The organism is Prosthecobacter sp., from assembly GCF_034366625.1.
GTDB lineage: Bacteria > Verrucomicrobiota > Verrucomicrobiia > Verrucomicrobiales > Verrucomicrobiaceae > Prosthecobacter.
In genome coordinates, this window is sequence record NZ_JAXMIH010000006.1 from 459,910 (window position 1) to 517,580 (window position 57,671).

At 61.4% G+C, this 57,671-nt stretch carries 42 protein-coding genes (2 of these 42 only partly in view); 26 read left to right on the plus strand and 16 right to left on the minus strand.

Going from position 1 to position 57,671, the window contains the following annotated elements; translation table 11 throughout:
- The 11 genes from U1A53_RS04795 to U1A53_RS04845 form a co-directional block, all read left to right on the plus strand.
- On the plus strand, positions 1 to 844 hold the 3' portion of the coding sequence (locus U1A53_RS04795) for a DUF58 domain-containing protein (protein ID WP_322279332.1). Its footprint begins 59 nt before the window's first position; the window shows 844 of its 903 coding nt (coding positions 60–903); its start codon lies beyond the left edge, outside the window; its stop codon occupies positions 842 to 844.
- Entirely contained in the window at positions 844 to 1,383 is a 540-nt protein-coding gene (locus tag U1A53_RS04800; RefSeq protein WP_322279334.1) for a hypothetical protein, read from the plus strand. The genes U1A53_RS04795 and U1A53_RS04800 overlap by 1 nt, the downstream gene beginning before the upstream one ends.
- Complete coding sequence (locus U1A53_RS04805) at positions 1,384 to 3,363, plus strand: BatA domain-containing protein (RefSeq protein ID WP_322279335.1); 1,980 nt, start codon at positions 1,384 to 1,386, stop codon at positions 3,361 to 3,363.
- A gap of 123 nt (positions 3,364 to 3,486) precedes the next feature.
- Positions 3,487 to 5,679, plus strand: a complete 2,193-nt coding sequence (locus tag U1A53_RS04810) for a hypothetical protein (protein ID WP_322279336.1) — start codon at positions 3,487 to 3,489, stop codon at positions 5,677 to 5,679.
- Positions 5,680 to 5,733: 54 nt separating this feature from the next.
- Positions 5,734 to 9,069, plus strand: coding sequence for a hypothetical protein (locus tag U1A53_RS04815; RefSeq protein ID WP_322279337.1), 3,336 nt, complete (start codon positions 5,734 to 5,736; stop codon positions 9,067 to 9,069).
- Positions 9,066 to 11,420 (plus strand): hypothetical protein, encoded by a 2,355-nt coding sequence (locus U1A53_RS04820; protein WP_322279338.1) that lies wholly within the window; start codon positions 9,066 to 9,068, stop codon positions 11,418 to 11,420. The genes U1A53_RS04815 and U1A53_RS04820 overlap by 4 nt, the downstream gene beginning before the upstream one ends.
- A gap of 71 nt (positions 11,421 to 11,491) precedes the next feature.
- Entirely contained in the window at positions 11,492 to 12,523 is a 1,032-nt protein-coding gene (locus U1A53_RS04825; protein WP_322279340.1) for a squalene--hopene cyclase, read from the plus strand.
- Positions 12,513 to 15,710, plus strand: a complete 3,198-nt coding sequence (locus U1A53_RS04830) for a TlpA disulfide reductase family protein (RefSeq protein ID WP_322279341.1) — start codon at positions 12,513 to 12,515, stop codon at positions 15,708 to 15,710. The genes U1A53_RS04825 and U1A53_RS04830 overlap by 11 nt, the downstream gene beginning before the upstream one ends.
- Before the next feature lie 646 nt (positions 15,711 to 16,356).
- Positions 16,357 to 16,701: a helix-turn-helix transcriptional regulator gene (locus U1A53_RS04835; RefSeq protein ID WP_322279342.1), complete on the plus strand. Its 345-nt coding sequence runs from the start codon at positions 16,357 to 16,359 to the stop codon at positions 16,699 to 16,701.
- A gap of 226 nt (positions 16,702 to 16,927) precedes the next feature.
- A complete protein-coding gene (locus tag U1A53_RS04840; RefSeq protein WP_322279343.1) occupies positions 16,928 to 17,662 on the plus strand; it encodes a DUF695 domain-containing protein in 735 nt (244 codons plus the stop codon).
- A gap of 242 nt (positions 17,663 to 17,904) precedes the next feature.
- Positions 17,905 to 18,117 carry a hypothetical protein gene (locus U1A53_RS04845; RefSeq protein ID WP_322279345.1) on the plus strand — a complete coding sequence of 71 codons (213 nt, stop codon included), beginning with the start codon at positions 17,905 to 17,907 and terminating at the stop codon, positions 18,115 to 18,117.
- A gap of 234 nt (positions 18,118 to 18,351) precedes the next feature.
- On the opposite strand, the gene U1A53_RS04850 is transcribed toward U1A53_RS04845, so the two are convergent.
- From U1A53_RS04850 to U1A53_RS04860, 3 genes are all read right to left on the minus strand, one after another.
- Positions 18,352 to 24,459, minus strand: a complete 6,108-nt coding sequence (locus U1A53_RS04850) for an autotransporter-associated beta strand repeat-containing protein (RefSeq protein WP_322279346.1) — start codon at positions 24,457 to 24,459, stop codon at positions 18,352 to 18,354.
- 98 nt (positions 24,460 to 24,557) lie between these two features.
- Positions 24,558 to 27,155 carry a serine/threonine-protein kinase gene (locus U1A53_RS04855; RefSeq protein WP_322279347.1) on the minus strand — a complete coding sequence of 866 codons (2,598 nt, stop codon included), beginning with the start codon at positions 27,153 to 27,155 and terminating at the stop codon, positions 24,558 to 24,560.
- A gap of 32 nt (positions 27,156 to 27,187) precedes the next feature.
- Complete coding sequence (locus U1A53_RS04860; protein ID WP_322279348.1) at positions 27,188 to 27,946, minus strand: hypothetical protein; 759 nt, start codon at positions 27,944 to 27,946, stop codon at positions 27,188 to 27,190.
- Positions 27,947 to 28,051: 105 nt separating this feature from the next.
- Between U1A53_RS04860 and bioA the strand changes: the two genes are divergently transcribed.
- Positions 28,052 to 29,314 carry an adenosylmethionine--8-amino-7-oxononanoate transaminase gene (bioA, locus tag U1A53_RS04865; RefSeq protein ID WP_322279349.1) on the plus strand — a complete coding sequence of 421 codons (1,263 nt, stop codon included), beginning with the start codon at positions 28,052 to 28,054 and terminating at the stop codon, positions 29,312 to 29,314.
- Here the strand turns inward: bioA and U1A53_RS04870 are convergent.
- The 4 genes from U1A53_RS04870 to U1A53_RS04885 form a co-directional block, all read right to left on the minus strand.
- Positions 29,298 to 30,398 (minus strand): inorganic phosphate transporter, encoded by a 1,101-nt coding sequence (locus tag U1A53_RS04870; protein ID WP_322279351.1) that lies wholly within the window; start codon positions 30,396 to 30,398, stop codon positions 29,298 to 29,300. The two genes, bioA and U1A53_RS04870, sit on opposite strands and share 17 nt — an antisense overlap.
- A gap of 19 nt (positions 30,399 to 30,417) precedes the next feature.
- Complete coding sequence (locus U1A53_RS04875) at positions 30,418 to 31,050, minus strand: DUF47 family protein (protein ID WP_322279352.1); 633 nt, start codon at positions 31,048 to 31,050, stop codon at positions 30,418 to 30,420.
- A gap of 111 nt (positions 31,051 to 31,161) precedes the next feature.
- The gene (locus tag U1A53_RS04880; protein ID WP_322279353.1) at positions 31,162 to 32,367 is read right to left on the minus strand and encodes a porin; all 1,206 of its coding nucleotides are present in this window, start codon (positions 32,365 to 32,367) and stop codon (positions 31,162 to 31,164) included.
- A gap of 190 nt (positions 32,368 to 32,557) precedes the next feature.
- The gene (locus tag U1A53_RS04885; RefSeq protein WP_322279354.1) at positions 32,558 to 32,905 is read right to left on the minus strand and encodes a P-II family nitrogen regulator; all 348 of its coding nucleotides are present in this window, start codon (positions 32,903 to 32,905) and stop codon (positions 32,558 to 32,560) included.
- Between the two features lie 202 nt (positions 32,906 to 33,107).
- Between U1A53_RS04885 and U1A53_RS04890 the strand changes: the two genes are divergently transcribed.
- Positions 33,108 to 34,022 carry a hypothetical protein gene (locus U1A53_RS04890; RefSeq protein WP_322279355.1) on the plus strand — a complete coding sequence of 305 codons (915 nt, stop codon included), beginning with the start codon at positions 33,108 to 33,110 and terminating at the stop codon, positions 34,020 to 34,022.
- A gap of 6 nt (positions 34,023 to 34,028) precedes the next feature.
- Here the strand turns inward: U1A53_RS04890 and U1A53_RS04895 are convergent, their stop codons facing one another.
- From U1A53_RS04895 to U1A53_RS04920, 6 genes are read right to left on the minus strand one after another with little or no spacing between them, the layout of a single operon-like run.
- Positions 34,029 to 34,469 (minus strand): arsenate reductase ArsC, encoded by a 441-nt coding sequence (locus tag U1A53_RS04895; protein WP_322279357.1) that lies wholly within the window; start codon positions 34,467 to 34,469, stop codon positions 34,029 to 34,031.
- Entirely contained in the window at positions 34,466 to 35,161 is a 696-nt protein-coding gene (locus U1A53_RS04900) for an aquaporin (protein ID WP_322279359.1), read from the minus strand. The genes U1A53_RS04895 and U1A53_RS04900 overlap by 4 nt, the downstream gene beginning before the upstream one ends.
- Position 35,162: 1 nt before the next feature.
- Positions 35,163 to 35,654 carry a DUF6428 family protein gene (locus U1A53_RS04905; protein ID WP_322279360.1) on the minus strand — a complete coding sequence of 164 codons (492 nt, stop codon included), beginning with the start codon at positions 35,652 to 35,654 and terminating at the stop codon, positions 35,163 to 35,165.
- A gap of 6 nt (positions 35,655 to 35,660) precedes the next feature.
- Positions 35,661 to 35,972, minus strand: a complete 312-nt coding sequence (locus tag U1A53_RS04910) for a metalloregulator ArsR/SmtB family transcription factor (RefSeq protein ID WP_322279361.1) — start codon at positions 35,970 to 35,972, stop codon at positions 35,661 to 35,663.
- Positions 35,973 to 36,026: 54 nt separating this feature from the next.
- Entirely contained in the window at positions 36,027 to 36,590 is a 564-nt protein-coding gene (sigZ, locus tag U1A53_RS04915; RefSeq protein ID WP_322279362.1) for an RNA polymerase sigma factor SigZ, read from the minus strand.
- Positions 36,587 to 37,405, minus strand: a complete 819-nt coding sequence (locus U1A53_RS04920; RefSeq protein WP_322279363.1) for an arsenite methyltransferase — start codon at positions 37,403 to 37,405, stop codon at positions 36,587 to 36,589. The genes sigZ and U1A53_RS04920 overlap by 4 nt, the downstream gene beginning before the upstream one ends.
- Positions 37,406 to 37,703: 298 nt before the next feature.
- Here U1A53_RS04920 and U1A53_RS04925 point away from each other — a divergent pair, with 298 nt between their 5' ends.
- The 7 genes from U1A53_RS04925 to U1A53_RS04955 all read left to right on the plus strand — a co-directional run bounded on the left by U1A53_RS04925 (position 37,704) and on the right by U1A53_RS04955 (position 47,749).
- The gene (locus U1A53_RS04925) at positions 37,704 to 38,036 is read left to right on the plus strand and encodes a hypothetical protein (RefSeq protein ID WP_322279364.1); all 333 of its coding nucleotides are present in this window, start codon (positions 37,704 to 37,706) and stop codon (positions 38,034 to 38,036) included.
- A 164-nt stretch (positions 38,037 to 38,200) separates the two neighbouring features.
- Positions 38,201 to 39,580 carry an arylsulfatase gene (locus U1A53_RS04930; protein ID WP_322279365.1) on the plus strand — a complete coding sequence of 460 codons (1,380 nt, stop codon included), beginning with the start codon at positions 38,201 to 38,203 and terminating at the stop codon, positions 39,578 to 39,580.
- A gap of 92 nt (positions 39,581 to 39,672) precedes the next feature.
- Positions 39,673 to 41,025 carry a sulfatase gene (locus U1A53_RS04935; protein WP_322279366.1) on the plus strand — a complete coding sequence of 451 codons (1,353 nt, stop codon included), beginning with the start codon at positions 39,673 to 39,675 and terminating at the stop codon, positions 41,023 to 41,025.
- A gap of 182 nt (positions 41,026 to 41,207) precedes the next feature.
- Positions 41,208 to 41,537 (plus strand): arsenite efflux transporter metallochaperone ArsD, encoded by a 330-nt coding sequence (gene arsD / locus U1A53_RS04940; RefSeq protein WP_322279367.1) that lies wholly within the window; start codon positions 41,208 to 41,210, stop codon positions 41,535 to 41,537.
- Entirely contained in the window at positions 41,534 to 43,351 is a 1,818-nt protein-coding gene (gene arsA / locus U1A53_RS04945; protein WP_322279368.1) for an arsenical pump-driving ATPase, read from the plus strand. Before arsD ends, arsA begins: the two co-directional genes overlap by 4 nt.
- Before the next feature lie 17 nt (positions 43,352 to 43,368).
- A complete protein-coding gene (ppsA, locus tag U1A53_RS04950) occupies positions 43,369 to 45,789 on the plus strand; it encodes a phosphoenolpyruvate synthase (protein WP_322279371.1) in 2,421 nt (806 codons plus the stop codon).
- A gap of 10 nt (positions 45,790 to 45,799) precedes the next feature.
- Positions 45,800 to 47,749, plus strand: coding sequence for a heavy metal translocating P-type ATPase (locus U1A53_RS04955; protein ID WP_322279372.1), 1,950 nt, complete (start codon positions 45,800 to 45,802; stop codon positions 47,747 to 47,749).
- A 3-nt stretch (positions 47,750 to 47,752) separates the two neighbouring features.
- Here U1A53_RS04955 and U1A53_RS04960 read toward each other — a convergent pair whose 3' ends face one another.
- The gene (locus U1A53_RS04960; protein WP_322279373.1) at positions 47,753 to 48,865 is read right to left on the minus strand and encodes a GTP-binding protein; all 1,113 of its coding nucleotides are present in this window, start codon (positions 48,863 to 48,865) and stop codon (positions 47,753 to 47,755) included.
- Positions 48,866 to 48,952: 87 nt separating this feature from the next.
- Between U1A53_RS04960 and U1A53_RS04965 the strand changes: the two genes are divergently transcribed.
- Positions 48,953 to 49,267: a metalloregulator ArsR/SmtB family transcription factor gene (locus U1A53_RS04965; RefSeq protein WP_322279374.1), complete on the plus strand. Its 315-nt coding sequence runs from the start codon at positions 48,953 to 48,955 to the stop codon at positions 49,265 to 49,267.
- 111 nt (positions 49,268 to 49,378) lie between these two features.
- Positions 49,379 to 51,046 (plus strand): sulfatase-like hydrolase/transferase, encoded by a 1,668-nt coding sequence (locus U1A53_RS04970; RefSeq protein ID WP_322279375.1) that lies wholly within the window; start codon positions 49,379 to 49,381, stop codon positions 51,044 to 51,046.
- Between the two features lie 8 nt (positions 51,047 to 51,054).
- Here the strand turns inward: U1A53_RS04970 and U1A53_RS04975 are convergent, their stop codons facing one another.
- A complete protein-coding gene (locus tag U1A53_RS04975) occupies positions 51,055 to 51,909 on the minus strand; it encodes a helix-turn-helix domain-containing protein (RefSeq protein ID WP_322279377.1) in 855 nt (284 codons plus the stop codon).
- Between the two features lie 88 nt (positions 51,910 to 51,997).
- Here U1A53_RS04975 and U1A53_RS04980 point away from each other — a divergent pair, with 88 nt between their 5' ends.
- A complete protein-coding gene (locus U1A53_RS04980) occupies positions 51,998 to 54,328 on the plus strand; it encodes a hypothetical protein (RefSeq protein WP_322279379.1) in 2,331 nt (776 codons plus the stop codon).
- Here U1A53_RS04980 and U1A53_RS04985 read toward each other — a convergent pair whose 3' ends face one another.
- Positions 54,329 to 55,477, minus strand: coding sequence for a sterol desaturase family protein (locus tag U1A53_RS04985; protein WP_322279380.1), 1,149 nt, complete (start codon positions 55,475 to 55,477; stop codon positions 54,329 to 54,331).
- A 148-nt stretch (positions 55,478 to 55,625) separates the two neighbouring features.
- Here U1A53_RS04985 and U1A53_RS04990 point away from each other — a divergent pair, with 148 nt between their 5' ends.
- The 3 genes from U1A53_RS04990 to U1A53_RS05000 form a co-directional block, all read left to right on the plus strand.
- A complete protein-coding gene (locus tag U1A53_RS04990; RefSeq protein ID WP_322279381.1) occupies positions 55,626 to 56,222 on the plus strand; it encodes a helix-turn-helix domain-containing protein in 597 nt (198 codons plus the stop codon).
- Between the two features lie 6 nt (positions 56,223 to 56,228).
- On the plus strand, positions 56,229 to 56,573 hold the full coding sequence (locus U1A53_RS04995) for a hypothetical protein (RefSeq protein WP_322279382.1): 345 nt from the start codon (positions 56,229 to 56,231) through the stop codon (positions 56,571 to 56,573).
- Between the two features lie 68 nt (positions 56,574 to 56,641).
- On the plus strand, positions 56,642 to 57,671 hold the beginning of the coding sequence (locus U1A53_RS05000; RefSeq protein ID WP_322279383.1) for a glycosyltransferase. It continues 1,481 nt past the right edge of the window; the window shows 1,030 of its 2,511 coding nt (coding positions 1–1,030); the start codon lies at positions 56,642 to 56,644; its stop codon lies off the right edge, out of view.

Genomic DNA, 57,671 nt, shown 5'->3' on the forward strand with positions numbered 1-57,671 from the left:
GCCGCTGAACGCCCGCCAAGCCATGCTCGGCAACGTCTCCGGCAAGCATCGTAGCCCCGTGCGCGGTTCCTCGCTCGAATTCGCGCAATACCGCAAATACGTCCCCGGCGATGACACACGACGCCTCGACTGGCGCACCTGGGGGCGCAGCGACCGCTTTTACATCAAGGAATTCGAGGCCGACACGAACCTGCGACTCTGCCTGCTCATCGACACCAGTGGCAGCATGAACTTCGGCCCTGCTGGTGCCACACGCTTCGACTACGCCAAAAAACTCGCCGGCACGCTCGCCTACATCGCCGCGCAGCAGGGCGACGCCGTCGGTCTGCATTCTCTCGCCGAAAAATCGGTCGAAATTCCCGCCAAGCGCGGTGCATCGCATCTCGGCGTCGTGCTCGATCAAATGGCCGGCCTCCAGCCCGTCGGCGATACCACGCTGCTCACCGCGCTGCACGACGCCGCCGAAAAAATCCGCCAACGCGCTCTCGTCGTCATCTTCAGCGACCTGTTCGTGCCGCCCGCCGAACTGAAGTCCGCCATTCAGCACCTGCGCTTCCGCAAGCACGACGTCACCGTGTTTCATCTGCTCGATCAAAAGGAACTCGACTTCGATTTCGACCGCCCCGCCCGTTTCATCGACATGGAAGGCGGCGAAGCCGTCCTCGCCGACCCCAGCCTCATCGCCCGCAACTACCGCGAGGCCGTGAAGCAATACATGATGGAAATCGACGACCTCGTCCGCACCACCGCCATCGACTACCACCGCGTGAAGCTGCACGAGAAATACGACGACGTGCTCGTGAAGTTCTTGCTGGCACGGATTCAGAAGAAAGGAGGCCGGTGATGCATTCAAAAATCGGAATTCTTCTTCTCACATGGGTGAGTCTAGCATGGTGTGAAGACGCAAAATTCACCCCTCCGCCAGCGGGGATCAATGGCTGGCCGAACAAGCCTTATGACAAAGTCGTTGGCTATCAATTCGCCAATCCCGATCACATCTCCTTTATCGAGGATGGCGTACTGGCGCTCGACAAGTTGAAGGAGCTGAAGCGCAAAGAGACTGTTTTGAATGCCGATCAAACAGCGGCCCTTCTCAAAGCGACCTTTGAGGAAGAGAAAACGCCAGGTGGCGCACTTTGCTACGACCCGCATCACATCATCGTCTTCTACTTCGACGACAAGCCGGTGGGAGCCATTGAAATCTGCTTCCATTGCACGGGTGCAAGGTGCTGGCCGCAGAACAAGGCGGTCTGGTGGCACACCAATTTCAACGAAATTGGAAAGCTGACCATATCGTTGGGCCTTGGGGTTCGCGAGCCAGATCCGGGCAACGACTCGCCAAAGTCAGGACAGCAACGCTTTCCCACTTCGCCAAAACGATAAATGACCTTCCTCGTTCCAGCGTTGCTCCTCGCCCTGCCGCTCGCGGCGCTGCCGGTGATCATTCATTTGATCCACCTGTATCGGCGGCGGCAGGTGAAGTGGGCGGCGATGATGTTTCTGCGCATGGCGCAGCGCATGAACAAGGGGCTGTCGCGGCTGCGGCAGATTCTCATTCTGGCGTTTCGCGTGCTGGCAGTGGCGGCGATCTTGTTTGTCATCACGCGGCCGATGGCGGGCGGCTTGCTCGGGCTCACCGGTGGCGTGCCGGACACGGTGATCGTGCTGCTCGACCGTTCGGCGAGCATGGAGCAGCAAAACCTCGCCACCGGCACCAGCAAGCGTGCGGCAGGCATCGCGAAGCTCTCGCAGGCCTTGCGCGACACCGTTGGCACGCGGTCGAAGCTCGTGCTGATCGAGAATGCGCATCTTCAGCCGCAGTTGCTCGAAAAACCGGAATCACTCGTTGATCTGCCGCTCACCGGCCCCACGGACACCACGGCGGATGTGCCTGCGCTGCTGCAAGGCGCGCTCGATTACATCACCACGAATCAAACCGGACGCACCGACGTGTGGGTGCTCAGCGATCTGCGCCAAAGCGACTGGGATGCGGCCAGCGGACGCTGGCAGGCGCTGCGCGGTGCTTTCACCAGCCTCAAAGGCCTGCGCTTTCATCTGCTGACCTACGCGCAGCCCGTGTCGCAAAATCTCGCCGTCTCCGTCGAGCGTGCCGTGCGCCGCGAAACCGCCGACAAAGCCGAACTGCTGCTCGATCTGCGCATCACACGCGACGCGGCCACCGCAACGCCCACCGAGCTGCCGCTGCGATTTGTCATCAATGATGTGAGCACCACGATGAAGGTCGAGATGAAGGACTCGCAGCTCGTGCTGCAAGGCCACGCCATTCCCATCGACAAAACGACGAAACGCGGCTCTGGCCGCGTGGAACTGCCCGCCGATGCTTCGCCCTCCGACAATGTCTTCCATTTTGTCTTCGATGAACCGGCCGTGCTGCGTTCCGTGATCATCACCGAGGACGAAACTGAGGCCGGACCACTGCAAGCCGCACTCGAAGCCGCCGCCGATCCCACGCGCAAGTATGCTGCCACCGTGCTGCCCGTCTCCCGCGCCGCCGAAATCGCGTGGGACGACACCGCGCTTATCATCTGGCACGCGGCATTGCCCAAGGCGGACGATTTGATCACCCAACAACTCAGGAATCATCTCAACTCAGGACGCAGCATCCTGTTCCTACCCACGGAAGCACCTAACAACGAAACCTTCGGCGGCCTGCACTGGGGTGCGTGGAGCGGCGACAGCAAACCCGCCTCCGTCGAGTGGTGGCGCAACGACTCCGGCCTGCTCGCCAACACGCGCAGCGGCACCTCACTGCCCGTTGGCGAGCTCGAAGTGACTCGGCGTTGCGAAATCCTCGGCGAAGGCACACCGCTGGCACGACTCGCCGAAAACAAGCCGCTGCTCATGCGTGCGGACATTCCCGGTGATGGCAACGCCTGGTTCCTCGGCACGCTGCCCGGTTCCGGAAGTTCCAGCCTCGCGCGTGATGGCGTAGTGATGTTCGCCATGCTGCATCGTGCCTTGAATGAAGGTGCCAGCACGCTCGGCAAAGCGCAGCAACGCGAAGCCGTCGCCACCGACACGCTGAATGACTGGAAACGAGCCGGAGAAGCGATGCTGAGTTCCGAACAATCGCTGCGTGCTGGCATTCTCACCAAAGACGACAAACTCATCGCCCTGAACCGCCCGCTGCGCGAAGACCGGTCCGAAACGCTCGGCAAGACTGCTCTCGCCGAACTCTTTGCCGGACTCGATCATCACATCATTGAGGACCAGGTCGAAAACGAAACCAGTCTCGCCAGCGAAATCTGGAGAACGTTCTTGTTCTTTATGGCGCTCGCACTGCTCGGTGAGGCGCTGCTTTGCATGCCGGGGAAACGTGAAGTTCGACCCAGCGCTGCCTGAATCCTTCTCTTCCTCCTACTCCTCCTCTTACTCCCTGACCGTTATGCCCAGCGATTTCGAAAGCTATAGACCCGTCCCTTCAGGGAGGAGGAGTAAGAGTAGGAGGCGGAGTAGGATTTAAATATGCAGCCCACCACGTCCCAACTCGTCTTCAATCCCACGCCCGTCGCGTTCGCTGTCGGCGTGGCGTTTGTGGTCGCGATTGCGGGGCTGGCGTTCATGGCGTGGCGTCGCAGTGGGTATCGCAAGCTCATGGGGTGGCTGGAGTTGCTGCGCGTGATCATCGCCCTCGGCATCGCGATCACACTACTGCAGCCGGAGTGGCTGGAGACGTTCAAACCGGAGACGAAGCCGGTGTTGGCGGTGCTGCATGATGTTTCAGGCAGCATGAGCACCAAGGATGTCACACGCGGCACACAGGTGATCTCGCGTGAAGAAACGGCGAAGCCCTTGATCGAGCCGAAGCTATGGGAGCCGCTCAAGCAGCGCATGGATGTCGTCATCGAGCCGTTTTCGTCGTCACAAACACCAGCGGCGGAAGGTACGGACATTCATGCAGCACTCGCCAGCGTGCTCGAACAGCAGCCGAACCTCAAAGCGGTCGTGTTGATCAGCGATGGCGATTGGAACACCGGCAGCGCACCCGCTCAGGCCGCCACACGGCTGCGCATGCGCGAGGTGCCCGTGTTTGCGGTGCCGACGGGAGCCGAGACGCGGCTGCCGGATGTGGAATTGACGAGTTTTGACGTGCCAACCTTCGCGGTGGCGGGCAAACCGCTGCGCATTCCGTTCGTCATCGACAGCTCGCTGCCGCGTGATGAAGTTGTGATGCTGGAAATGAAAGCGTCGAGCGGTGAGATCATCACCAAAGAGGTCACGCTGCCTGCCATGGGTCGCTTACAGGATGCCATCGCGTGGAAGCCGGACAAACCGGGCGAGGTGAAGCTCACGCTGACGATTCCAAAGACACCAAACGAGCGCTATCCCGAAAACAACACGCAGGAAGCGCCGCTCTCGATCCGCAAGGAGCAGCTCCGTGTACTGGTGATCGAAACCTTCCCGCGCTGGGAGTATCGCTACCTGCGCAATGCGTTGGAGCGTGATCCCGGCGTCGAAGTGAACTGCCTGCTGCTGCATCCCGGCCTCGGCAAAGCTGGGGCAGGGCGAGGTTATCTCAAAGCCTTCCCCAAAGACGAAGAACTCACGAAATTCGATGTCGTCTTCCTCGGCGATGTGGGTTTGGAGAAAAGCCAGCTCACCGCAGCGCACTGCACCGCGCTGCAAAAGCTCGTGCGCGATCAAGCGGGTGGCCTCGTCTTCATGCCGGGCTTCCATGGTTTCCAAGCGACCTTGCAGGACACACTTCTGGCCGACCTGCTGCCCGTCGTGTGGGACGCTGCCCAGCCACGCGGCTGGGGATCGTCATCACCGGGCAAGTTTGCGCTCACGGAAGCCGGAACGCGCAGTCTTTTGACGAAGCTCGAAGACAGTGATGAAGCAAGCGCCCGCGTGTGGGGCAATCTGCCGGGCTTTCAATGGTATGCACCCGCCCTGCGCGCCAAAGCAGGCACCGAAGTGCTCGCCACACATGGCAGCGAGTCGAATCAGTATGGCCGCGTGCCCTTGATCGTAACGAAGACCTATGGCGCGGGCAAAATCCTCTTCATGGGCACGGACGGTGCGTGGCGCTGGCGCAAGGGCGTGGAGGACAAATACCACTACCGTTTCTGGGGCCAGGTGGTGCGCTGGATGGCCTACCAGCGCAACATGAGCAGCGGTGACAGCATGCGCCTGTTTTACTCGCCGGATCGTCCACGCACTGGCGATGTGCTGACGCTGAATGCGAACGTGATGAGTTTAACCGGTGAACCGTTGCGCGACGGAGCCGTGATCGCCCAAATCGCCGCACCGAGCGGCAAAGTATCGAGCGTGCGCCTCATCCCGGCTGGCGAAGAAGCCTGGGGTCTGTTCAACGGCACCTTCACACCGACTGAACCGGGCGACCATCGGGTGCAGCTCACCTGCGCGGAGGCAGGATCGTCGTTGGAGGCAAAAATTTCGATTCAGGGCGTCAGCCGTGAAAAACGCGGCCAGCCCGCGCGGCTGGAGGTGCTGCGCGAGATTGCGCAGTTCACCAAGGGCCAGATGCTGGATGCCAGCGATCCTGTGGCTGTCGTCGCGGCGATCGCGGGAATGCCTGAGCCTGCGATTCAGGAGCGCCGCCTGCCGTTGTGGGCGCATCCGGCCTGGGCGGGGCTGCTGGTCACGCTGATGGGCCTATTTTGGGTCGGAAGAAAGGCCGCCGGGACGTTCTAAACCCCCAATCAAAAGCTCGTCACAGACGTTTCATCAGGATAACATCACCCTATTATGAAAACAGAACTGCCGGTCATCCTCGAAACGAAGCTCGCGGATTTTCGCAAGCGAGTCTGGATTGTGAAGCTCACCGAGGGGCTGCTGGCGGCGGCGTTTGGGATTGTGTTGTCTTACATTCTCGTGTTCGCGCTGGATCGGGTGATGGAGACGCCAGTGTGGCTGCGGGCAACGTTGCTGATCGCGGGGGCGCTGACGTTGGGACTTGGAGTGCCGCTGAAGTGGCATCGCTGGGTGTGGCGTCAGCGGCGGCTGGAGGATGCGGCACGTCTGTTGAAGCGCACGTTTCCGCGTTTGGGTGATCAGTTGCTGGGCATCGTGGAACTGGCGCATGTCGAGGCGGGTTCGGCGGGTCGCAGCGAGCGACTGGTGCAGGCGGCGATGGAGCAGGCGGCGGAGGCGGTGAAGGACAAGGATTTCTCACATGCGGTGCCTGAGGCGAAACATTTCCAGTGGGGCTGGGCCGCAGGCGTGACGGCGATGCTGGCCGTGGCGGCGCTGACTTTGCTGCCGGACGCCGCCTGGAACGCAATGGCGCGCTGGGTCACGCCGTGGCGCGATGTGGAGCGTTTTACTTTTGCGAAGATCGAGAAGCTGCCGGAGCGTCTCGTGGTGCCGTATGCGGAGCCGTTTGATTTGAAGGTGCAACTCGACAAGGACACGCGCTGGTCGCCAGCGAGAGCGAAGGCGCAGATCAGTGATCAGCCGGCGGTCGTGAGCGGTTTGAAGGAAGGGGCGTATCCGCTGGCCTTTCCGCCGCAGAAGGAAGACGGGGCTCTTTCACTGTCGCTGGGTGATGTGCGCAAGACGCTGAGCGTTTTGCCACGCACGCGGCCGGAACTGACGGCATTGTCGGTGCGGACGCGGCTGCCGGAGTATTTGAAATACAAGACGGAGCCGGTGATCGAAGTGCGCGGCGGTTCGGTGAGTGTGTTGAAGGGTGCGAAGGCGTCTTTGGAGGCGACTGCGAGCCGTGAACTGGCTTCCGCCGAAGTGAATGGCGAAGCGGAGAAGGTGTCGGGCGCGAAAGTGACGACGCCCTTCCGTGCCATCGACGCGGATGCGGAAAAGCATGTGATGTGGAAGGACCGCGATGGTTTGACGCCGCGTGAGCCGCTGGTTTTGAAGATCAACGCCATCGAAGACGAAGCGCCGAAGCTGGCGGCACGGCGTGAGACGCCGGAGCAGGTGGTGCTCGATTCGGAAGTGGTCGCGTTCGATGTGGATGTGCAGGATGACTTCGGGATTCAACGCACGGGCCTGGAATGGCGCAGCGTAAACGACGACAAGACGAGGGGCGACCGCATCGCCGCCGCTGGAGCGCCGGAGAAGAAGGAGCTTTCGGCCAAGGCAACGTTCAGTGCCACACGCGACGGCGTGGAGCCGCAGACGCTCGAAATCCGTGCTTGGGCGGAGGATTATCTGCCGAACCGGAAGCGGGCGTATTCAGCGGCGTTCGTGCTGCATGTGCTGAACAAAACGGATCACGCGCTGTGGTTGACGGAACAGTTCGGCAAATGGCTGGAGGCGGCACGTGAGAGTTATGAGCGCGAGCAGCAACTGCATGCGACGAACAAGGAGCTGCGCGCGATGGACGCGGCGGAACTGGATCGGCCGGAGAACCGTCGCAAAATCTCGCAGCAGGCGAGCGCGGAGAATGCGAACGCGGCTCGACTGAGCAGCCTGAATCAAAGCGGTCGCAGCCTGGTGGAGCAGGCGACGCGGAATGATGAGTTCGACGCGAAGCGGCTGGAGTCGTGGGCGACGATGCTCAAGTCGCTTCAGGACATTGCAGCGAAGCGGATGCCGAGCGTGGCGGATTTGCTGAAGGAGAGCTCGGGGTCGAAGGCTGGGAAGCCAAATCAGGCCACAGCGAACAATTCCCCTTCCAATCCATCGCAGCAGAATTCGAAAGAGGCGAAGCCGGGTGAAGCAAAGTCTTCTCCGAGCAAGCCGAGCGCGCCGCAGATTGCGAACGGGCCGGATTTGCCGAAGGGAGCGCAAGGCGGCAAGGCATCCACGGAAGAGCAGAAGAAGGAAAACATGCCGAGCATCGCGGACAAGGAAGGCTCGATGAGCAAGGCGGAGCAGCAGCCGGCTGATCCGAATGCGAAACCGTCTCCGCCAAAACCAAGCACGATGAAACTACCGACGACGCAGATGGCGGCGGCTCCTTCGAAGAAGAAAGATGGCGAGCAGGAGCAACCCAAGGCGGAAACACCGGCGCAGCAGAAGATGGACGAGGCGATTGATGAGCAGAAGCTGCTGCTGGCGGAGTTTGCGCGAGTTTCCGACGAACTGGCAGCGGTGCTGGCGAGTCTGGAGGCGAGCACGTTTGTGAAGCGGCTGAAAAAAGCGTCACGCGATCAACTCGTGGCGGTGAAGGATTTGAACACGAAGACGCTGAGCGCGTTCGGCCTCGAAAGGAAACCGGTGAAGGACGCGGCGGTCATCGCAGAGCACGAGAAGAAACAGAGCGAGACGGTGCGGGTGATTCAGAGCGACCTGGAGGCGTATTATGCGCGCAAGCCGGAGATGCATTTCAAAAACGTCATCGGCCAGATGAAGGAGACGCAGGTGGTGAAGATGCTGGCGTATCTCGGTGACCAGGCGGCGGTGAATCTGAGCGGCAACAGCATGGCGGGCGCGGAATTTTGGGCGGACACGCTGGACCGCTGGGCGGAGGAGATGGTGGCGGCCAGCGAGTGCAAATCGTGCAGCAGTTGCAGCGCGGACAGCCTGCCGCCGGAGATTGTGCTCAAAGTGATGAAGGCGCTGCGCGATGAGATGAAGCTGCGCGATGAGACGCGTGAGCTGGAAAGTGCGAAGGCGGCGCTGGCGACCGGCGAACACGCCAAAAAATCAGGCAACCTCGCCTCGAAGCAGTTTGGCATCCAGGCGAGCGTACGCGGTGCGTTTGATGACATTCTGCGTCTGCCACAGGGGAACGAGAAGTTTGGCAAGGAATTGAAGCTGCTGGACGCGGCGATGGGCGTGATGATGGAAGCGGCGGGCATTCTGGACAAAGCAGACACAGGTGCTCCGGCGATCGCGGCGGAGACGGAGGCGATTGAACTGCTGCTTCAAGCAAAACGGGCGGGCAAAGGCGGCGGCGGTGGTGGAGGCGGCAATCCGGGCGGCGGTGGCACGGCGGACTCGGCCTCGGAGGCGGCTCTGGCAGATCTGGGCATTGGTTCGGACGCGAACGCGAATGTGGATGCACGTCCAGTGGGCCAATCGACCGGCAAGGCCGGCCGCGAGCTGCCGGAAGAGTTCAAGACGGGGTTGGACGCATATTTCAACAAGCTGGAGGCTGGAGGCACGGTGAAATGACACGAGTTCTGCTGACGGTTCTGATGCTGGGTGTTGTCACCGCGAAGGCCCAGACGACCTATTACTCGCGCACGGAGTTGAAGAAGCCGCTTTCCGAGGCGGTGGAGAAGACGCTGGCTGAGCTGGTGGAGCGTTGTGTGCCGGAGAAGCACAAGCAAATGACGGCCCACATGGAGGAAGTGATCCAGGCCGTCGATGCGGTGGCGAAGCTCACGACGGAGGAGAAGAAGGCGTTGCAGGAGGAGTCAAAGAAGGCGGTGGATGCGACGGTGAAGGCGTGGCAGCCGCTGGCGGTGGTGATGATGCGCACTTATTTGTCACGCACGTCGGAGTCGGCGGCGATCCGGCACATCGGCATGTGGAAGCCGGATGTGGCGGGACCGAATGAACCGGTGGAAAACTGGACACCGCCGCAGGAGACCGCCAACTGGCTCGCCACACTGCGCCAGACACTCGGCGAAGAACGATTCAAAACGTGGCAGGCTGCGGATGCGAAGGTGAAGGAGCAAACGGCCAAGGAGATCGCCGATCATCTCACGCGTTGGGGTGGTGAATCACGGGGGCCGATGAACGAGGACTTGCAGGCAAAGATCGGGCTGATGAAGACCAAATTGAATCTCCCCGAGGATCGCGTGAAAGCCTTGAACGATGCTGCGAACGCCCTGCTGAACCGACTGGTGGACACCGAACGCAAACGCGCGACGGACATGTTGCGCACCTTGCCGCCCACCGCGCGACAGAGCATCACGAAGCGCAGTTATTACTACATCCGCTTCGACCGGCCGCGTGGCGAGGCCTGGGACAAGCTGTGGGAAGATACCGCCGGGAAGGTGCTGCCTGCGGAATTGATCGCCCAGTGGAAGAAGACTGAGCAGGAGGAACGCGGCAAGGAGGGCGCCGAGCTGGCCGACATGATCAAACCCTCCGAACAGCAGGCGGAGCAGCAGATGGAACTGGCCCTGAGCGCGGAGATCGACAGCATCGTGGTGGCGCTGGATTTGAACAAGGAGCGGCAGCAGGCGCTGTCGAAGCTGTCGAAGGAGGCGATTCAAGAGTCGCTGAAGCTGGCGCGGAAGGGCTGGTTGCAGCAGGCAAAGAATTATTCGGCCACGGAGCGCAAGCGCATCCGTGGCAACGTTTATTTCGGCATCAACGAGGAGCAGCAGGCCATGGTGCTGCCGGTTTGGAAGGATGGCTTGAAGAAGATCCTCTCCGAGGAGGAGCGCACCCGCATGGCCGCCGAAAACAAGCAGCGCGAGGAGCGCACGAGCTCGGCCATCGCACGCGCCTGTCTGGCAGAGATGGACAAGACGCTGGTGCTGAATCAGACCCAGCGCACGAAACTGGAACCGCTGCTGCTGGAGCTGATGCAGCCGCTGCTGGAGCAGCGCCGCCAGCAGTACTGGAGCTACAACGCCAGCCAGCTCTTTCAAAACGCCGGCAAGGCCAAGGAGGAAACGGTGCGCGCGATCCTCGATGAGGTGCAGTGGCAACACTGGAAGGAGCTGATCGCGTCGAACAACAGCTCATCACGCACCGCCACGCCGGACGTGAACGCCACCGGACCCGCCGTGATAGACATGGAGATCGCGATCTCGGCGCACCTGTACAAGATGTTTGTAACGGAACGCAAGAAGGTGCTGGCGGTGATGATTCCGCAGGTTGAGGACGCCAAGCGTGTGCTCTCGCTGCCCGAACCGGCGGTCACACGGCTCACCACAGCGGCCAAGGGGACGGTGGAGAAGCATTTGGAACCCTGGCGGCAAAACACCGAGCGCTACGTGCGGCAGAGCGTGCAGAGCGCCACGCCGAAGAACATCTTGCAGGCGCTCGCAGGCACGGAACGCGTGAGCTTCAGCCGCAACGAGGGCGGACCACAGGATGCGGAGCTGTGGAAGACGGAGCTGAGCGCGACACTGAACGAAGCTCAGCAAAAGCAGTTGCAGCAGGTGGTGGAAGCGCGGCGTGATTACCGCCTGAAGGCCATGGCGGCGATGAGCGTCTCGGAACTGGACCGCCGCCGCCGGCTCACGGCAGACCAATGCGCAAAGATCGAAACAGCCGTCCACAAGGTGCTGGTGGAGTACCTGCCGGACATCGAGCGCTACATGTCCTTCCAGTGGTTCCTGCAATACTACTACGCGCTGGTGCCGGTGGCCGGCGTGGCGGAGAAGGATTTGCAGGCGATCCTGACGCCGGAGCAGTGGAAGCTGTGCAAGGAACGCGATCTGCCCGACGCGATGCAGTACTGGGAGGGCATCAAAAACAATCACGAGAACCGCATGAAGCAGGGCGCCAACGGCAATGCCAACCGGATCATCATCAACGGAGGGCTCATCCTCGACCCATGAACATGCGCGAAGAGCGAAGGGCGAAGGGCAAAGGGTCCAGGCAAATGCAAAGCGAGCCTGGAGCCTGGCACATGCGGCGAAGCGTCCTCATAACGATCTTTGGCTTGTGCGTTGCTCTTTGCCCTTCGCCCTTTGCCCTTCACGCCCAAGATCCCGCGCTGCGTTTCGGCGGAGCGATTCCGCAGGAAGTTGAAACCGTGTACGAGCGCGGCCTTGCCTGGCTGGCATCGAAGCAGAGCGAGCAGGGCAACTGGCAGGGCGGCAACGATGGCGCCGGTGTGGATGGCATCTGCCTCATGGCCTTTCTGGCGAGCGGTGAGGATCCGAACTTCGGCCGTTACGCGGCGAACATCCGTCGTGCGCTGCGTGCCATCATCCGCAGCCAGGATGCGAGCACCGGTTACCTGCCCAACAGCATGTACCATCACGGTTTTGCCATGCTCGCACTCTCCGAGGCCTACGGAGCGGTGGATGAATCGCTGCTGTGGGAAGGCGGCAAGCCGGTCCGCACGATCGGGCAGGCGCTCGATCTCGCGGTCCGCTGTGCCGGCACCTCGCAGAAGGCGAACCGCTGGGGTGGCTGGCGTTACATGCCGAACTCGACGGACGCGGACACCTCGGTGACGGGCGCGGTGCTGATGGGGTTGCTGGCCGCGCGCAACGCGGGCATGGAGGTCTCTGATGAAGTCATCAATGCCGCGCTGGAGTACATGCGCCGCAGCACCGGCAAGGATGGCAGCGTGGCCTACGCCGGCGGCTTTGGCGGCTTCGGCGAGTCGATGAACCGCAGCGCCATCGCCACGCTCGTCTCCGCCGTGTCGAAGCACAAGGATTCCGAGGAGTTCAAGGCCACGCTGAAGCACATCACCGAGCGGCTGGAGCACACCGAGGGCAACTACAAGGAGTACTTCCGCTACTACATGGCGCAGGCCTTGTTCCAGGGCGACTACGCCTCGTGGCAGAAGTGGAACGCCGCCACCGCCCGCGTGCTCAGTGAGAGCCAGGCGCCGGATGGCAGCTTCAACAACGAGGCCTACGCCACCGGCATGTCCCTGCTGGCCATGGCGCTGAACTACCGCTTCCTGCCGATCTATGAACGCTAAACGCATCCTCACCTTCCTGGCGCTGGCATGTGTGACCCGCGCCTCTGAACTGCATTGGCAGAATGGCGAATGGATCGGCGGCCATTTGATGGAGGTCGCGGACGATCATGTCGTCTGGCGCTCGGAAATATTCACCGAGCCGCTCAAGGTCAGCCTGAGCGTGCTGCGTCGTGTGGGCAAGCTGCCGGAAGACCGGCCGACGAAGGAGCCCTTCAGCATCCGCATGGCCGATGGCACGCGGCTCTATGGCAACGTCGTCGGCATAAGCGCGACGACGATCGCGTTGAAGTCCGCACGCTTTGGCACCATGCGGATCGAGCGCAGCGCCGTGGCGAGCATCAAGCGTCTCAGCGGCGCGGGCATTCTGTTTGCGGCACCCACGAGCACGAACGGGTGGATCGAAAGCGATGTTAAAAACAACAAGAAGCTCTGGCGGGTGATTCCCGGAGCCGCTTTGAGGCAGTACGGCTGGAATCGCAGCGCGACCCTGCCCTTGGAGCTGCCGGAGCAGGTGGAGATGCAGTTCAACCTCACGTCCACCGTGCGGCCGGAGTTCAAGCTCGACCTCAAAGTCTCCGCGCAGGAGAAGGTGACCATCGAAACCTGGGTGGATGATGTCGTGCTGCAAGGCCGCGTGTTTCAAAGCCTCAAGACGCTCAAGGATACCGATCATCGCGTGGCGATGACGCTGTTTTGGAATCGCAAGACCGGCCTGTGCGCCATTTACAATGCGGACGGCAAAAAGCTGGCGGAAACGAGCAAGCCGCCGGTGGAAGATGAAAAAGAGAAGGCTGCGGAGAAAAAACCTGCGGACAAGGCGGGCGGCGGCCTGTTTGGCGCTTTGCTCGGCGTGGTTCAGGGCGTGGCCCAGGCCAAGGTCGATGCCGCTCGTGCGCAAGTCCGCGTGACCTCCAGCACAGCAGACAACACACCGGCGGGATTCACGCTGCTGAACAAAGGGCCTGATCTGAAGCTGGAAGGCCTGCGCATCCGCGCCTGGGACGGCACGCTGCCCACCGACATCACGGACGCGCGTCCACGCGTGGAACTGGCGGACGGTCATCATCTCAAGGCTTCCGTCGTGCGGGCCGATGCCGCTGGTTTGACCGTGCGCGCCAAAGACACCGGCAAGGAAACGACCCTGCCATGGGACAAGGTGCTCGGCGTCGAGATGGAGCCGCCCTCGCCCTTTTACAGCGCGCTTTCACCGGGCACGGAGTTGTGGTTTGCGGATGGCGAATGGATCTCCGGCCTGCTCCTGCACATGCGCAACGAGGTGGCGACGATGAAGACCGGCTGGTGCAAAGATCCCGTGTCCTTCAAATACGGCGAAGCCCGCCGCATGGACCTGCGCGAGAACAAACCCGGTCCCAAATCACCCGATCTCGCCACGTTGGACACGCTCATCATGGACAAGAAAAAGCCGCTGCACGGCACGCTCGATGCCGGGGGCGAGCCCCAGCCGCGCTGGCGTGTGGTTGGCGGCTTGAGCTCCGTCGCCATGATCAATCCCGCGAACTTCGAGATCACGCGGGCTGCCACGGCGCAGCCGGAGGGCATCCGCAGCGACGCCCTGTTTTATCTGAACAATGGAGACGTGGTGCCAGGAACGCTGCGGGCGATTGATGCGAAGCTGGTCGATCTGGATTCCAGCCTCGCCGCAGTGAAGCAACTGCCGGCTGAAAAACTCCAGGCCATCCAGTTCGGCGGCGCTCCCTTGAATCTCGACGGTTTCGAAGACCCCGGCTGGCAGCGCGTGCGTGGCGATGAGAAAGTGGTGAAGCGCAACGGCAAGGCGGCGATTGATTTCGAACCCGGCGGCTCCTGGGGGCATCCGTCCTTCATGCAGGTGAACGAACTCAGCTTCACGCTGCTCAGCAACGGCTTCAGCGCTCTGCGCGTGCGGTTGTTCTGCGACGGCGTCAATCCCGCCGCGCCGAGCACGAACCTGCTCTTCGGCCACATGGGCAGCGAGGTGTGCTTCGGCCTCGAATCCAGCGGCGACCAGATGGACCGGCAGTTCCGCCTGCGCACCACCGGCCCCATGCCGGTGCGCATCACCATCAGCGAAAACAACATCGAGGTTTTCTTCAACGGCGTGTCCGCGCGCAAGATCGTGCTCACTCCGAAGATGCTCTCCGGCAGCGGCCTCATCATCGAGCCGTTCAGCCTGTGGGGGAATGGTGAGCGCGATGTGAAGATCAACTCATTCAGCGCACGCATCGCCCCGGGCCGTCTGGCCGTGCCGGTCGTCGATCTGCGGGCCAAGGAGCATGCGCTCACCGTGCCGCGCTTCCGCAAAGAAGATCCGCCGCGGCATGCGCTGCTCGCCGCGAACGGCGACCTGCTGCGTGGCGTGATCGAAGCCGCCACCGCGAAGCATTTTTCGATTCGCTCCGGTTTGGAGACCATCCAGGTGCCACGTGACCGCGTGAAGGCCGCCGTGTGGCTCGTCAAACCGGCGGATGCCGTCAGTGACGCCTTCGAAGCACGGGCGAAAGAGGGCGATCCGCCCGCCATCACACACTGGCTGCTGCTCAACAACGGCGGCCGGCTCGGCTTGAAGGTGGAACGCTTCGCCAACGATGCCGTGGTCGGCAAAAACGCCCTGCTCGGCGACTGCCGCGTGCCCTTGCCGCAGATCCACATCATCCGCACCGCCACGCCGCCGGACAGCGCCGCCATGCTGGCCCTGCGAGATTGGAAATTGAAGTTCGCGCCCGAACCCGTGCTGCCGGAGACCGGCGGGCAGAGTTCTCCGCTGCTCAACAAGGATGCCAAGCCCTTCAAACTGCCGCTGCTCGCTGGTGGTGACTTCGATCTCGCGCAGGAGAAGGGCAAAGTCATCGTCCTCGACTTCTGGGCCACTTGGTGCGGCCCCTGCATCAAATCCCTGCCCGACATGATCGATCAGATGTCCGCCTTCGATGCCAAAAAGGTCCGCTTCATCGGCGTCAATCAGGCCGAGGCCAAAGAAGCTGTGAAAACCTTCCTCGAAACCCGCGGCTGGAAGTTTGAAGTCGCCCTCGATGCCAACCAACGCGTCGGCCAGTCCTTCGGCGTCGAAGGCATCCCCCACACCGTCGTCATCGGCCCCGATGGCAAGGTGGCGTATGTGAAGACCGGCTATGAACCCGATGGCGCGAAGAAGATCGCGGAGATGGTGAAGAAGCTGTTGGAGAAATAGTTCACGGTTCGCAGTTTCTCTGTTCGCAGTTTGGTTCATTCGCATGTGAGGCGCACGAACTAGGTGTGGCATCCAAGGGCGCTTGCCGTTTTGGAGTGCTCCAGTCCTCTGGAGCTTTTCGCAGGCCATGGGACGCTCGAAAGCGCCAGAGGGCTGGCGCACTCCAGGACGCTGACGCGACGTGCGAACCGATGATGAAATCATCGCCCTGAGTCATAAAACACTGATTTTCAGGGCGGAAGGTGGCTGCCGCAGCTCGATTGCGGAGTCTTCCGGCGTGTCAGGAGACTCCCGAGGCTCAATTACGGAGCCGTCCCGCTTGTCAGGAGTCTCCGGAAGCCCGATTGCGGAGTCGTCCTGCTTGTTGGAGCTCTCCTTCATCTCGATTACGGAGTCCTCCGGCGTGTCGGCAGTCTCCCAAGCCCCAATTGCGGAGTCCTACGGCGTGTTGGGAGTCTCTTCCACCTCGATTGCGGAGTCTTCCTGCTTGTGGGAGCCTCGGTTACCCCGATTACGGAGCCCTCCCGCGTGTTGGGAGTCTCCTGAACCTCGATTGCGGAGTCCTCCAGCTTGTCAGGAGCCTGCTGGACCTTGATTGCGGAGCTGCGGGGCTTGTCAAAAGGCTCGGCCCGGACACAATCACTCCATGAGCCAGCCAGCCGCGCCTCCCACCCTGCCCGCGCCACCACCGCAGGTCATCCCGGCGGATACCGTCTATGCCGCGCTCGGCGATCCCACGCGGCGGAGGATTCTCCAAATCCTCGCCCACGGTCAATCTCACACCGCCACGACTCTGGCAGGCAACGTCGGCAAACGACTCGACGCCACGCTCAAACACCTCGTCGCGTTGCGCGGTGCTGGTCTGGTGGTGACGGCGGAGAACCCGCAAGACGGCCGCCGTCTCCTCTACCGCCTCACTCCCGCCATCCCCGTGACCAAGACCACCACCGGCTGGGAGATGGACTTCGGGTATTGTATGGTGCGGTGCTGAATGAAGGCGACCTCTCGGGATATTTTTCAGCTTCCAGTATCCGCCCACAGCGCACCCACCGACAGGTTTGTTGCCTGAGTACGACATGGGAGGATAAAACGACACCCGTGAGCCCCGAAATCTGTACTCAGGCAACCAATCTGTCGGCTATAAAGCTGCTGACAAACACACGAATCTGTTAACCATCCACACTGTTCGGGCAACCAACAGCGCCACTCTCTACCACATGAGCGTTTGCCCTAACCACGACTGGGACTCTTATTCTTACAGCACCGACAGCGGCCCAGTTATTGTGGGTTTCCACACGGAGGCGAACAAGATTGATCAGAGCAAGTATCCATATTGCGCCAGAGTTATTATCACGATCAAGGCCCCCAACCACAACGGAGGCCCTGCACAGGACGAGGCCCAGATTCTATGGGATATGGAGGATCGTTTGGTCGAAGCTCTTGATGCTGCTTCAGTCCCTTGCCTGCTCCTTGGTCGTCTTACACACAGCGGCAGACGCGAGTTGGTGTTTCAGGTTGCTGATTACACCCCTTTTCGCCCACCAGTTGGGCGTTGGATTCGGGAGCACGCAGCTTATGAGACCGATGTTTCTGAGCATGACGGATGGGACTTTTACTTTGAGTCTGTTTGGCCCTCAGAGACCTCATGGTTGCTGATCATGGATCGCCGTGTTGTAGATAACCTCGTGAAGGCTGGCAGTGACGCATCGAAGCCACATTCGCTGGAGTTCGTCTTTCGGGGAGATCAAAGTGCTTTGCAGGAGATGCAGACGGCGCTCTCTTCCCGTGGATATACGCTTCTCGACTTCTCGCCCGATGAGTCTCGTTTGATCATGGCTCGCAGTATGACTCTGGACGTCGGCGAGATTTTCAGGGAGAGTGTAGCCCATCACGAACTATGTGGGAGTCTTGGAGTTGAGTATGACGGGTGGGGAGCGTTGACAGTCTCATGAAAGCGGTCACCTCCAAACCAAGGCCGAACAAAACGGATGCAGGCAACGGCTCGAATGGCATCTGTCGTGTCATCGACGGTTGCCAGCGCCCCCCGGCGCTGCCCTTCGGGTTGCCTTCAGCAAGCTATGTCGCTCCGCTCCATTCCCGCTCGCCGTCGCCTGATCCGGGATGTTAAGCCAAGAAATAGAGCGCTTTTTCGTCGGAACCATCGAAGCACCCACCCTGAAACAAGGAGAACACCATGACCCAAGCCCAGGCCAAAAAAACCATCGTCGTGAACCTCGCGCTCTGGTTTGTCGCGATGCTGCTGCGTCCGCTGATTCAGATGCTTCCCACCGGATCGGGCGCTCCGCCGAAGATCTTTGAGCTGCTCGTGCCGATCTTCTTCATCATGCTCGCCGGTGCGTCCACGTATCTGCTCAAGTCTGCGATTGGAACGACGAAGGACGACTAGGGCAGCATCATGACAACTGGGTGGTACGTTGTTCACGCTTTAGCGTGACGAGGGCTTTCCCACGCTGAAGCGTGAACAACGTACTCCAAGCATGGCCTGTCAAAGAAGCAGGCGCGACCCCCATGAAAAGATCGCGCCTGCGTGGTTATGGCCAAGTGATCCGAAGCGCTCCCTGATGCGCTGTCCGGCGGTTGGCGTTGTGCCGGACCGCGACCAGGGAGAATTCGAGACCGCTTAGAAGTTGATGCGGAAGCCTGCCTTGAGGTGGTGGCTGGATTCACCGCCGAAGTGGCCTTCATAGCCGGCGTAGGCCGTGACGGCTTTCGCGATGGCGTAGCTGGCGTTCACCCGTGTGACGACCTGGGTGTCGTCGCTGCCGGCGAAGTTCACCGGGTAGCTGGCGGTGGGGACGTTGACGAGGTTCACCGCCATCTGGCTTTTGTCGTTTTGCAGCGCCTGCTGCACCGAGAGGCCGACTTCCAGATTGAACGGCCTGCCTGCCAGCTCCGTGCTCCACAGGGCGGAGAGACCGGCCTCGGCGATGAAGCGCGAGTCCGTGTAACCGCCGACGTTGAGCGCGTCGATGGTGCCAGTTTCGGTGAATCCGCCCACCTTGGTGTTCGAGTAGGTGAGCGACAAACGCGGGGCGATGGAGACATTGCCCACACGCCAGCCTTTGTACTGCACGCCGAGGAAACCGACGTAGCTGCTGGAGTCGGTGGAGCCGGTGGCCAGGCCGTTGACCGTCTGGCGGCGGAGATCAAAGTCCTGCTGCGTGTAGCCGAGGCTGCCGAAGAAGGTGAAGCTCTTCGCCACAGTGACGCGGCCGAAGATCATGGCACCAAAGCCCTCGGACTCCGCGCTGCCGAGCGGGGCGCTGATGCTGCCCTCGCTCATGCTGCCGGCGATGCCGACGGTGTAGTCCTCGGAAGCGAGCAGATTGAGGCCCGCATAGTAATCGTTGCGGCTGACGTCGGCGTTGTCGGCCGTGCTCATGCTGCTGTTGGTGTAGCCAAAGAACAGGGACATGTGCTCCGGCACGTCGGTGAAGCTGTCCTCACCGGGCTGGGCGGGCATGTAGTTCATCGGCGAAACACGATCCTGGATGGCCTGCGCGAGCACCTGATTGCCCATGAAGGCGTAATCGGCCATGGAGCCGTAGTAGTCCGGGACATATTTGGCGAGATCAGCGCCGGAGCCGTTGGCGGCGTCGGTGATCTGCAAGGCAAGCGCTCCGGCGATGGTGGAGCTGTCGATCTGATTGGGGCCGACGAGCGCCGAGTTGAAGATCGCCGTGGCAGCGGCGCTCTGGTTCGCATTGGAACCGAGTTCAGCAAAGGTGCTGGTGGGACCGTTGAGACCGGTGGCGGTGAGCAGGCCGGTGTTCACGTCGAAGACGACGGCGGCATTCACGACCGCAGCCGCGCCAATGCCGACGCCATCAGCGTCGAAGTCCACGACCGCAAAAGTGCCAGTGAGGTGATTGATGGGCAGTGCGCCAGCCGCACCAGCGATAATCTGGAACGAGTTGCCTTGAACAGGGGTGAACCCACCAAAGCCAGCCACATTCAACGTGCCGCCCACGGCACTGGCCACTGCACCTGGGGTGGTGAGCCGGACCTGATCGAAGTCCGTGCCCGCAACGCCACCGAGTCCAGCCAGTTCGGCCTTGACCACGCCAAGAACAGGCGCAGCACCGGCAAGGGTCACGATACCAGGGGAGAAGCCCGGAGTGATGGTGCCGAGGTTGATGACATTCCCGGTGCCGACGAAGGTGATGTTCCCGGAGATCGTCGAACCGAAGGGAATGATGAAGTCATTCGCGCCGATGTTGATGATCCCAGTTGTGCCCGGAGTGCTGGTCACGGTGGTGAAGATGATGGTGCCACCGCCGCTGAGGTCCAGCGTGCTACCGTTCGCAATGGTGATCGTGGTGCTGTTCAGTGTGGCACCGCTGCCGACGATCAGGCCGTTGGAGATGGTGGTGCTCTCAGTGGTGGTGGTGCCGCCGCCGAGATTCAAGGGGGTGCCGACGCCAGGAGTGCCGGTGATCAGATTGGAATTCGGGGCGTTGATGATCCCAGTGAAGAGGCCACCGTCGCTGATGACGAACTGGTTGCCGTTGGTATTGACAGTGCCCGAACCGAGGAGCGTCGTGAAGGTCTCCATGCCGCCGGTGTAATCGAGGTTCAGGATGCCGTTCACCGTTACAGAAGCGGTGTTGAGGATCAATTCCGTCGCCTTCAGGTCGAGCACGCTCAAGGCATTGATGACGACGATGGACGCCTGGCTGGTGCCGAAGAGATCCACAGCACCATTGGTGGTGATTGTGCCAGTGCCGAGGTTGGCATTGATGATCGAGCCGTCGTTGAGGTTGTAGTTCAGCGCCGTGAGGGTAGAGGGACCGTTGAGGGTGCCGGTGCTGGTGTAGGAATTGACCGTGTCATTGGTGGATCCCAGGTTCATGGTGCCGTTGTTGGACACATCAGCGGCCGAGGAGAGCCCGCCGGTCTTGCTGTCGAGCACGACGCCGGAGGCGACGTTGACGATCTTGCTGGCAAGGCTGCCGGTGAGATCGGCGCTGCCACCATTGAAGTTGGCGGTGCCGGTGGAGGTGTTCGCGCCGGAGAGCGTGAGCTTGCCGGTGCCGGTTTTGGTCAGGACCGAGGAATCCGTGCCGCTGATCACGCCGGAGAAGGTGGTGTCCGCATTGGCATTGGAGACGAGCGTGTTGGACTGAAGCTCGATGGCCCCGGCACCTGCGATGGTGCTGACGGACTCATTGCCGCCGAGGCGGAAGGTCGCACCAGAGGCCACGATGATGTCGGAGGCGTTGTCGATGCGCTCGTTGCCAGAGGTTTCGACGGTGCCTGCGTTCACGGTGGTGTCGCCGGTGTAGGTGTTGGCACCGGAGAGGGTGAGCTTGCCCGTGCCGGTTTTGGTCAGCGATCCATTCGTGCCGCTGATGACGCCTGCCACCGTGGTGTCGGTGCTGTCGCCTGCGGTGAGGTTTTTCGCGCCGAGGACGATGTTCGAACCCGCCACACCCGCGATGGAGGCGATGGTTTCGCTGCTGGCGTCAATGGCCGAGATGTCGAAGGTGCCGGTGGCACTGGTGATGCTCACTGCGGTGAGGTCGGAGAGCGAACCGCCCGCCGAGAGGGCGAAAATGCCGTCCGTGATGGTGGTGGCACCGGTGTAGGTGTTCGCCGCCGTGAAGGTCGTCTTGCCGCCGCCCGTTTTGGTGAAGGAACCGCCCGTGCCGCTGATGGTGCCTGCCACCGTGGTGTCATTGGCGTCGCCTGCGGTGAGATTTTTCGCGCCGAGAACCACGGATGATCCTGCTGCTGTGGCGATGGAAGCGATGGTCTCGCTGGCACCGGTTTTGGCCGAGATGTCGAAGACGCCAGTGGCGGCGGTGATGCTCAAAGCGGTGTTGTCAGACAAGGAACCGCCTGCCGAGAGGGCAACGGTGCCGTCATTGATGGTGGTGGCGCCTGAGTAGGTGTTCGCGCCAGTGAGGGTGAGCTTGCCCGTGCCATTTTTCGTTAGGCTGCCGCCGCTGCCGGAGATGACGCCGGAAACGGTGGTGTCGGTGTCGGCATTGGTGGTGAGGGCATTGCCCTGGAGATCAAACGAACCTGCGCCAGCGATGGTGCCAAGAGCTTCCGTGCCGCCGAGGCGGAATGTGGCACCCGACTGCACGGTGAGGTTGGTGAAATCGGAGAGACGCTCATTGCCGGAGGTTTCCAACGTGCCGGCTTTCACCAGGGTGGCCCCGGTGTAGGTGTTGGCACCGGAGAGGGTGAGCTTGGAGGCTCCATCCTTGGTCAGGGCACCCGTCCCGGAGATGACACCGGAGAAAGTGGCGTCTGCGGCCATCACCGTGGTGAGGATATTGCTGTCCTGGATCTCGATGTCCCCAGCACCGGAGAGGGTGCCGAGCGTTTCATTGCCGCCCACGGTGAAGCTGGCCCCGCTCTGGACGTTCAGCGCGGTCGTGTCGGCGATGCGATTGTCGCCGGAGGTGGCCAGGGTGCCACCCGCCACGTCAATGGGCCCGGTGAAGGTGTTATTGGCTGCCAGCACGACGGTGCCAGTGTGATTGGCATCGTTGACGGTCAACGAGCCGTTGGAGATGACGCCGTTGAACACGGCCCAATCGACGTTTTCGTCCACTCCTGCCTCGGTGTCGGCGTCATTGGCCGTCACCAGGATGGTGCGGTTGCCACCGCCGAGGTTGATGTTGTTCATAAAATTGACCTTGTCCGTCGCCGTCGCGGAGCCAAACACCAGCGCGCTGCCATCCTGCACAAAGCTGCCGCCGCCCCAGGTCTGGGTCTGGCCGTTGCTGAGCTTCACATTGAGCTCGCCATCAATGGCCGCAAAACCGCCGCTGCCGGTCCACTGGACGCGATTGCTCTGGGTGCCGACGTAGCGGGTGAAATCACCGTTGCCCATCAACACCGCGTCCGAAGTCAGGGTGCCTTTGAACTCGATATTGCTGTCAAAGTAGATGCCGTCGCCGTCCTGGGCCTGAAGCGTGCCGCCTTCGATGATGGTCTGGCCGGTGTAGGTGTTGGTGCCGTTGAACTGCACCAAACCGCTTTGAATGGTGATGTCCGCGCCCTCGCCGGAACGGATGTTCGATGCCGTGCCCGAGGGGGCGCTGTCATCTGCAATGGAAGTGCCGGAAGGATCGCCGTTGAAGGTGATCACGTTGCCTGCGCCGGGATTAAGGATCACCGTGGAGCCGGTCATCATGAACAAATCGGAACCAGCCGCACCGCCGGGTGCTCCTGCGATGGTATTCACGTCCCCAGCCTGGCCGTCGCCACCGCGCGTACCGTTGCCGTCGAACAAGGCATTGCCGGTGATGGTGAGCGTTGCTCCTGAACGCACAAAGATGGCACCGCCATACCCACTGCCGCCACTGCCGCCAACCACGAGCGCTCCGGGGGCAGCACCGCTGGCTCCCACGCCTGCGCCAAATCCGCCGTTGCCACCGCCGCCAGCCGCTCCATCCAGGCCGTCCGGGCGGGAACCGCCCTGGGTGGCCGCAATGGCCGGCGTGCCGGGAGTCTTGATGATCTCCACGCTCGTTGCAGGAGAGTCCTCCTGGCCCACCACGGTCACGGGGGCCGTCATGGGATTGCTGTCGTGATCAAAAGCGTAGGAAGCCGGCATACTGTCGAGATTGGCCTCGAGTTGCACCCGTTGGAGAGTAACAGGGTCGATGTAACCCTTGCTGTAAGAGGCCGGGATGACCACGGTCTCGGTCACATCCGCGACGGCGGGCGAGCCGCCGGAAGCTGTCCAGCCAGCACCACCGCCACCGATGCCACCGTTTCCGCCCCGGCCACCACCGGCACCAAAGCCGCCGATGCCGCCGTTGCCACCATCCCCGGCGTCACCGCCTGCGGCACCACCCTTGAAGGCAGAACCGCTCCAGTTGGCCCCGCCAATGCCGCCGTTGCCGCCGTTGCCGCCGGCTGCGCCGCCTAAACCAAAGCCGCTGTTGCCGCCATTGCCGCCTTTGCCAGCGCCTCCTCCCAAGCCGATCTGACCATCAGCCAGTGATTGGTCGAAATAGACCAGGGCTGCAACCGCATCGCCGAGACCGATGCCGGCGTTGATGACACTCGGTGCGAGGCCAATCGCGACATTGATCGTGAATGGATTGCCGGAGGCGGCGGCGAGCTCGATACCGACGGCCACCACATCAAGCGAAGCCATAGTGACACCGAGGATGAGCGACTCGTTGCGGTCGCCACCATTGCCGCCATTGCCGCCGTTCCCACCAGCGCCGCCAAAACCAAGAATGCTGTTGCTGCCGTTGTAGCCCTTGGTGCCGGTCGTGCCGCCGATGTCTGTATAGGTGGTCTGCGTCGGCGTATAGCCATTTGCTCCGCTGGCGGCGGTGGAACCTGTAATCAGGTTGTTCAGCGTTCCGCCGTTCAGCGTTCCACCCACCGCACCTACTCCGCCCTGACCACCAATCACGTTGTTGGAGAGAAAGTTCACGTTGTTGAGCGTGACTGACGCTCCAGAATTGATGAACAGAACGCCGCCTAAACCAGCGCCGCCGCCGCTGCCCTCACCGCCGACAGTTTGGAAGTTTTGCAGGGTGACATTGCTTAGATTGAGGCTGCCGGTGTTAACGAAGTAGCCGGTGTCACTGCCGCCATTGATGATGCCGCCAGCACCATCCAGGTTGTTGGCGCCTGTCAGCAAGGTGCCGGGATCCACCGCGTAGGCGGGTTTCAGAGCGAGAGACAGCGATAGAATCGCCGCGAATGCCGCATGGGGCAGTTTTCGGAGTATTGGATGTTGTGTTTTCATGGGATGCACGGGTTCGTGCATCCGGCATCCACAACTTCCCGGCAGGCGTGTTACCTCACGGGTGAAATATATTTTGAGCGGACTGCGATTTTTCCGGCTCAAGCGCCTTTCCCAGCTGCGACAGCCGCTTTTTGCGCCGCCTCGGCCGCCTCGAGCAGTTCCTCAAACTCCGGCCGCAACCCTGTGGCTTTGCGCCCGCTGATGTCGTCTTTGTCCAGCGCCTGGATGAGGTGTTTGACAATCATGAGGCACTCCGAGGGCCGCCCGGCCTGGTTCAACCTCGCTGCGACAGCCTTCCAGCGCCTGAGCACGTAATAGGCGGATTCACCCCACTGCTGGGCTTTAAGCAGTCCGGGGAGATGCTGCAGCAGGGCCTCGGCCTGCCCGTGACGGCCCAATTCCTGCAAGGTGAGGAAGTCGAACATCAACAAAGCCGCGGCACCGGGGGGCAGTCTGCCATCCACGCGCACGCGCTCCAGCCAGAGTTCCGCCAGGGCATGCGCCTCCTCCAGGCGGTGCAGGTCTTGCAACGCCTCGACCGCCCTGGCCGCCTGCCACTGGGTTTCGGGGGACATCGGGCCGAGTTGCTGGTCACACACCAGGAGGGAGTCCCGGCGCAGTTGCAGCGCGGCCTCGCGATCGCCCTTTTTTTCCAGCGTCCCTGCCAGCGCGTCCAAGGTCGCGTTCGCCTTCACGTAATCGGGACCGACGGTGTGCCAGTAAATGTCCAGCGCATGGCGGGCATGCGTGATGGACTCCTCGACCAGCCCGGCCTCGCGGCAATGCTTCGCGAGACGCCCCAAAGCACGTCCGGTGATCGCATGGCCCTCGCCCTCCTTCTTCATCGCCAGCTCACAGGTCTCGCGCCCCAGTTTCAGGGCCTCCTCCTGCCTGCCCTGGTTAAACACGACCGACATCAGCTCGATGTTGCCGGTGATGATGTCAAAGGTGTCACGCTTGCGCTCGTAGTGCGCCACACAGGACCGCAGCAGTTCCTCGGCCTCCCGCAGCGCCTCCGGCGTCCCTACCTCATCCAGCAGCTCCTCCGCCAGCGCGTACTTGGTCCTGTAAGTTTGAGTGTCCCCCGCGTCCAGATGCGCTGTCTGCCAGGCCAAAATCCGGCGCAGTTCGTCGCGCGCCTCCCTCGACTCAGCACTCGCAGCATCCGAAGCATGCATCATCTTGAGCGCCACAAGGTAGCGTAGACTCCACAACAGCGGATCATCCGCCTTCAGACGGGACTCCAACTCCGCCAAAACCTGACGGAAGACTTGGATGTCCGCCGGTTTTCTCAGCATGGCAGACAGATCCATCAGCATGGCCGCCTTCCGCCCAGGGTCTCCTTGGAACGCTGCCACTCGCCGCAGCAACTCATCCCGCATTTGATCTGAATCCAGGTCTTTGCCAACCACATGCTCATCCGTGCTGCGTACGGTCGCCATCACGATGCTGGCGATCTCGTCCGACTCCGCTTTTTGTTGGAGCGCCGTTTGTTCGGCCCGCTCCGCCTTCACCGCATGCCAGAGAGAAATAACCATGCCCCCGATCAGTGCCGCCGAGGTGGCCAGAATCCCAAGGGTGGCCGCCTTGTTCCTCAAGGCGAGCTTCCACAACCGTTCAAACGACCCCACCGACCTGGATTGAATCGGTTTGCCCTGCAAAAAACGGTCCAGCTCGTCTGCCAGGAAGCCGGCGCTGGCAAGCCGCCGGGCGGGCTGCTTTTCCAAACAGCGCAGGATCAGGGTGGCTAGATCTCGTTGAATTTGAGAGATCTGGCTCATCGACGGTGCCACCGGCTTCGTCTCGACCGACTTCGCGCTCGAACGTGAAATCAACTTCCCGGTGGAGCTGATCTCCGGCTCCTCCTGGGTGATGCGGCGCATCACCTCCACCGCGCTGCCGCCTTGGAACGGCAGCTTGTCCGTCACCATCTGGTAGAGCATGACCCCCAGCGCCCACACATCACTGGCGATGGTGACTTCCTTGGACCTCCCCGCCGCCTGCTCCGGGCTCATGTAATGCGGCGTACCCACATAGGCGTTGCTCCGGGTGAGCTGGAACTCCGCATCCAGCAGCTTTGCCAGGCCAAAATCCGACAGCATCGGCTTGCCGGCCACATCCAGCAGGATGTTCGCCGGTTTCAGGTCACGGTGCAGCACCCCGTGGTCATGCGCATGCTGCACGGCCCGGGCGATCCGGCTCAGGAACGTGGCCGCCTCACGATCCGGCATCACCCCGCGTTTTTTCAGGCGCTCGGCCAGTGATCCTCCTTCGGCAAGGCGCATGGTGTAGTAGGGCATGCCGTCATACTCGCCGCTTTCATAAATCGGGACGATGTCCGGATGGTCGAGCTGCGCCACCGCCTGCGTTTCCGCCCGGAAACGGGCCGCTTCGTCCCGCGTGGCGAAGTGGGCGTTGCGGATCACCTTCATCGCCACCACCCGCCGCAGCTTCACATCTTCCGCCTCGTACACGACCCCCATTCCGCCACAGGCAATCTCCCGCACCAGCCGGTAGCCGGCAAAATCGCACGGCAGGGTCAGATGCCGTGCGGGCGGGGTGGGCGTCGAACCAGGCTGACCTGTGACGTGATCCGCCTCCAGACCTTCCTGTAGCAGACACACCAGGCAGACACCATCCTGCTCCAGCCTGCTGGAGCAGACGGGGCAGACATTTGGCGGGGCGGCGGCACTCATGCGGGGCGATGAATACGCGTTTCCAGCAGGCTTCATGCCGCCATGGACAGCAGGCTCACGAGGTAGCGCAGTTCCCCGTCCACCTCCTCATCCTTCGAAACAATACTTCTCACCTCGGTGCGCAGCAGCACACCGAACCGCCGCCGCAGGTCCGTGGCCGCCTTCCGCACCGCCCCATGGGACATGCCATGACGCTGGGCCATTTCCTCCCAGTCAGGACCCGCTCCGTTGCTGGCGAAGGTGCGCTCGCGCAATTCCATCAAAAACTCGCTGCGTTCACGCTGCTCGATCTCCACTTCCAGCCGCTTCATCGCATGATCCACCAAGGCACGCGCCCAGCCGTGGTCATAGGCCTTGTCGGGCGATTTCCCCTCGATCAAGGCCGGGTTCTCGATTTTGGAGTCCATTTCATCCATGCGCAGCAGTGCCGCGCCACCGCCGCGCTTGGCCGCATGGTTCCGGTGATGCTCGTTGAGGAGCCAGTTCGTGAAGCAGCGCAGCAGGAAGCTGCGAAAGCGCACCTCGCCGCGCTTGACGTTTTTGAGCATGTCCCGGGACAGCAGGTGCTCGAAAAAACCCTGCACCTCGTCCGCCGCCGCGTCGTGCGCAGATCCTCGCTGCCGCGCAAACACATAGAGCGGCCGCCAGTACGCCCGCGCCAGCCGTTCCAATCCTGCCAGGGCATCCTCCTCCCGCCCGGCCTCCTGAATCATCGACCACATCGTCACCGGGAACAGCGCGCTGTTTCCGGCAGGCTGGTTGGCGGTGTTGGAGAGTTGTGCAGCTGGCATGCGGGGCACGATCATCTTTTAAAAATATGAAACGGCATATATGAGAAAATTTAAACAATCGCGGCTCATTATGAAAGGATGCTAGTGTAAAAAGAACGCAAGCCCATGTTCCCCGTCACGGACCTGACCACCCTCGACAAACGCCACCTCTGGCACCCTTTCACGCCGATGCAGCCATGGTGTGCGGCGGATCACGTCCCGTTGATGCTGGTGGAGGGGTCCGCTTGCGCACTCAAAGACCAGTTCGGCAACGAGTACCTCGACGGCAACGCCTCCATCTGGACGAACATCCACGGTCACAACCATCCGGTGATCAACGCGGCGATCACGGAACAGCTCGGCAAAGTCGCGCACACCTCGTTTCTCGGTTTCACGCATGAACCGGCGATCCGGCTGGCGAAGGAACTCGTGGATCTGGTGCCGGGCGACAAACTGACACGCGCTTTTTTCACCGACAACGGTTCCACGGCGATCGAATCGGCGGTGCGGATGGCCTTGCAGTATTGGAAGCAGAACGGCAGGCCGCAACGCGACACGCTGGTCGCGTTTGATCGTGCCTATCATGGCGATACGCTGGGCGCGGCCAGCCTCGGCGGCATTCCGCTGTTCAAAGGCAGCGGCAACGATTTCGGCTACCGCGTCATCACCGTCCCAAGTCTTGACGCCCTTGACCTCTTGACCGTTGACGACCGTTCCCGCATCGCCGCCGTCGTCATCGAACCGCTGATCCAAGGTGCCGCCGGGATGCGTCTGTGGCCGCAAGGGATGCTGAAGGCGCTGGATGCATGGTGCGCAACGCAGGACGTGTTTTTGATCCTCGACGAGGTCATGACGGGTTTTGGCCGCACGGGCAGGATGTTCGCCTGCGAGCATGAGAGCGTCGTTCCCGATTTCCTCTGCCTCGCGAAGGGCCTGACGGGCGGTTATCTGCCTTTGGCGGTCACGTTGACCAGCGAACGTGTGTTTGAAGGCTTTCTCGGCGAGCCGCACGAGGGCCGCACGTTTTTCTACGGCCACAGCTACGCGGGCAGTCAGCTCGGTTGTGCAGCGGCGCTGGCAAGTCTGCGCATTTTCCGCGAGGAACGCGTGCTGGAACAGCTTTCGGCCAAAATCGCACGCTTGGGCGAGCTGATGGCCGATCTGCCTGCCTTCCGCCAGTGCGGCATGATCGCGGCGATGACGGTGGATTCACCGGATCTGAGCCTGGGGGCCAAAGTTTGCCTCGCCGCACGCAACCACGGCCTGCTCACACGTCCCATCGGCAACACGCTCGTGCTGATGCCGCCGTTGTGCGTCACGCTGGAGGAAATCGAGCGCATGGTGGCCGCGCTGCGGGCCGCACTGAATGAAGTTACTGCACCGCAGTGATGAGCCGGTGCAAACCGTAGCCGAGCAGGGCGGTGGCGGGAATGGTCATCACCCAGGCCCAGACAATGCTTTCGATGAGCGGCCAGCGCATGGAGCCCCAGCGTTTTGCGGCACCCACGCCCATGATGCTGGTGGTGATCGTGTGCGTGGTGCTCACCGGCATGCCCAGATAGCCGGTTGCAACAAGAATCGTCGCGGCGGTCGTTTCGGCCGCAAACCCATGCACGGGCTTCATTTTGACCATCTTGTGGCCCAGGGTTTTGATGATGCGCCAGCCGCCAGCGTAGGTGCCGGCGGCCATCGTGAGAGCGCAGGTCAGAACGATCCAAATCGGGATCGCGGTCGATTTGTCCACGATTCTCAGGAAACCCAGCCACTCCGGCAGGGCATTGAGCTCACCCGCCTGCGTGGCGGCAAACAACGTGAGCATGATCACGCCCATCGTCTTCTGCGCATCCGCCAGGCCGTGGCCAAAGCCCATGCCCGCCGCGCTGACGATTTGCAGCCGGCCAAACACCCTGTTCACCGTGTGCGGCCGCCAGTTGCGAAGCAGCCAGAACAGGAAGCCCATGAGCAGGAAGCCCACCACCAGCCCCAGCAGCGGCGAGGTGATCATCGGCACCACGACTTTGTGATAAATGCCCTCCATGCTCTCCTTGCCCGTCACTTTGTCGATCTTCACGCGCGACCAGATCAGCACATTCCAGTTGCCGCCCGCCGCACCCAGACTCGCGCCGATCAATCCGCCCACCAGCGCATGGGTGGAACTCGAAGGCATGCCAAACCACCAGGTGATCAGATTCCAAATGATACCGGCCAGCATGGCGCAAAACACCGTCAGCGTCGTCACCGCCACCACTTTGTCATCCACGATGCCACTGTGGATGGTCTTGGCCACGGCCTGGCCGAAGAAGGCCCCGACGAGGTTCATGCTGGCCGCCAACAGCAGCGCCTGCCGCGGCGTGAGCACCTTGGTGGAGACGACGGTGGCGATGGCGTTGGCCGTGTCGTGAAAGCCGTTGATGTACTCAAAGGCATACACCACGAGCAGAACGACAAGGAGCAGGAGCAGCGCGGTAGTCATGGATCGCGGCGGCGGCGGCTCAGGAGTTTTTCAGCACGATGTGAGCGACGACGTTCCCAGCGTCACGGCAGCGGTCCACGACCTTTTCCATCAAATCGTAGAGGTCTTTCAGGATGATGACCACCACCGCATCCTTCTCGGTGGTGTAAAGAACGCGCAGACACTCCAGCATCAGCTTGTCAGCATCTCCCTCGACCTTCTGGAGCCTGGCGTTGAGCTCCTTGATGCGTTCCAGGTGCAGCTTCTTGCGCAGTTCGCCGACCATGGTCACCACGATCTCGATGGCCTCTTGCTTCATCTGCATCTGTTTGGAGAAATCCACCTGCCCCAGGCGCTCGCGGCAGATCAGCACACGCTCAGCGATCTTTTCGACGGTTTTGGGAATCTTGTAGAGCACGTTGGCCAGCGCCTCGATGTCCTCACGCTCCAGTTCCGTGACAAAGGTGCGGCACAACGCCTCGTCGATCTGCTGCGTGATTTTTTTATCCTCGCGGCGGGAGGCGATGAGAGCGTCGAGATTCTGCGAGGGATCAATGGGCAGGCTCAGCAATTTGTTGAGAGCCTGGATGCTCTGCTTGGCCTGGGCCGCGCTGGCTTCGAGCAGGTCGTAGAAGATGTCGGTTTTGCCGAAGATTTTTTGGAAGGAGATCATGGGAATGACGTGCGTGGCAGATAGAGCGAAGGGGCTGCGGGCTGTCAAGACAGGTCCCGGATGGTTTTGTGACGGATTCGTTTCAGAGCGGCATACAGGAGTTTTTTGTGCTCACCAGACACCGTCAAGCGTCTGTGCCATGGGGAACGGGCCTTTGGAGTGCGGGCCGAAGAAGAAACGGAAGGCCACCATGCCCATCCAACTGTCCTGGCCGTTCATTTTGGCGTATTCGGCGCCGGTCATGATCTTGAGGCGATGGCGGGCGATGTGGTAATTGAGACCTAGATAGCCGGCATGGTAGCGGTCGCCGGTATTGAGCCCGACATTGCGTTCGTAACGGCGCTGGGCGCTCAGGCCGGTTTCTCGCTCAGAAAAGGCGAACTGATAGCGGCCAACGAGCTGGAGCTTGTCGGTGAGGAAGATACCGGGCTGGAAATTGATGCCATGCGCCGCGCCGCGGGTGCCGCCCAATCCAGAGGTGATCTCAGTGACGAGGGACATGGGGCCTTCCGCGAGGATGAGCGCGGTCGAAAAACCGTTGTAGAAGCGGTTGAGGTTCGTGGCGCGGGCATTGAAGTCACTGTAGAGATAGCTCACGTTCAAGTGCGCAGCATCGAGGCCAGCAGGGTGCCCGAGATCATAGGTGAGCGAGGCGAGGTAGCTCCAGCCAGAATTGAGCTTCGTGAATGAATTGCCCATGCTCGGGCCGGTCGCGTTGGAGAACAGGCCTGTGTAGTAGCTAAAACGTCCGCCTTTGCCGCTGAGGGTGACCGCAGGTGTGTAGTCCAGCCCAAACATGTTCGTGAGCATGCCGCGCTCTAGATAGTTGATATAGCGGCTGGAGATGTTGCGGTCATGGGTGAAGCGGTGCTTTTGCTGACCGATGGTCAGGTTCAGCGCATCGTTGAAGGACCATTGCGCCCACAACTCGGTGAAGCCGTTGTAAAAGGGCTCAAGGTCGGTGCCGCTGACCATCTGGGCGTGCAGCGTCAACTTGTTGAAGAATTTGCCCTGGAACCCCATGCGCAGGCGCCGGTTTTCGAGGCTCTCCTCATACCGGCCGTTACTGCCATCGATCCAGTGCTGCTGGGCGTGATAGCGGCCCAGAAGCCAGAATTCCTGCACGACAGGGTTGTTCTTATCCTGATAGACGCGCCCGAGGTTCTCTAGTTGCTCACCTAGCGTGGCAGTCGGGGTCGGTGCGATTGCGGTGCTGACGGTCCGCGTATCAAGGGTGGCGGCCTCGCATGGCAGCGAGAGGGCTGCAAGAGCCACCAGGACGGTAATGCAAGTGACGGAAGGACAAGGAAACGACATGCTGATGAGAAGGAACAGAGATCGGAAGGGCTTCCATTCTGCTCGCGGCCACCTTTTGTGACAAAACCGTAACACTACCAGATTATGATTGTGACGAAATCGTCACAAAGCCCCCCTCTAAAAAAAAATGCCCGCCCCAAGCAAAGCAAGGGGGCGGGCATCAAAGAACGGGAAGGTTCTGGGGGAGAAATTAGCTGCTGGCCACGGCGTCGGAACCACGCTCGCCAGTGCGGATGCGGATGGCGTCGAGCACGGGGCTGACAAACACCTTGCCGTCTCCGATCTTGCCGGTGTTCGCGGCCTTCACGATGGCGTCAACCACGGTGTCTGCACGGCTGTCGTCCACGACGACTTCAATCTTCACTTTCGGGAGGAAATCGACGGTGTATTCACTGCCGCGGTAGATCTCGGTATGGCCCTTCTGGCGGCCAAATCCTTTGACCTCCACGACGGTCATGCCTTCGACTCCGACTTCGGAGAGGGCTTCTTTCACATCCTCGAGTTTGAACGGTTTGATGATCGCTTCGACTTTTTTCATGGTTAACAGCAATTAGTAGTGTGGTTCACGAATTGCAACGATCAGAACCGTGGGAAGTCATTTTCCTGGCCCAACCTTTTGCAAAAAGGAAATAGAGCCGGAAGCGTGCCAACTCTCCTCTCGATTTCCGTTGAGGAACAAAAACCCTGCCCGACGGGGAGAGCCGCGTTGCAAACCACCGCCCAGTGGCTTACCTCGGCCCATGCTCCGCCCCGCCGCGCTCCTGGCCTCAACATTTCTCTGCCTTTTTTCCTCCGCCCCGGCCCAAGACGCCCCGGTGGAACTGAAGTTGCACTGGGAACCGGGCCAGACCTATGTGCAGGAATCGGACACCGACACGACGAATTTCCTGACCGCTCTCGGCAAAACCAGCGACCAGAAGCTGCGCATGCACCAGACCACCAGCATCGCGGTGCAAAAGACACCCCAAGGCCAGACCGAGGCCAAGGTGATGATCGAATCCTTGCTCGGTGAAATGACCTATGAGGGCAAAAGCCACATGTTCGACTCGAAGAATCCTGGGGCGTCCCATCCGGCGCTCCAGCAGATCCTCGGCGGCTCTGCAGGAAAAAGCTTCACCCTCGTCTATGATGAGAAAGGGGCTTTCCTTGATGCGAAAGACACCGCCTCCATGGTCACCGGCGGTGTGGAGCCTGATCTGACCTCCATCGCCAACGCCCGCCAGCTTGCCACGCTTTACCGCCGTTCTCTCGAGATGGGACTGCCAAAAATCCCTGTGCGCCCCGGTGACAAGTGGATCTCCGACGAAATCGTCCCCTTCCCCCAGGCCGGTACCGTCCAGGTGAAGCTGAACGCCAAATTCGACGGCGTCGTCGATCGCGAAGGCCGCCGTCAGGCGCAGATCGCCTTTGAAGGCACCATGAAATCCCAACGCGACAAGGACAGCACTGGCCGCGAACTCCGCACCGAGCGCCCGGTGACCCTCGGCGACGATTCCAAGGTCAACGGCCATGTCTTTTTCGATCTCGAACGCAAAACCATCTCCCTGGCCGTCTTCTCCGCCACCATCCAGCTCAAGGTGGAGGGCAAACCGATGCCCGTGCGCCAGCAGGTCACGACGCGTCTCATGTCAATGAAGCCGACTGGCGCTCAGTAAGCCTTATCACTGCCGGCGCTTCATCTCATCGCGCCTTCCGTCCGCATACGCGGTGAAGACCGCTTTGATCTCATCCCGCACGCGGCGGAAGACGGCCAGGATTTCTTCCTCGCTGCCGGTGGCGTGTGCGGGATCGTCAAAAGGCCAGTGGTGGCGGTTGAGCTGACCGGGAAACATCGGGCAGGCCTGATCCGCGTTGCCGCAGACGGTGATGACCGTTTCCACATCGCGGGTGAGGAAGTCGTTCATGTGCTTGCTCGTGTGCGCACTGATGTCGATGCCGATCTCCGCCATCGCCTTGATGCCGAGCGGATGCACATAGCCCGCAGGCTTCGACCCGGCGCTGGCGACTTCGAGAATATCACCAGCTACCGAACGCAGGATGCCTTCGGCGAGGTGGGAGCGGCAGGAATTGCCGGTGCAGAGAATAAGAACCAGGGGTTTCATGAGGATTGGGAGTTTGAATCGGCCGCAGACTGGCATTGGCCTCCGCAGCAGCCGGGATCACGCACGCCGAGGCATAAAGGCACGGCAAGCAAGGCACCGAGCGTGGGAGCGGCGAGATAGATCCAGAGATGCTCGAAATGACCGGAAATGAGCGCTGGAGCCAGCGAACGGGCCGGATTCATCGACGCGCCGGAGATCGGGCCGGCAAACATCGCTTCCATCGCGATCACACCACCAATAGCGATGCCAGCCGTGATGCCCTTCTCCTTCGCGCCGGTAGAAACGCGCAGGATGGTCAGCATGAGGATGGCAGTCAGAATGACTTCAAGGACAAAACTCTGCATCGCGCCTCCCGCAGGCAGGGTGGCGCCGAGTTTTGTGTGAGTTGGAAACAGCAGCCGCAAAACGCCGCTGGCGAGACATGCGCCGACGATTTGGGCGGCAACGAAGCCTGGAACTTCTTTCCACGCGAAGCGACGCGCTGCCGCGAACGCGAGAGTGACGGCCGGATTGAGGTGTGCGCCGCCGACATCGCCATAGGTGTAGATCATCGCCATGACAACCAGTCCAAAGGTCAGCGCGATGCCCGCGTGACCAATCACGCCTCCGCTCACGTCGTTGATGACGATGGCTCCGGTGCCCGCAAAGACGAGCGTGAAGGTGCCGAGCAGTTCTGAGAATAGCTTGTTCATGTCAGCAGCATTTCGAGCCGGGTGTGCAGCAGGTCGCGGGAACGGCTTTCGCAGCGGGTTCTGGAGTCGTGCAGCACTCGCCGGGCAGGCAAATACCACGAGCGAGGCAGTCGGTGTGCTTCCAGCCGCAGCGGAAGACGAGCATGCCGTCGATGATCTCCGCGCTTTCGACCGGGAACTGCGCCACAACGCCGTCCTCGTATTCGATTTCGACGGGAAGGTCGTGATGCGGCAGCACATCGCCCGCTTTGTCAAAAATCATGGCCAGCTTGTCCGCCATGAGCCGATGATCGAGATCGTCATGCACCCAGGTTTGCAGCAGGCAGGTCTCCAGCGTGCGCCGCGTGCCGCCGCAGTCGATGAAGCGCTTCAAAACGTGCCCCACCTCGGTGATATGGAAGTGCGCCGGGATCAGGCCGCCATCCGGCAGCAGGAATCGCACGGGCTTGTCAGCATGGGAGCGAAGTTGAGAAAGGAAGTCGGTGATGGTCATGAGGAATCAGCAACAGGTGGTTTTCTTGCCGCCGCAGGCGAGCTTGTCCACGCAGCGGAGGAAGTCGCCGAGGCAGTCGCAGGCGAGCGAGTAGTAGATGTTCAGCCCGCGCTTCTCGCAGTTCAGCACGCCAGCCTCGCGCATGAGCGTGAGGTGCTTCGAAACGGTGGACATGTCCGCGCCGACAAGCTCTTTCAGGTCGCACACGCACATCTCCCCGGCCATCAACTTCTCTGCAATGAGCATCCGCGACGGATGCGCCAGCGCCTTGATCACAGTGGCGCGGCGTTCGGAGGTCTTGGCGGAGGCTTTGGGCATCTTGTTGGCTATTTCGCCAAATAAATGCCTATGGCAAGAACTTTGTCAGCCCTTTCAAGAAGCGCACTCCACACACCCTGCTTTCTCCCGTGGCTCACATTCCACCACGCCGCCGCGACGATCGAACTCAAAGCGGCAGCATTCCAGCAGCATGTCCTTCAGCATCGCTCGGCCGCGCTGCACACGCGATTTCGCGCCGGAGAGGCTGATGCCGAGACGGGTGGCGAGTTCCTGCTGCGTGAGGCCCTCCAGCTCGGTGAGCTGGACTGCCTCGCGATACGGTTCCGGCAGCTCGGTGATCATGCGACGGAAGGCGGCGAGCAGTCCGGCCTTCTCCGCCTCGTCGGTGCTGTCTTGAAGCGGCTGCGCAAGGTCGTCCGGCAGCTCATCGGTGGGGCGCTGGGCGCGGAAGTGATCGACGATGGCATTGCGGGCGATCTGATGCACCCATGCCTCGATCTTCTCCACACCGCGCAGGGTGCCGAGGCGCTGCTGGATTTTTACGAACACGTTTTGCAGGATGTCCTCCGCGCTTGCATCATCAGCCACCCGCCCGCGGATGAAAAAGCGCAGGCGCGCGGCGAAACGGGTCCAGATGTCTTCGAGCGTGAGGGTCATGCGCGGAGCGGTTTGACGGCTTCGATGGTGGCGGAGGCAAACAGATCCTCCAAGCCTTTTCCAGGGAAGCATTGCTGGATCACCGCGCTGCTTTCCGGCTTCGGCGTGACGCGGATGTCGGAGAAACCGGCCTCACGCAGCATCGTCTCGACCTCGCTGACAAGCGCGGAACCAGAGGCGCAGGAGGCGTGGAGTTGCACGTCCTCCCGTAGCGCCTTCGGCACGGGTTGCAGCGCCACGACATCGGAGATGGCGAGCCTGCCGCCGGGCTTCAACACGCGGAAGGACTCGGCGAAGACACGCGCCTTGTCGGGCGAGAGGTTGATGACGCAGTTGGAAAGGATCACATCCACGCTGGCATCGGCCACGGGCAGGTTTTCGATCTCGCCGAGACGGAACTCGACATTCGCGAGACCGGTCTTGGCCGCGTTCGCACGTGCTCTGGAGATCATCTCCGGCGTCATGTCCACGCCAATGACTTTTCCTTCCGCGCCCACGGCACGGGCGGCGAGGAAAGCGTCAAAGCCCGCACCGCTGCCGAGATCGAGCACGGTCTGGCCCGGCTTCAACGCGGCGATGGCATGCGGATTGCCGCAGCCGAGGCCGAGGTTCGCGCCCTCAGGCACGTCGGTGGTCTGCGTGGTGTCATAGCCGATTTTGCGGGCAAAATCGTCCGCACTGCCAGCACCGGGCGTGCAGCATGTCGGCGAGCAGCCGCAGCCGCTTTCACCGGCGATACGGCCATAATGTTCGCGCACATTCTGGCGCACACGGTCCTGATTGATGATGGTTTCGTTGGGTTGGAGGTTTTTCATGGGTGGATGGATGTGGGTTTGAGTTTCACCGTCAGCGTGATGCCACGCGGTTTCAGCGAGGGAGACGGACGGATGTGAAAATGGACGCAGGTTTTTTGTGCCGCACCTCGCCAGGGGACGATCTCGCCGCAGAAAAACGGTTGCGCGTCTCTGTGCGAACCTGAATGAGAGAATCGTCACCCGACATCTTCTGCGGTCTGGCCTCGCCGTGATTGTCACGAGTCCAACATTCAGTTAAGCGGCCAAAGGCCGACCATTGCGGGGAGACATCGCATGGGATGACCGCCCGTGGATGCTGATGGACCTCACCGCTTCATTCTTGAAGCTCGCAGGCACCAAAGCGCCCGATGGTCATCCGGTGCTCGTGGATGTGATCGAAGGCCGCGAGACTCCGCCGCGTGACCTCTTCTGGCGTGCCCGGCGTGGCGACCGCACCTGGCGTGCGGTGCGCTCAGCAAATCTGAAATGGATCGCCAAAGAAGACAGCGGCAGCCCGGCGGAAGAGTGGCTCTTCGACCTCGCCAACGATCCCACCGAGACGACGGATGTGAAAACGACGAGGATAGATGAGGTGAAGCGTCTGAGAGCGCTGGGGAAACAATGGGAGCAGGACGTGCTTGCGGAGCGGTGAGGCTGGGATGAAGACAGCAGAATGGAAAACAGACCCATCAGAGAATCAATCTGCTGTCCCCATTCTGCTGTCCATTTTCACCATGCCATTCGCCGAGCGCCCGCTGACCGAGAGGGCGCATGAAGTGGAAGAAACAACCCCTGCCTGTCGTTCGCAGCGGTTCCATGAAGCTTTTCCGCGCCCTCATTCTCTTTTCGTCATTTGCTTCGCTTCGCTCACTCCTTCGGATCAGCACACGCTTCGCGGTGCTGGCTGTCTCGCTTTGCTCAGCTGTCATTCCACATTTGTCATTCTCGGCGCAGCCCGACTCCGCCAAGGCTCCGACGGACAGGGCGAATCTGATCTGGATCATGGCGGACGACCTCGGTTACGCGGATCTCGGCTGCTACGGGCAGAAGGTCATCACCACGCCGCACATTGACCGCATGGCGGCTGAGGGCATGCGCTTCACGCATTTCTACGCTGGTGCCACGGTCTGCGCGCCATCGCGTTCAGTGCTCATGACAGGCCTGCATCACGGCCACACTCGCGTGCGTGGCAACTCGGGCCAGACGAACCCGGCGGCTCAGGCATTGAAGCCAGGCGATGTTACCGTGGCGGGTGTCTTGCAGAAGGCGGGCTACAAAACCGCGCTCATCGGCAAGTGGGGCCTCGGCAATGTCGGCGCGGCGGAGAGCGGCCTGCCGCGCAAGCATGGCTTCGACTACTTTTACGGCTACCTGAGCCAGCACCACGCGCACAACCACTTCCCGGACTATCTGTGGCGCAATGAGAGCAAGGAGCCGCTCTCCAACATCATCGTGCCCGTCGGCGAAGATGGCGCGGGCTATGCCACGGAGGCGATTCATTACGCGGATGATCTTTTCGCTGACGATGCGCTGAAATTCGTCAGCGAAAACAAAGCGCAGCCCTTCTTCCTCTACTGGAGCATGGTCATCCCGCATGCGAACAACGAGCGCGGCAAAATCCTCGGCGATGGGGCGCATGTGCCCGACTTCGGCCCCTACGCGGATAAAGACTGGCCGAAGCAGGACAAAGGCCAGGCTGCGATGATCACGCGCCTCGACAGCTATGTGGGCCGCATGATGGCGCATCTCAAAACGCTCGGTCTCGCGGAGAACACGCTCATCGTCTTCACCAGCGACAACGGCCCGCACAACGAGAGCAAGCATGACCTCGAGCGCTTCAATCCCAACGGCCCCTACACCGGCATCAAACGCAGCCTCACCGATGGCGGCATCCGCGTGCCCGTGCTCACGGGCAAAGAGCAGCTCAAGCATGACTTCCTTTATTGGGAGTTCCACGAAGGCGGCTTCAAGCAGGCTGCTCTTTATCAAAGCCGCTGGAAGGGCATCCGCAGTGGAGGTCCAGACGCGCCCGTGCACCTCTTTGACCAGCAAAACGATGTCGCCGAGTTAACCAACGTCGCCGAAAAGCATCCCGACATCGCTGAGAAGATCGGCACCTATCTCAAGACCGCCCGCAGCCCACTCGCTGAATGGGAACCGCAGTGGAAAGCCGGCGGCAAGAAGAGTAAAAAGTAATGTAGGCTCAACCTTGTCCGCATCCTCTCCGTTTCGTTCGGAGCTGGGAGATATGGATTAGGAATCAAAATTCCAGCAACCCACCAACCAACATGAAGCGACTGGTCCTCATTCTGCTCACCCTTGGCTCCACGCTCTTTGCCTCGCAGCCAAATATCGTCATCATCTTCGCCGATGATCTCGGCTACGGCGATCTCGGCTGCTATGGCTCGCCAGTCATACATACACCGCATTTTGATCAGATGGCCGCCGAGGGGCTGCGATTCACAGATTTCTACTCCGCAGCGGAAGTTTGCACCCCGAGCCGCGCGGCCTTGCTGACTGGGCGTCTGCCGATCCGTAGTGGCATGTGCGGCGCGAGACGTGTGCTTTTCTCGAACTCCGCAGGCGGCCTGCCACCGGCGGAGATCACCATCGCCGAGGCTTTGAGAGAAAAAGGCTATGCCACCAGGCACATCGGCAAGTGGCACCTCGGCATTCATGCGGGATCGCGCCCGCTCGATCAAGGCTTCGAACACAGCTTCGGCCTGCCTTACTCGAATGACATGGATGGCCGCCCTGGACTGCCGAAAGGCATCAGCGCCTCGCCGAACCCACCGCACGATGGCTGGAATGTTGCCCTGCTGCGTGATGGGAAAGTCGTCGAGCAACCCGCCGACCAAACCACACTCACGAAGCGCTACACCGAGGAGGCTGTGAAGTTCATCTCCGAGAAAAAAGGTGGCCCATTCTTCCTCTACATGCCGCACACCTTCCCGCATGTGCCCATGTTTGCCTCACCCGACTTCAAAGGCAAAAGCCGCGCCGGAATCTATGGCGATGCCGTCGAAGAACTCGACTGGAGCGTCGGCCAGGTGCTCCACACACTGCGCCAGGAAGGCATCGCGGAAAACACGCTCGTCTTCTTCACCAGCGACAACGGTCCCTGGCTCATCATGGGCGATCAAGGCGGCAGCGCCGGTCTGCTCAAAGATGGCAAAGGCAGCACCTGGGAAGGCGGCATGAGAGTCCCCGGCATCGCCTGGATGCCCGGCCGCATCAAGCCCGGCGTGACCACCCAGCTCGCCAGCACGATGGACCTGCTGCCCACCGCGCTCGCCCTCGCCGCAGCACCCACACCGAAGGATGTCACGCTCGACGGCATCGACCTCGCGCCGCTGCTGTTTGAATCCAAACCGCTGCCTGCACGCCCCTACTTCTACTATCGTGGCGATCAGCTCTTCGCCTGCCGTCTCGGCGAGTGGAAAGCGCACTTTCAGAGCCAAACCGGCTACGGCCAGCCCAAAGCCGAAGCGCATGAGCCTCCCCTGCTCTTCCATCTCGGCCGCGATCCCTCCGAAAAGCGCAACGTCGCCGCGCAGCACCCGGAAGTGCTCGCGCAGATCCATGAGGCCGTGCAAGAGCATCAGGCTGCTGTGGTGTCTGGTGAGCCGCAGTTGAGATAACTTCGCCCTCTGACTCACCTAGGGCCTGCGCGATAAAGCGCTCTTGATGACACCCAACCGCAAGATAGGCACACAGCCCCTGCTTTACTTGGCAATTTAGCCAAGTAGTGTGATTCACTGGAAGTGGGGTATGCACCCCATGGCAACGCAGTCGCAAGCCGAACACCTTTCCTCCTCCCACCATGAAAACCATCCAAGTCTATGATCCTCCCATGTGCTGCTCCACCGGCATCTGCGGCACCGATATTGATCCTGACCTCGTCAACTTCGCCGCCATGCTCTCGCAGCTCGGCACGCACGACATCAAGGTCGAGCGCTTCAACCTCGGCCAACAGCCGATGGCCTTTGTGCAGAATCCAGCGGTGAAAGCCTTGCTGGACAAGGAGGGCGCGGAGGTGCTGCCGCTGATCTTCTGGGATGGCGAGGTACATCTCAAAGGCCGCTATCCGACCAAGGACGAACGCCCCGGCTGGTTCCGCGCGGCACTCGGCAAAGAGGAGGAGGCATCATGAAACTGCCATTTTATCAGCCCGATGCCGCCACTTCGACACGCTTTCTCTTTTTCACCGGCAAAGGTGGCGTGGGCAAAACATCACTCTCCTGTGCCACGGCCTTGAAACTCGTCGAGGCGGGTAAACGCGTGCTGCTGGTCAGCACGGACCCGGCTTCGAACCTGGACGAAGTGCTGGAGACGAAGCTCACGAACCAGCCCACGCCCATCGCGGGTGCGCCCGGTCTGGATGCGATGAACATCAACCCTGTCGAAGCCGCCGCCGCGTATCGCGAGCGTCTCATCGGTCCCATGCGCGGTCTCCTGCCGGAAGCGGCATTGCGCAGCATGGAGGAGCAGCTTTCTGGCTCCTGCACGGTCGAGATCGCGGCCTTTGATGAATTCTCGGGTCTGATCGGCAATCCCGACGCCGCGAAGGATTATGACCATGTGATCTTCGACACCGCACCGACCGGCCACACGCTGCGCTTGATGAGTTTGGCAAAAGCCTGGGATCAGTTCCTCGACAAGAACACCAGTGGCACGTCCTGCCTTGGCCCGCTGGCCGGATTGGAAAAGCAGCGCGTCATTTATGAAGCCACGGTCAACACGCTTGCCGATGCTTCGGCCACCACGCTCGTGCTCGTCAGCCGCCCGCAAGGCGCGGCATTGCGCGAAGCCGAACGCACATCCAAGGAACTGCGCGCCATCGGCGTGGGCAACCAATGCCTCGTGGTGAACGGCACCTTTGAAACCGATTGCCCGGAAGATGTGACCGCGCAGGCCATGCAGCAGCGTGGATTGTCCGCTTTGACGGCGGCAAGTGAGTTCATCAGCTCCATGCCGAGCTTCATCGTGCCGTTGCGCCCCATCAACATCCTCGGCATCGGCGGTCTGCGCGTGCTGCTGAGCGGTGATGGGCAAGGCAAGTGCGTGAAGGCGGATGAGAGCGGCTGGACGCCGCCTGAGATGGAAAGTCTCGAAGACCTCGTCGCCACCATCGAACAACAGGGCAATGGCGTGATCATGACCATGGGCAAAGGCGGCGTGGGCAAGACCACTGTCGCTGCTGCCATCGCCGTCATGCTGGCACGGCGTGGCCATTCCGTGCATCTCAGCACCACCGATCCCGCCGCGCATGTGGCGCAGACTTTGCATGGCAAGGTGGAGGGCCTCACGCTCAGCAAGATCGATCCCGCTGCGGAAACCGCCGCCTACCAAGGCGAAGTCATGCTGGCCCAAGGTGCCGCGATGGATGACGCAGGCCGCGCCTTGCTCGAAGAAGACCTGCGCTCGCCCTGCACGGAAGAGATCGCCGTGTTCCGCGCCTTCGCTCGTGAAGTGGGTCGTGGCACAGGTCGCTTCGTCGTGCTCGACACCGCGCCCACCGGCCACACATTGCTCCTTCTCGATGCCAGCGAGGCTTATCAACGCGAGCTGGAGCGCCAAGCCCGCAGCACGCAGCCCGAGGAAGTCCTCAAACTCCTCGAACGCCTGCGCGATCCCGACTTCACCCGCATCCTGCTCGTCACACTGCCGGAGGCCACGCCCGTGCATGAAGCCGCCGCCTTGCAGGAAGACCTCCTCCGCGCACGCATCGAGCCCTTTGCCTGGGTCATCAATCAAAGCCTGCTCAACAGCGGCTCGTGTGATCCCCTGCTGCAATGCCGCGAAGCCTCCGAGCATCGCTACCTTCGTGAGGTTGTGGAAAAGCAAGCCAAGCGCACGGCCTGGCTCCCCTGGCAAGCCGAGGAGCCCGTCGGGCCGGATGCGCTCGCTCATTTGGCATCTTCGAGCCTCTTGCAGGCGCGTGGTGATGTGATTCAGACCCTTTGATCAAATCCATCGAGCTCATGAACACATCCCCAGCCTCCCCCTTCATCAAATGGTTCGCCGACATCACCATCAACGATGTGCCGCTGGTCGGCGGCAAGAATGCCTCGCTCGGCGAGATGGTGCGCGAACTCACGGCCAAGGGCGTGAAGGTGCCTGATGGATTCGCCATCACGGCGGATGCTTACCGGCATTTCATTCGCGAAGCCGGCATTGATGAGAGCATCCGCGCCACGCTCGCGGATCTCGACACCCGCGACATGGCGAACCTCAGCACGCGCGGCCAGTCGGTGCGTCAGGCCATCCTCAATGCCACGCTGCCTGCTGATTTGCAGGAGCTGATCACCACGGCGTATCGCGAACTGCAAGGCAGCAGCACCGCGCCATTGGATGTCGCGGTGCGTTCCTCCGCCACTGCCGAAGACCTGCCCGACGCGAGCTTTGCCGGACAGCAGGAAACCTATCTGAATGTCCACGGCACCGCTGCGCTACTGGAGACGTGCAAGCGCTGCTTTGCCTCGCTCTTCACCGACCGCGCCATCAGCTACCGCGTGGACAAGGGCTTCGATCATTTCAAAGTCGCGCTCAGCATCGGCGTGCAACGCATGGTGCGCTCGGATCTCGCCTGCTCGGGCGTGATGTTCACCATCGATACCGAAACGGGATTCCGCGACGCCGTGATGATCAGCGCCGCCTATGGCCTTGGCGAAAACGTGGTGCAGGGCTCTGTCACGCCGGATGAGTTTCTTGTTTTCAAACCCACGTTGAAGACGGGACATCGGCCTGTATTGCAAAAGACGGTGGGCAGCAAGGAGTTCAAACTCGTCTATGATTCCGGCGGCGGGAAGATGGTGAAGAACATCCCCGTGGCACTGGCGGATCGCGCCAAGCTCGCGCTCACCGATGACGAAGTGCTCGAACTCGCCCGCTGGGCCTGCATCGTCGAAGATCACTACTCGGCGAAACGCGGTCAGCACGCGCCGATGGACCTCGAATGGGCCAAGGATGGCATCACGAGCGAGTTGTTCATCGTGCAGGCTCGGCCCGAGACGGTGCAGTCACGCAAGGATCTCGACGTGCTCGAATCCTATGTCTTGAGCAAGCGCAGCACCGTGCTGACGAGCGGGCGCAGCGTCGGTGCAAAGATCGCCACGGGGCGCGTGCGTGTCATCAAGAGCGCCGAGTTCATAGGCCAGTTTCAGCAGGGCGAAGTGCTCGTCACCGACAAGACCGATCCCGACTGGCAGCCCATCATGAAGAAAGCGGCAGGCATCATCACCAATCGCGGCGGGCGCACCTGTCATGCCGCCATCGTCAGCCGCGAACTCGGCGTGCCAGCCATCGTCGGCACCGAGCACGGCACCGAGGCACTGAAGGACGGCCAGATGGTCACCGTGAGCTGCGCGGAGGGCGACACCGGCTTTGTTTATGAAGGTGAGTTGCCCTTTGAAGTGCAGCGCACCGACTTGAAGTCCCTCGCCCAACCGCGCACGAAGGTGATGATGAACCTCGCCAATCCCGAGGAGGCCTTCGCGCTCTCCTTCATCCCGAATGACGGCGTGGGCCTCGCGCGGATGGAGTTCATCATCAGCACCTACATCAAGATCCATCCGCTCGCGTTGATCAACTTCGCGCAGCTCGCCGATGCCGCTGCCAAAGCGGAGATCGAGAAGCTCACGGCGGGCTACACCGACAAGCCGCAGTTCTTCGTGGATAAACTCGCACAAGGCGTCGCCATGATCGCCGCTGCTTTTTATCCGAAGGATGTCATCCTGCGACTCAGCGACTTCAAAACGAACGAGTATGCCAACCTCATCGGTGGCAAGGCCTACGAGCCAGCGGAGGAGAATCCCATGCTCGGCTTCCGTGGTGCGAGCCGCTACTACCACCCGCGTTATCAGGCTGGCTTCGCGCTGGAGTGCCGCGCCGTGAAGAAAGTGCGCGATGAGATGGGTCTCACCAATTTGAAGCTCATGATCCCCTTCTGCCGCACGCTCGATGAAGGCCGCAAGGTGCAGGCCGAGATGGAGAAGCACGGCCTCAAGCGCAGCCAGGACGGTCTGGAGATTTACGTCATGTGCGAGATCCCCGCCAACGTCATCCTCGCCGAAGAGTTCGCCGACATTTTTGACGGCTTCAGCATCGGCTCCAACGACCTCACTCAACTCATTCTCGGCGTGGATCGCGACAGCGAGATCGTCGCGCCCATCTTCGATGAACGAAACGCCGCCGTGAAAAAGATGATCGCCCAAGTCATCGCCACCTGTCGCGCCAAAGGCCGCAAAATCGGCATCTGCGGCCAGGCTCCAAGTGATTACCCCGAGTTCGCCCAGTTCCTCGTCGAGCAAGGCATCGACAGCATCTCGCTCACTCCCGACACCGTGCTCAAAGCCCGCCTCGCCATTTTGGAAAAGGAGAAGTCCATGGGATTACCCGGATGAACTTCACCTCATGAAATCCGAGCCCGACCACGATAACGGCTTTGCCCCGCCATTTCTTCCGCATTGGATGCAGGAGCGCTGGGCAGTGTTGACGGTGGCTGTTGCTGGATCGGCGCTGATCGTCGGATTCTTTGGGGAGAAGTTCTTCGCCCTGCCCGCGTCGGTTGCGCTTGGGTTTTATGTTTTGTCCTATCTGGCAGGTGGCTACGATGTGGCTCGCGCGGCCTTGCCAGCCTTGTTTCGTGGCAAGTTCGACATCGACCTGCTCATGATCGCGGCGGCGGCTGGGGCGGCCTTGCTCGGCGAATGGGCGGAGGGCGCGTTCCTGCTGTTTCTTTTCTCGCTCGGCCATGCGGGTGAACATTACGCGATGGATCGTGCGCGCAATGCCGTCGGTGTTCTGGGAAAACTCATGCCCCGCACGGCCTTCACGAAACGTGGCGACCGACTTGAAGAAGTGCCGGTGGAACAACTCGCTGTGGATGAAGTCGTGGTCGTGAAACCCGGTGAACGGGTACCGGTGGATGGCGTCATCACTGCTGGCGAGAGCAGCGTCGATCAAAGCGCCATCACCGGCGAAAGCGTGCCCGTGGAGCGCAAACCTGGCGACGAGGTGTTTGCGGGAACGATCAATCAGGACAACGCGCTCGACGTGCGCATGACCCGGCTGGCACGCGACAACACGCTCGCGCGTGTGATGCAGCTCGTCGCAGAGGCACAGGAACAAAAAAGCCCGACGCAGAGATTCACCGAAGTCTTCGCGCGCCGCTTCGTCCCAGCGGTGCTCATCGGCACGCTCCTCGTCATTGTGCTGTTACCGCTCGTGTTTGGATGGACGTGGAGCGCGAGTTTTTATCGCGGCATGTTGCTTCTCGTCGCTGCTTCGCCGTGCGCGCTGGCCATCGGCACACCTGCTGCCGTGCTCGCGGGCATCGCCCAAGCGGCACGTCGTGGGGTGCTGATCAAAGGTGGCATTCATCTGGAGAACCTCGGACGACTGAACACCGTGGCGCTCGACAAAACCGGCACGCTCACCACCGGCCACTTCGCGGTCACTCAGGTCATTGGCTTTGAAGGCACGCCCGAAGACGAAGTCCTGCGCATCGCCGCTGCGGTCGAAGAACAATCCAGTCATCCACTGGCTGCGGCCATCGTGAAGACGACGCGAGAGCGCAATATCACCTTCCCCTCGGCCACCGAGATCGAAAACCTCGCGGGCAAAGGCATCCAGGCGCATGTCGAAGGCGCAGAAGTATTGGTCGGGGCCATGCGAGCCTTTGCTGGTGACTCTGCGGCCGAAAAAGGCCAGCCGCTTGCCAACACCATTGCCAAGCTCGAAGGCGACGGCCAAACCACGGTGATCATCCGACGCGCAGGGAAATTCATCGGTGTCATCGCCCTTGCTGATGAGCCGCGCGCCATGGTCAAAGAAGTGATGCAACGTTTGCGGGCGCAAGGCATCGAGCGCCTGGTGATGCTCACCGGCGACAATGCCTCCGTGGCCCACCGCGTCGCAGAGCAAATCGGACTTACCGATGTTTGCGCGGAACTGCTGCCGGGAAACAAGCTGACGCTCGTGCATGAACTGGAGCAGGATCGCGGTGTCATCGCGATGATCGGCGACGGCGTGAACGATGCCCCCGCACTGGCCGCCGCCACCGTCGGCGTGGCGATGGGCGCAGGCGGCACCGCCGTCGCCTTGGAAACCGCCGATGTCGTGCTCATGGGCGATGACCTCGGCAAGCTGCCCTTTGCCATCGGCCTGAGCCGCGCCAGCGCCCGCATCATCCGTCAGAACCTCGTGATCGCGCTCGGTGTCATCGCCCTCCTCCTGATCGCCTCGGGCTTTGGCGTTATCCCCCTGAGCATCGCAGTCGTCCTGCACGAAGGCAGCACCATCGTGGTGGTGTTGAATGCCCTGCGACTTCTCACTTGGCGTGAGAGCATCGGCAGTGCCTAACGGTCACCCATCGCGATGTGTCGGAGTCGGTTTGCCGGGGCGGAAGTGCTCTTCGTGGTCGAGCGTGGCCTGGAGGCCGAAGATTTGCGATGCGGTGGCTACGAGGCCAGCTTTCACGGCTTCCATGAGCGAGGCGGGATCAGCCTCGGCACGCAGATTGATGATGAGCTGACCGCCGGTGGTCGGTTCGTCGAGTTCCATGCCGAGTTCGGCCACATAGTCGCTGCGCACGAGGTTGATGCTCGCCAGTTCACCGGCGATGCCGTCGTCGGGGCTGAAGGTCATCTTGAAATGGGCGATCTCCACGCCTGCGAGCTGCAAACGGCCCTGCACGTTCGTCGCGAGTCGCTTCAGGAAATCATTCGCATCGAACTCATCATCTGATTTCAGCGTCACCGTAGCATTCAGCCAGCCGAGCAGTGCCTCGCCATCGGCATACACTTCGTAATCGACGGCCATCGGATTGCGCCGGGCTTGCTCATCGGTCATGAGGCTGGCGAACAACTCGTCCAGGCCGGTTTCCTGACGCGGCGAGGCAGTGACGACCTTCGCCAGCGGGAATTCCTTTGTCAAAACGCCTCGCAGCTCTTCGCGCTGCGTGTCGTCGATGAGATCGCTTTTGCTGATGACGATGATGTCGGCTTCTTCGAGCTGCTTCTTGAAGATGTAGGCCACCTTCGCCGAAAACGTGCCGCCTGCATCGAGACCAAACACACGCCGCGCACGAATCGGGTCCACCAGCACGCTGAGTGGCGCGATGGTGAAGGAATCGCCATACATGCGGCGCAGCGGATACGTCACCGTCGCCACGAGATCCGTGCAGCTCCCCACCGGCTCGGCGATGAAGACATCGGGCTTGGAGTCGTTCGTGAGCTTGCTGGCGGCATCGACGAGCGTGTTGAAACGGCAGCAGAAGCAGCCGCCCGCGATTTCCTCCGTCGCGTAGCCCTGGCCGCGCAGCAGTTTCGTGTCCACGAGTCCGCCCGCCTGATCATTCGTGATGAGGCCGACTTTGAGGCCCTGATCGCTCAAATGCCGCGCCAGACGGCCGACGGTGGTGGTTTTGCCGGCTCCGAGGAAGCCGCCGATCATGATATAGCGCGCGCGTTGGGACATTCAGTTTTGTATTTGCCAGATGTGGCAAATAAACAAGCGCCAATTGCCTTTCTTGCACAAAAATCCTCCGCGCTGTATTCCCTCCCCATGCCCGGACGCAAATCATTCGACTGCCTCAGCGCCATGCGCGCGCTGGGCGAGCCGACCCGGCTGCGCCTCGTGCGCCAGCTCATCGCCGGGGCAAAGCCCGTGACCGAGCTATGCGAAGCACTCCACGTCACGCCCTACAACGTCTCCAAGCACCTCCGCGTCCTCAAAGAGGCCGGCCTGCTCGAAGTCGAAAAACAGGGCCAGCAGCGCATCTACGCCCTCGCCGCCGCCTTTCGCGAGAAGCTCTCGAACAACTCGAAAACTCTCGACCTCGGCTGCTGCCAGTTTCATTTCGACAAGCTGCCGGAGTAGCGATGGAGGCGCGTCAAGGCGGCTGCGTCGTCAAGTTGAGTCAAGATGGTCAAGAGTCGTGCGTTAAGACATCCCGCCACCTTATTGATCTTTGCCCCCTTGACCCTCCCCATGATCCGCGCCGCCTTTTTTCTCTTCGCCCTTTGCCCTTCGCTCTTCGCCGCAGCCAAACCCAACGTCCTGCTCATCTGCGTCGATGATTTGAAGCCCCTCCTTGGATGCTACGGCGACAAGGTGGTCAAATCACCGAACATCGACCGACTGGCGACGCGGGGCGTTTTGTTTGAGAAGGCGTTTTGCAATCAGGCGGTGTGCTCACCGTCGCGCAATGCGCTCACGACCGGTTTGCGGCCGCAGACGCTCGGCATTTATGACCTGCCGACGAATTTCCGCAAAAGCGCGCCTGATGCGGTGACGCTGCCGCAGTATTTCAAGGCGAACGGCTACCGCGCCGAAGGCCTCGGCAAAATCTTCCACGTCGGTCATGGCAATGTGAATGACGAGGCCTCGTGGAGCGTGCCGCATTACAGTCCGAAGACGATCAGCTACGCGCTGAAGGAAAACAATCCGCCGGAATCGACCCGCGAGCAGGCGCTGTTTGAAAACAAGAAGGAGGCCTGGAAGCTGCCGCGTGGTGCGCCCGCTGAAAACGCCGACGTGCCGGACAATCGCTACGGCGACGGCATGATCGCCGACGAGGCCATCAAACGGCTCGCAGCGGCCAAAGCGAAGCCGGACGAGCCGTTTTTCCTCGCCGTGGGCTTTTTGAAGCCGCATCTGCCGTTCGTGGCGCCAAAGAAGTACTGGGATCTGTACGATCCCGCGTCCTTCAAGCTGCCGGAGCTGCAAAAAGCGCCTGAAGGAGCACCCGAGTTCGCGCCGAGTTCCTGGGGCGAGCTGCGGCAATACAAGGACATGCCGGAAAAAGGCCCCGTGACGACCGAGCAGGCGATCCATCTCATCCACGGCTACCACGCGGCCACCAGCTACATGGACGCGCAGCTCGGCAAGGTGCTGGATGCGCTCGACGCGAATGGCTTCACTGAAAACACGATCATCGTGTTCTGGGGCGACCACGGCTGGCATCTCGGCGACCACGGCATGTGGTGCAAGCACACGAACTACGAGCAGGCTGCGCGCATTCCCGTTATCGTCGCCGCTCCAGGCATCGCGGGTGGCCAGCGCACGCAGGCACTCGTCGAATCGTGTGACATCTATCCCACGCTCGCCGAACTCTCTTCCCTGCCTGCTCCCGCGAAACTCGACGGTCGCAGTTTTGCCTCCGTTTTGAAGAATCCAGCCACCAGCGTCCGCGATCATGCCATCCATGTTTATCCACGCGGCGAAGGATTGATCGGGCGTGCCATCCGCACACAGCGACATCGTCTTGTTGAATGGAAAAAACCCGGCGCGGCTGCTGAAACGGCCATTCTCGAACTCTACGACTATGAGGCCGATCCCGCCGAGACGAAGAACCTTGCAGCCTCGCAGGCCGAAATCGCCGCGGAGCTTCGTAAACTCCTCGCCACCCATCCCGAGGCCAAACCACAGATATCAAACAAGACCGAGACGAAAAAAGCCGAAACCAAGAAGCCGACTCAAGATCGCGGCAAGATGTTCGACCAACGCGACAAGGACAAAGACGGCCAGCTCACGAAGGAAGAGTTCCTTCTCAACCAGCCCGATCCCGACGAGGCTCCGAAGCGATTCCCCAAATTCGACGTGGATGGCAACGGCACGCTAAACCGAGAGGAGTTTGTCAAAAGCGGGAAGAAGTGACGCCAGCACTACACCGCGCCACCACCCTCGCGATACGCAGAGGGTGAGAGCCCGGTGTGGCGGCGAAACCAGGCCGTGAAATGCGAAGCGTGACGGAAGCCGAGCGCGAAGGCTGTTTCTTTGAGTGTGTCTTGATCAGCGATGATGCGCTCACGCGCGGCATCAAGACGCCGACGTTCCAAAAAAGAGCGCAGGCCCATGCCGAGGTGCTGCTGGAGGACTTGATCGGCACGGCGGACACCAAGCGGGAATTCGGACGGCAAAGTCGGTGTGATTTGGTCGAGCGGGCGTGAATTCAACCACGCCACGAGCTGATCGACCCGCCGACGGTTTGTTGGTGCGCGGGATTCGGGCTGAATATCGAGTTGGCGAAGCGTTTCGATGAAAACAACGAACCACGCGGCAAACTCCGCCTCGTGAGCCGCCCAACCGGCCAGCGAACGAATTTTGGGCATGACCGCGTCGCGAAAACCCACGCTCTTTTTGCCGCGATGGACACGACGGAAGAGTTCCAGCGTGGCGAGGCGAAGTTTGGGCGACTTGGTGGCGAAATTCAGTCCGCTGCGAAACAGCGGCGTGCCATCCGGCCATGCAATGCGGAAGCCGACGGACAAAAGGCGCGTGTTTTTCGCGAACCAATGCCGCCGCAGTCCCGGTGCGGAGAAAAATGCCTGGCCTCGCGATACCGCCATCTCGTTTCCATCCGCACGAATGCGCACCTCACCGCGCTCGACGAAGAACACGCCCGGTGGCACTGGAATCTCCGCCGACCACACGTCACATGTCGGCACCGCGCCGCGATACACCCACAGCCATTCGTGGCGAAGGCTGCGCCAGGCATCGGCGGGGATCGTTTTCGGCATCGCGCAGCTTGGCGGGACATGTAAGCGATTTCAATCCGGCATAACAACGTCGGGTTGCCAGTCACACGGACTTGGCTTTGCTCAGACGATGAAAGCCAACCTCCTCGCTCTCTCCATTTTCACCAGCGTCGCCTTTGCCCAAGAACCGCGAAGCGTGAGCGGCATCTACCCGAGTTTGGCGATGTTCAATAACGAAGGCGAGTGCGGCACCGGAGCCGTCGTGCCGTGGGCGGATCGCTTGTGGGTCATCACTTACGGGCCGCATCTGCCCTTCGGATCGAGCGACAAGCTCTACGAGATCACGCCGGAGCTGACGCAGATCGTACGCCCGGAGAGCGTCGGCGGCACGCCGGCGAATCGCATGATCCATCCCGAGTCGCAGCAGCTTTTCATCGGGCCGTACATCATCGACGCCGAACGCAAAGTGCGAGTAATCCCGCCCTACATCATGCCGGGTCGTCTTACCGGCAATGCGCGGCATCTCACCGACCCCGCAGGCAAGATCTACTACGCCACGATGGAGGAGGGACTCTACGAGGTCGATGTGAAGTCCCTCGCGGCGAAAAACCTCATCCGTGACGGCAATCCTCACAAGAAAGACTTCAAGGTCGAAGCCCAGCTCTCGAATCTCGAATCACAACTGCCGGGCTATCACGGCAAAGGTCTGTATTCGAGCCAGGGCCGCCTCATTTACGCCAACAACGGCGACCGCGACAAACGCGTGCTCACCGATCCCACCACGCCCAGCGGCGCTCTCGGTGAATGGTCCGGCAGTGGCGACTGGCAGCTCGTGCGGCGCAATCAATTCACCGAGGTCAGCGGCCCCGGCGGCATCAGCGGCAGCGATGCCAACGCCCCCGTGTGGAGCATCGGCTGGGACGCGAAATCACTCATCCTCATGCTGCTCGATGGTGGCAAATGGCAGTCCTTTCGCCTGCCCAAAGTCAGCCACAGCTATGACGGCGCGCACGGCTGGAACACCGAATGGCCGCGCATCCGCGACATCGGCGAGGAAAACCTGCTCATGACCATGCACGGTGCGTTCTGGAGCTTCCCGCGCACGTTTTCCGCCGCGAACACCAGCGGCATCCGCGTGCGCAGCGCCTACATGAAGGTCATCGGCGACTTCACCCGCTGGAACGACCGCCTCGTCTTCGGCTGTGATGACTCGGCGAAGTCGGAGTTCCTCAACAAGCGCAAAGTCAAAGGCGGCATCGACAGCGTCGGCCAGTCGCAGAGCAACTTGTGGTTCACGAGCCCCGAAACACCCGGCAAACTTGGCCCCGCGCACGCCAGCGGCGCGGTGTGGCTGCATGACAGCGTGAAGACGGGGCAGAAGGGAGAATTGTTCCTGGTCGCGGGTTGGAAGCATCGGAGCATGTGGATCATCAATCACGCGACTGGTGAATCCACCCGCACTGATGTCGTCAGTGACGACGATTGGTTGCGAACCGAGGCTGGAGCGGACTCGAAAGACTTCAGTGTCTTTGTCACGCTCACCAACGGCGAAATGCGCGGCACCACGCCGGATCCAATCTTCGATGGCATCGCCCGAATCACCGATTCCAATGCTCAAACCGGCGTTTTCCGTCCACGCGGCGAAAACAAGCGCACGCTGAGTCTGGCCACGAAAGACGGCTACTACGAGATGGGGGCCGATCTGGCCCTCAAACGTGTCGAAGACGCCAAAGCGCAGGCTTTTGTCGAAAAGAGCGTCGCCATACCGAAGAACGTGATCACGCTCGACGAGGCCAGCGTGCTCGTCGTCGATGATCGCGGCCGTCACTGGCGTCTGCCGCGTGCTTCGAAGGCCTACGACGGCCCCACGAATGCCGGTGAGCTGCGTGTGTGTCGCGAAGTCGCCACCGAGCGTGACATGCTCAGCGCCTGCGGCACCTTCTTCGAGCTGCCTGCCGAGAACGCGGATGGTTTCGCGAAGATCCGCCCCATTTGCTCACACGATCTGCGTGTGACCGACTTCGGTGGCTATCGCGGCTTGTTTTTGATGAGCGGCATCAAACCCGACGCGAAAACCAGCGAGCACATCCTCCGCAGCGACGACGGCAAAGCCGCGTTGTGGGCCGGAGCCATCGACGACCTCTGGAAACTCGGCAAACCCCGCGGCGAAGGCGGTCCGTGGAAGAACACGAAGGTCAAAGCGAGTCAGAAAAGCGATCCGTATCTCATGTGGGCTTACGACCAGCGCACACTGACGCTAAGCCACGATCAAAACGAGCCCGTGAGCTTTCACATCGAACTCGACCTCACCGGCACCGGCCTATGGGTGACCTGGCAACGCCGCGACGTTTACCCCGTTGCTCCAATCAATCTCACCTTTGAGCCCGCCGTGCAGGCCCGCTGGATGCGTGTAACCACGGACAAGACCTGCACGGCGACGGCGCAGTTGAAGTATGAGTGATCACTTCTTGCGTCGAAACGGATGGAGGAACTGCTGCCAGTAGCCTTTCGGCACGGGATGGCCGCCGATGCCGTAGGCTGAAGGCCAGCGGCCGTCGGTGGGCATGTGGTGGGTGCCGAAGAGTTTGTCGAACAGCGGGAAGTGGATCGCAAAGTTCACGTCGATGGCCTCTTTTTCGATGCCGTGATGCCAGTGATGGAAGCGGGGCGTGACGAGGTATTTTTCCATGAAGCCGAGCCGCCAGCCGAGATTCGAGTGCGCGAAGGTGGCGAAGAGATAGACGACGAGGACGTAGGCGTTCACCGCAGTCTGGCTGAAGCCGAGCAGGATCATCGGGAAGACCGTGGTGCCGCGCAGAACAAGGATTTCGAGGAAGTGCATCCGCGCCCCGGCCATCCAGTCCATGTGCTGCGCGGAGTGATGCACCGCATGGAAACGCCAGAGGGCCGGGATGCGATGAAACAGGCGATGCACCCAGTACTGCACCAGATCGGTGAGGAACATGATCGCGATCAATTGCACCAGGAAGGGCAACGCCGCGACCCAGGCGCGAAATTCCGTCCATGACGTGAGTTTGAAGAGCGTCTGCGCGGGCATGAAGCTCAGCCAAGTGAGCACCTGCACCATCATGCTGCTGATGAGGTAGTAGAATAGGTCCTCGCGCCATTCGTAACGGAAGATGCCCTGATCGGCACGGCGTGGGAAGAGCGTCTCCAGCGGGATGAAGAGGAAGCCGGTGAACAGCAGGCGCAGCACGAAGAAATCGAGGCCGAAGTAAACCGGCGTCACATCGGGGGCCACGGCGGAAGCGGACGTGCCGCCGAAGGTCACGGCCAGCAGCGTGGCCACCATGCCGGTGATACCGAGGATTTTGCTCGGGCGCAGAACCAGGTTCAGCAGCGAGAATGCGAACGCCAGGACCATGAGCACGAACATGCCTGTGCGGAAGGCGGGATGGCCGATCAGCCCGGCGTTTTCCTTCATGGTGAAGACGCCGGGGAAGCGCATCATCACCACGCTGCCCAACGCTGCGAGGCCGAACATCATGCCCAGGACGCCGCTGATCCAGCCACTGCCAAACTTCCGCAGCGCGGGCGGGGCTTCGAGTTCACGACGAATCTTCAGGCGGGTCTCGTGGAGCGGGTTCATGGCTCGATTCTAGAATTGCTTGGTTTGATTACAAGAGGACTGGAGATGACCTTGCGCCGGATTTGGTCATGCAATCTTGCAGCACGCGAAAAAAATTTCATCGCATCCGGGGTGAGAAGTGTCACACTTGCGCAGCCCAACCCACCCCATGCCAGCCACCTTTGGACAAATGCTCACCGCAGCACGCGAAAAGCGTGGCTTGTCCATCGAGGACGCCGCTCATGAGACGCGCATTCCGGCGCAGCGCCTGCGCCATCTGGAGTCCGGCAATTTCGCCGCCTTTGGCAACATGACCTACGCACGCTCCTTTATCCGGCAGTACAGCGACTTCCTTGGAGTGGACGCATCAGCGATGCTGGAAGAACTGCCAGAGGGCGCGCTGGGCGGTGAGCGTGATTATCGTTACCTCACGCATTCCCATGGACCCTGGCTGCGTGAACGTGCCGCCCGCACAGAGCGCGTCACCGCGCCTGCTGCCAGCCGTGTACAATCCATCAAATCGCCGCTTCCTGCCGCCATCGCAGTCTTTGTGCTGATTCTGGCCGGTACCGCCATGTGGGGCAAGCATGTGGCGGACATGCGCCGCCAGGTGGAACCTGCCGCGCTGAAAGCCCTGCCGGTGGAGGGTGATGAGGCCGTATCTCCTTCCGTGACAAGCTCCCCTACCACCGTCGATACGGCGGCTGTGAAAACAAAGCATGTGGATTTCCCGGTCTCGGTCCGCAAGGCAACACCGGTGGATTGATGCACGATGCCTGCACCTGACCCCATTCCTGCAAAGTCAACGTGGTGGCTGGAATCGCTGCTCTGGTCGGCCGTCATCGCCGTGGCAGTCGGCATCGCCGCGTATGTGAGCGAGACCGCGCGTGAGGTCATGATGCAGGGCCTGGCCTATCTCTTTGCCTTCATGACCACGCCGTTCATCCTCGAGGCCACGGCGGCTTTTGTAGGTTTGTGCGTCGTCATCGCCATCAACAACCGCCGCCTCGAGCGCGAAGGAGACGGCTGGGTGGAAATGGAAGTCAAGCAGCCCAAGCCGGCAGATGACGACCTCTCCGTGAAGCCGGAAACCACCGGCAAAGCCTCCAAGATCTGAATCTGGCTGGCCTTGGACGCGTCCATGCTTCACCTTTCGGGCTTCCCGAACGTGAACCTCACGCCTGCATGAATCCCGCGCCGCCGTCTTCCAGCCCTCCGCCCGTGCTCCACGGACAGCGTGTGGTGACGGCGGGAAAATTTCTCCAACTGGCCGACGGCACGCCGCATTTCATGCGCGGGGTCAGCTACGGCCCCTTCAGGCCAAACTCGCGCGGCGAACCCTTTCCTGAAGATGAGCCCTTGGCCGCTGACCTGCGCCACATCGCGTCCCTCGGCTTCAACACCCTGCGCCTTTATGAACTGCCCACGCCCGCCGTGCTGCGCGAGGTCGAGGCCCTCGGTCTGCGGCTGATTGTGGGCATCCCGTGGGCCGAACATGTCGATTTCCTCGCAGATCGAGCCCTCTGCCGCGACATCGAATCGCGCATCACCGAAATCACCGCACGGCTGCGAGATCACCCCTGCATCACCGCATTTCTCGTCGGCAATGAGATCGAAAAAACGCTCGTGCGCTGGATGAGGCCTGAGCGAGTGCGTGCATTCATTGAGAAATTGATTGGGATCGCCCGCCACCACGCGCCACGGACGCTCATCAGCTACGCCACCTATCCGTCCACGGAGTACCTTGTGCCTCGCAACGCCGATTTCCTCGCGGTGAACGTCTATCTGGAGTCGAGCGAGGCCTTCGCCGCCTGCCTCGCGCGTTTGCAGAACCTCGTCGGCAACAAACCCCTACTGATCACCGAGTTCGGGCTCGATGTAAACGCGCATGGCGACGCCAGGCAGGCCGAGATCATGCGCTGGCAGCACGACTGCCTGCTGCGCGGCGGTGCGGCCGGCGGCGTGTGGTTCGCCTACACCGATGAATGGCATCGCGGGGGCCGGGAGATCACGGACTGGCGCTTTGGCATCGTGGACCGTGAGCGTCACGAGCGGCCAGCCTGTGCCGTGGCGCGCGATTTGACCGTGCAACTGCCCGCGCCCGCCGATGCGCCGCGCATCTCCGTCATCGTCTGCACGCGCAACGGTTCCTCCACGCTGCGGGCCTGCCTCGAATCACTCGTGGCGCTGCATTATCCCGACTTTGAGATTCTGG

What these genes read in the sequence shown, in the direction of transcription:
- U1A53_RS04975 (WP_322279377.1), bottom strand. Translation starts at nt 51,909, where the DNA reads ATGCCGAAAACGATCCCCGCCGATGCCTGGCGCAGCCTTCGCCACGAA.
- bioA (WP_322279349.1), top strand. Translation starts at nt 28,052, where the DNA reads ATGTTCCCCGTCACGGACCTGACCACCCTCGACAAACGCCACCTCTGG.
- arsA (WP_322279368.1), top strand. Translation starts at nt 41,534, where the DNA reads ATGAAACTGCCATTTTATCAGCCCGATGCCGCCACTTCGACACGCTTT.
- U1A53_RS04895 (WP_322279357.1), bottom strand. Translation starts at nt 34,469, where the DNA reads ATGAAACCCCTGGTTCTTATTCTCTGCACCGGCAATTCCTGCCGCTCC.
- U1A53_RS04840 (WP_322279343.1), top strand. Translation starts at nt 16,928, where the DNA reads ATGAGCGTTTGCCCTAACCACGACTGGGACTCTTATTCTTACAGCACC.
- U1A53_RS04825 (WP_322279340.1), top strand. Translation starts at nt 11,492, where the DNA reads ATGCGGCGAAGCGTCCTCATAACGATCTTTGGCTTGTGCGTTGCTCTT.
- arsD (WP_322279367.1), top strand. Translation starts at nt 41,208, where the DNA reads ATGAAAACCATCCAAGTCTATGATCCTCCCATGTGCTGCTCCACCGGC.
- U1A53_RS04990 (WP_322279381.1), top strand. Translation starts at nt 55,626, where the DNA reads ATGCCAGCCACCTTTGGACAAATGCTCACCGCAGCACGCGAAAAGCGT.
- ppsA (WP_322279371.1), top strand. Translation starts at nt 43,369, where the DNA reads ATGAACACATCCCCAGCCTCCCCCTTCATCAAATGGTTCGCCGACATC.
- U1A53_RS04900 (WP_322279359.1), bottom strand. Translation starts at nt 35,161, where the DNA reads ATGAACAAGCTATTCTCAGAACTGCTCGGCACCTTCACGCTCGTCTTT.
- U1A53_RS04935 (WP_322279366.1), top strand. Translation starts at nt 39,673, where the DNA reads ATGAAGCGACTGGTCCTCATTCTGCTCACCCTTGGCTCCACGCTCTTT.
- U1A53_RS04850 (WP_322279346.1), bottom strand. Translation starts at nt 24,459, where the DNA reads ATGAAAACACAACATCCAATACTCCGAAAACTGCCCCATGCGGCATTC.
- U1A53_RS04905 (WP_322279360.1), bottom strand. Translation starts at nt 35,654, where the DNA reads ATGACCATCACCGACTTCCTTTCTCAACTTCGCTCCCATGCTGACAAG.
- U1A53_RS04925 (WP_322279364.1), top strand. Translation starts at nt 37,704, where the DNA reads ATGGACCTCACCGCTTCATTCTTGAAGCTCGCAGGCACCAAAGCGCCC.
- U1A53_RS04890 (WP_322279355.1), top strand. Translation starts at nt 33,108, where the DNA reads ATGCTCCGCCCCGCCGCGCTCCTGGCCTCAACATTTCTCTGCCTTTTT.
- sigZ (WP_322279362.1), bottom strand. Translation starts at nt 36,590, where the DNA reads ATGACCCTCACGCTCGAAGACATCTGGACCCGTTTCGCCGCGCGCCTG.
- U1A53_RS04830 (WP_322279341.1), top strand. Translation starts at nt 12,513, where the DNA reads ATGAACGCTAAACGCATCCTCACCTTCCTGGCGCTGGCATGTGTGACC.
- U1A53_RS04995 (WP_322279382.1), top strand. Translation starts at nt 56,229, where the DNA reads ATGCCTGCACCTGACCCCATTCCTGCAAAGTCAACGTGGTGGCTGGAA.
- U1A53_RS04930 (WP_322279365.1), top strand. Translation starts at nt 38,201, where the DNA reads ATGAAGCTTTTCCGCGCCCTCATTCTCTTTTCGTCATTTGCTTCGCTT.
- U1A53_RS04970 (WP_322279375.1), top strand. Translation starts at nt 49,379, where the DNA reads ATGATCCGCGCCGCCTTTTTTCTCTTCGCCCTTTGCCCTTCGCTCTTC.
- U1A53_RS04805 (WP_322279335.1), top strand. Translation starts at nt 1,384, where the DNA reads ATGACCTTCCTCGTTCCAGCGTTGCTCCTCGCCCTGCCGCTCGCGGCG.
- U1A53_RS04870 (WP_322279351.1), bottom strand. Translation starts at nt 30,398, where the DNA reads ATGACTACCGCGCTGCTCCTGCTCCTTGTCGTTCTGCTCGTGGTGTAT.
- U1A53_RS04880 (WP_322279353.1), bottom strand. Translation starts at nt 32,367, where the DNA reads ATGTCGTTTCCTTGTCCTTCCGTCACTTGCATTACCGTCCTGGTGGCT.
- U1A53_RS04885 (WP_322279354.1), bottom strand. Translation starts at nt 32,905, where the DNA reads ATGAAAAAAGTCGAAGCGATCATCAAACCGTTCAAACTCGAGGATGTG.
- U1A53_RS04965 (WP_322279374.1), top strand. Translation starts at nt 48,953, where the DNA reads ATGCCCGGACGCAAATCATTCGACTGCCTCAGCGCCATGCGCGCGCTG.
- U1A53_RS04960 (WP_322279373.1), bottom strand. Translation starts at nt 48,865, where the DNA reads ATGTCCCAACGCGCGCGCTATATCATGATCGGCGGCTTCCTCGGAGCC.
- U1A53_RS04810 (WP_322279336.1), top strand. Translation starts at nt 3,487, where the DNA reads ATGCAGCCCACCACGTCCCAACTCGTCTTCAATCCCACGCCCGTCGCG.
- U1A53_RS04800 (WP_322279334.1), top strand. Translation starts at nt 844, where the DNA reads ATGCATTCAAAAATCGGAATTCTTCTTCTCACATGGGTGAGTCTAGCA.
- U1A53_RS04860 (WP_322279348.1), bottom strand. Translation starts at nt 27,946, where the DNA reads ATGCCAGCTGCACAACTCTCCAACACCGCCAACCAGCCTGCCGGAAAC.
- U1A53_RS04815 (WP_322279337.1), top strand. Translation starts at nt 5,734, where the DNA reads ATGAAAACAGAACTGCCGGTCATCCTCGAAACGAAGCTCGCGGATTTT.
- U1A53_RS04845 (WP_322279345.1), top strand. Translation starts at nt 17,905, where the DNA reads ATGACCCAAGCCCAGGCCAAAAAAACCATCGTCGTGAACCTCGCGCTC.
- U1A53_RS04985 (WP_322279380.1), bottom strand. Translation starts at nt 55,477, where the DNA reads ATGAACCCGCTCCACGAGACCCGCCTGAAGATTCGTCGTGAACTCGAA.
- U1A53_RS04820 (WP_322279338.1), top strand. Translation starts at nt 9,066, where the DNA reads ATGACACGAGTTCTGCTGACGGTTCTGATGCTGGGTGTTGTCACCGCG.
- U1A53_RS04875 (WP_322279352.1), bottom strand. Translation starts at nt 31,050, where the DNA reads ATGATCTCCTTCCAAAAAATCTTCGGCAAAACCGACATCTTCTACGAC.
- U1A53_RS04910 (WP_322279361.1), bottom strand. Translation starts at nt 35,972, where the DNA reads ATGCCCAAAGCCTCCGCCAAGACCTCCGAACGCCGCGCCACTGTGATC.
- U1A53_RS04835 (WP_322279342.1), top strand. Translation starts at nt 16,357, where the DNA reads ATGAGCCAGCCAGCCGCGCCTCCCACCCTGCCCGCGCCACCACCGCAG.
- U1A53_RS04920 (WP_322279363.1), bottom strand. Translation starts at nt 37,405, where the DNA reads ATGAAAAACCTCCAACCCAACGAAACCATCATCAATCAGGACCGTGTG.
- U1A53_RS04855 (WP_322279347.1), bottom strand. Translation starts at nt 27,155, where the DNA reads ATGAGTGCCGCCGCCCCGCCAAATGTCTGCCCCGTCTGCTCCAGCAGG.
- U1A53_RS04955 (WP_322279372.1), top strand. Translation starts at nt 45,800, where the DNA reads ATGAAATCCGAGCCCGACCACGATAACGGCTTTGCCCCGCCATTTCTT.
- U1A53_RS04980 (WP_322279379.1), top strand. Translation starts at nt 51,998, where the DNA reads ATGAAAGCCAACCTCCTCGCTCTCTCCATTTTCACCAGCGTCGCCTTT.